This is a genomic window from Streptomyces sp. CT34 (assembly GCF_000805335.1).
In the GTDB taxonomy this organism is placed as follows: Bacteria; Actinomycetota; Actinomycetes; order Streptomycetales; family Streptomycetaceae; genus Streptomyces.
The window spans coordinates 7,249,271-7,298,401 of the sequence record NZ_KN708638.1; the positions used below are offsets into that span (position 1 = coordinate 7,249,271).

Genomic DNA, 49,131 nt, shown 5'->3' on the forward strand with positions numbered 1-49,131 from the left:
CAGCAGCGAGCCCAGCGCGTCGATGAAGGTCGATTTTCCGACGCCGGGGACGCCGCTGATGCCCACCCGGCGGGCCACACCGGAGTGCGGCAGCAGCCGGATCAGCAGCTGCTGGGCCGCCGCGCGGTGATCGGGCCGGGTGGACTCGACCAGGGTGACCGCACGGGCGATCCAGGCGCGGGAACCCGCCCGGACCCCCTCGGCGTACCGGTCGACATCGATCCTCGCAGGCATGTCCCCCCGCTCACAGCTCGTGGCCGAGGACCGCCGCGAGGTCCTTCACCAGGTCGTGGGCCGCGTCCGGGATGACCGTGCCCGGCAGGAAGACCGCCGCGGCGCCCATCTCGCGCAGCGGCTGGACGTCCTGCGGCGGGATCACCCCGCCGACCACGATGGTGATGTCCTCCCGGTCCTCCGCGGCCAACGCCTCGCGCAGCGCCGGCACCAGGGTGAGATGGCCGGCCGCGAGCGAGGAGACGCCGACGATGTGCACATCGGCCTCCACCGCCTGCCGGGCCACCTCGGCCGGGGTCTGGAACAGCGGGCCGACATCGACGTCGAAGCCCAGGTCGGCGAAGGCCGTGGCGATCACCTTCTGGCCGCGGTCATGGCCGTCCTGGCCCATCTTGGCCACCAGGATGCGCGGCCGGCGCCCCTCGGCGCGCTCGAACTCGGCCACCAGGTCCCGGGTGCGCCCGACACCGGAGGACGGGCCCGCTTCGTCTCGGTACACACCGGAGATGGTACGGATCTGGCCCGAGTGGCGTCCGTAGACCGCCTCCAGGGCGTCGGAGATCTCACCGACGGTCGCCATCGCACGGGCCGCGTCCACCGCCAGGGCGAGCAGATTGCCCTCAAGTCCCGGGCCGGGGGCGGACTTCGCCGCCTGGGTGAGCGCCCGCAGCGCCGCCTGGCAGGCGTCCTCGTCGCGCTCGGCCCGCAGCCGCTTGAGCTTGTCGATCTGCTGGGCGCGCACCGCGGAGTTGTCGACCTTGAGGACCTCGATCTCCTCGTCGGTCTCCACCCGGTACTTGTTGACGCCGATCAGCGCCTGGCGCCCCGAGTCGATCCGCGCCTGCGTACGGGCCGCGGCCTCCTCGACCCGCAGCTTGGGGATGCCCGCGTCGATCGCCTTCGCCATGCCGCCGGCCGCCTCCACCTCCTCGATGTGCGCCCAGGCCCGGCGCGCCAGATCGTGGGTGAGCCGCTCGACGTAGGCGCTGCCGCCCCACGGGTCGATGACCCGGCAGGTGCCCGACTCCTGCTGGAGGAACAGCTGGGTGTTACGGGCGATCCGCGCCGAGAAGTCCGTGGGCAGCGCCAGCGCCTCGTCCAGGGCGTTGGTGTGCAGCGACTGGGTGTGGCCCTGGGTGGCGGCCATCGCCTCCACACACGTGCGGGTGACGTTGTTGAAGACGTCCTGCGCGGTCAGCGACCAGCCCGAGGTCTGCGAATGGGTGCGCAGTGACAGGGACTTGGGGTTCTTCGGGTCGAACCGCTGCACCAGCCGCGCCCACAGCAGCCGGGCCGCGCGCAGCTTGGCGATCTCCATGAAGAAGTTCATGCCGATCGCCCAGAAGAAGGACAGCCGCGGGGCGAAGGAGTCCACGTCCATCCCCGCCGCCAGACCCGCGCGCAGGTACTCGACCCCGTCCGCGAGCGTGTACGCCAGCTCCAGATCGGCCGTCGCACCCGCCTCCTGGATGTGATAGCCGGAGATCGAGATGGAGTTGTAGCGCGGCATCTTCTGCGAGGTGTACGCGAAGATGTCGGAGATGATCCGCATCGAGGGCTGCGGCGGATAGATGTAGGTGTTGCGGACCATGAACTCCTTGAGGATGTCGTTCTGAATGGTCCCGGCCAGCTTCTCGGGCGCTACGCCCTGCTCCTCGGCGGCCACGATGTAGAGGGCGAGAACGGGCAGCACCGCGCCGTTCATCGTCATCGACACCGTCATCCGATCCAGCGGGATGCCCTCGAAGAGCTGCCGCATGTCGTAGATCGAGTCGATGGCGACGCCCGCCATGCCGACGTCGCCGGTCACCCGCGGGTGGTCGCTGTCGTAGCCGCGGTGGGTGGGCAGGTCGAAGGCGACCGACAGGCCCTTCTGGCCGGCGGCGAGATTGCGCCGGTAGAAGGCGTTGGACTCCTCGGCGGTGGAGAACCCCGCGTACTGCCTGATCGTCCAGGGCTGGTTGACGTACATCGTCGGGTACGGGCCGCGCAGATACGGGGCGATGCCCGGATACGTGCCCAGGAAGTCCAGCCCGTCGAGATCCGCCCCGGTGTACAGCGGCTTGACGTCGATGCCCTCCGGCGTCTCCCAGGTCAGGTCCGCGGCGCTCTTGCCGGTGGCCTGCTGGACGGCCCGCGCCCAGCGGCCGGAATCGCCGGAATCCGTACCCGGGTCGCCCAGTTCCACCGTGCTGAAGTCCGGGATGGCGCCGGACTGCGCCGGGCTGCCGAGCGGCGATCCGCCCACGGCGCCCGCTTGCCCTGCCGTCTCCTTCATCACGCCACCTCCGTGACATCCAGGGCCGAGGTCAGCACCTCGACCGCGTCGCAGCCCGCGAACACGAACACATCCACACCGGCCGCCACGAACTCCTCCCGGCGCTCACCCGGCCGGCCCGCCAGGTAGACGCGCACCGCCCCGGCCGACTTGAGCGCAGCCGCCACCTCGGCCGCCTGCTCGCCGTACACCGCGTCGCTCGCGCACAGGCAGGCGATCCGCGCCCCGCTTCCGGCGAACGCCGCGGCCACCTCTTCCGCGGTCACCGGCGACGGCCCCTGCACGGTCTCGATCCCGCCGGCCTGGAAGAGATTGGCGGCGAACGCGACCCGTGCGGTGTGCCCCGCCACCGGGCCCAGCGCGGCCAGGAACACCTTCGGCCGGGCGCCGTCGGCCGCCAGCCGCGCATCGGACCGCGCCCGCAGCGCCTCGTACGCATCGTCCCGGCGCACCCGCGGCAGCCCGCCGGACCCCCGGCCGGCCGGCACGGGCGCCGGTTCGCGGTGCACCGGCGGCTCGGCCAGATGCGGGAACTCGCTGACACCGGTGATCGGTTCGCGCCGGTGCGCCAGATCCTCGCTGCGCCGCCGCCAGGTCGCCGCCAGCCGGTTCCCGATCATCCCGGAGCCGAGCGCCGCGGCCTGACCGCCCGCGCCCTCGATCTCCTGGAAGAACTCCCAGCCCGCGCGGGCCAGTTCGTCGGTCAGCGCCTCCACGTACCAGGAGCCGCCCGCCGGGTCGATCACCTTCGCCAGATGCGACTCCTCCAGCAGCACCGACTGGGTGTTGCGGGCGATCCGCCGGGCGAACGCGTCCGGCAGGCCCAGCGCCGCGTCGAACGGCAGCACCGTCACCGCGTCCGCGCCGCCCACGCCCGCGGACAGCCCGGCGACCGTGGTGCGCAGCATGTTCACCCACGGATCCCGACGCGACATCATGACCGCTGAGCTGACGGCGTGTTGACGCTGCGCGGCGGCGCCCGGCGACACGCCGCAGACCTCCGCGACCCGCGCCCACAGCCGCCGGGCGGCGCGCAGCTTGGCGATGGTCAGGAACTGGTCGGCGGTGGCGGCGTAGCGGAACTCCAGCTGCCGGCAGGCGTCGTCGATCCCCAGACCGGCCCGGGTCAGCTCCCGCAGATACGCCACGCCGGTGGCCAGCGACGCGCCCAGCTCCTCGGCCGCCGAACCGCCCGCCTCGTGATACGGCAGCGCGTCGACGGCCACCGCCCGCAGCCGGGGCACCTCGCCGGCGCAGCGCACGGCCAGCCGCGCGGTCGCCGCCAGCAGGCCCGGCAGCGCGGCGCCGTCGCCCGTACGGGCCAGCACACCGAGCGGATCGGCGCCCAGATTGCCGCCCTCCGGCAGTGCCGCACCGGATTCCCGGTACAGCTTCAGCAACTCCTCGGCGGCGGCCTCGCATTCGGCCCCCGCGTCCAGCACCACCGGCGCCAGGTCCAGATAGACGCCGCGGAGCGCCTCCGCCAGCCCCGCCACCGGTACGCCGCCGTCGCCGACGGCCAGCCACACCGAGGTGACGCCGTTCTCCAGATCGGCGAGCAGCGCCTCGTTCACGCGCCGCGGATCGGTGCCGGCCTGGCGCTGGCGGACGTCCCACCCCGAGACGGCGGTGCCCTCGGGGCGCCCCGCCCGTACGAAGGGCGGGAAACCGGGGTGCCCGAGGGCGGCCGGCGCGTCCTCGGCGGTATACAGCGGGCGGATGCGGATCCCGTCCTGGAGATCCGTGGCGAGGGCGTCCTCGGCGGCGGTACCTGCGGCCTCGGCGACGCCCGATTTGCGCAGTACGCCCTCGACCAGACGCTGCCACTGCGCTCGATCGGCATCCGGGAAGGCGGCGGCCAGGGGGAGTTCGGGGGACTCGGCGGTCATGGCAGCAGGCTAGGCGAACGACCGTTAGCCGGAGCAGGGGCAACCGCTGTGACCTTGCACTCGTTGCCCCGGCCGCCCCCGGCGCGCTACAGGAATCCGCCCCTCCGCACCTTTGTCAACCCCCGGGACGGACGATTTCCGCCGCCGAGGACCGCAACGCCCCGCCCGCCACCTTGTCGGCCGGATGACCGGATTGCCGGGCTCCGGAGCCGCCGGCGCACGCGGCCCCCGGTGGCGCGTCCGCGCGGGCGGCGGCCGTGGGCAGCGGCGGCGGCCCGCGCCGGTGCGCTCCGTGCCGCCTTCGTCCGAAGCGATAGCGTGGGCCCGGCACCACACCGAGGAGCGGAATGCCCAGGCCGACCGTCACCCGCACCACGATCGCCGCCGTCCCCCTCCTGCTGATCCTGCTGCTCACCGCCGTCGTCCTGCTGATGCCGGCGCTGCCGCCGGCCGCCCCGGACCGCGCCGCCTGCACGGGGCGCACCCCCGCCTCCTGGTCCGCCGACCCGGCACCCACCGACGCGTTCGCCCGCTACGGCGACGACAACACCCGCACCGACGACTGGACCGGCGGCGACGGCACCCACTCGGTGCGCCTCCCGGACGGCCGCACCCTCTGGCTGTTCTCGGACACCTTCCTCGACCGGGTGCACCCACCACCCAACCCCCAGGGTCAGCCCTACAGTTGGCGCACCGCGGACACCGGCGGCACCCCCTACCTCCGGCACAACTCGCTGGTGGTGATGTCCCCCGAGGGCCGCCCGGTGCGCACCCTGACCGGCGGCGGCCCGGCCGCGCCCGGCCCGTTCTTCCCCGACCCGCCCGGCGGCGGCTGGCGCTGGCCGGTCCACGCGCGCGTGGAGCCCCGCACCCCCGGCTCGCCCGAGAAGGTGGTCCGGGTCCTGCTGTGGAACCGCGTCCCCGGCACCGGCACCTGGGTCTTCGGGATGCCCCGCGGCACCGAGGTCGCCACCCTCTCCCTGCCCGGCCTCCACCTGGAGGGCATCAGCGAGGCCGCCGAGGCGGACACGGTCGCCGACCCCGGCCGGCGCGTCCTCTACGGCGCCGCGGCCGTCGCCGACCGTGGCTGGAGCTACGTTTTCGGCGGCGACGACCCGCCCGCGTCCCCCGCCGACAGCGCCTATCTCGCGCGGGTCCCGGACGGGCGGCTCGCGGACCGCGCGGCCTGGCGCTTCTGGGACGGCGCACACTGGCAGCGGCGGCCCGAGCGGGCCGCGCCGGTACTGCGCGGCGGCGGCCGGCGCGGCGTGGGCAGCGCCTTCACCGTCGTCCGCGACGGCGCGACCTGGGTGCTGTTCACGATGGACACCCCCGCCGGCGGCACCGCCGGCATCCGCACGATCACCAGCTACTGGTCCTGCTCGCCCGAGGGGCCCTGGCACGGCCCCAACGGGCGGATCACCCCGCCGCGGCCCGCCGGCCCCGACCCAGGGCACATCGCCGTCTACAACCCGCAGGCGCACCCTGAATTCACCGCCGGCGGCGCCCTGTTGCTCAGTTACGACGTCAACTGGCTCGGCCCGCCCGGCACCCCCGCCGACCCGCAGGTCAACGGCGATGTCGCGCTCTACCGGCCGCGCTTCCTGCGCGTGCGGATGGCGCCCGCAAAGCCCTGAAGCGGGCGCCGGTGCCGCTCAACCACCGTGCCGCTCCCGCCACTTGGCGGCCCGCTCCTCGACGTCGAACGGGACGAGGTTGAGCGGCGGCCCGTCCAGCGGCGCGGCCAGCGCCGCCCGGATCCGGTCGTTGATCTCCGTCAGGATGCGGCGCAACGCGGCCTCGCTCGGCGCCCGTTCGGCGGCGGCCAGCGCGTCCTCGGCCTCCTTGCGCAGCGCCAGGCTCGCGGGCAGCAGCGAGAGGTGCTCGCGGCTCATCTTCTCCTTGATCCACCACATCTCGTCATAGGGCCGGTCGAGGTGGGGGAGGGGCTTGCCGAATCCCTCGAGATCTTCGAACGCGCCGCGTTCGGCCGCCTCACGGATCTGCTTGTCGGTCCAGCTCTCGAAGCTGATACCCGGGGGTTTGCGCTCGGTCATCGTGTGCGTCTCCCGAGAGTGCGGGCCGGTCGGTCCTCGTCCCCACGGTAGCGCGGCGGGCCCCGCCGGAGGTCAGCCGGCCGGGCTCGCGCTGGCGGTGGTGCCCCCGGTCCCGCCGGTGTCGGTCGGGGTCGGCAGCACCACCGGGAAGGCGTTGTTGCCGCCGCACACCATCGGGCCGACGCGGACGCCCCCGCCGACCAGGGTCACGGTGACCTGGCCCGGCGGCTTGTTGCCCGGGACCCGGGCGTTGGCGGCGGTGCACACCAGCTGGTTCATCGACGCCGGGTCCAGCAGCTTGGCGTTCACCGGCAGGGTGATCACGACGGTGCCCGAACCGGTCTCGGCGGTCACCGGCCCGGGGAACTTCGGCACCACACTGGAGAGCCCGCGCATCCGCTCGGCGTGGTTCGGCCCCGCCATCAGCAGCTGGATCGCCTGCCTCGGGTCCACCGGAGCCTTCGCCGGACGGGTCGCCGAGCGCAGCCCGGACGGGCCGTAGAAGAACAGCTGGACATCGGCCGCGGGCTGGCCCGGCGACTTGACGCCGGTCGCCGGTTCACCGGCGTCGATGACGTCGGTGGGCTCGATGCCGCAGCCGGCCAGCACACCGGCGAGCAGGGCGCCCAGGGAGCCCAGGGCGATCCGCCGGGTCCTTGCGGCCGGCACGGCGCGGCGGGCGATCATGGTAGGGAGGGCGGTCATGCGGTGTCGTCCTCTTTCCCGGCCCCGGGGCGCTCGCCCGGCCGGCCGTCAGCCTGGTCGTCCGGCGCGCGGTCCGGGGCCGCGTCCGCACCGGCGCCGTCGGCGGCCGGCTCGCCGGCGGGCGGACGGCCGGACTGCGGCGCGCCCTCCGGTGTCCCGCCGTCCGGTGCGGCGTCGTCCCGTGCGGCGTCGTCCCGTGCCGGGGACGGCCGCAGCGGCAGCTCCACGCTGAACACCGCACCGCCCTCGGGGGAGTTGGCGGCGCGCAGGGTACCGCCGTGCAGCCGGATGTTCTCCTGCGCGATGGCCAGCCCCAGCCCGCTGCCCTCCGACCGGGCGCGCGCCGAGTCCGCCTTGTAGAAGCGGTCGAAGACATGCGGCAGCACCTCGGGGGCGATCCCGGGGCCGCTGTCGCGGATCTCGATCAGCAGCCGGCCGGCGCCCGGCTCCGGCGCGTGCAGCACCACCCGGACCGGCTCCCCGCCGTGGTGCAGGGCGTTGCCGACGAGATTGGCGACCACCACGTCCAGCCGCCGCGGGTCGAGCCGGGCCCGTACGTCGGCCGGCAGCTCGGCCGCGACGCGCTGCTGCCAGGCCCTGGCCTGGAGGGTCTTGCGGATCGTCTCGGCGACATCGACCTCGTCCAGATGGAGCGCGGCGGCCCCGGCGTCGAACCGCGAGACCTCCATCAGGTCCTCCACCATCCGCGCCAGCTTCCCGGTCTCCTGGCTGATCAGCCGGACCGCGGAGGCGGTGTCCGGGTCCAGCGAGTCGGCGTCCTCGTCCAGCACGTCGGTGACCGCCGACATCGCCGCCAGCGGCGTGCGCAGCTCGTGCGAGACATCGGCCGCGAACCGCCGCGAGTTCGCCTCCATCCGGCGCAGCTCGGCCATGCTCTCCTCCAGCCGCGCCGCCATGTCGTTGAACGTCCTGGACAGATCGGCGAGTTCGTCGGCGCCCTTGACCTCCAAGCGGGTGTCCAGCTTGCCCTCGGCGATCCGCCCGGCGGCCTGCCGCAGCCCCCGGACCGGCCGCAGCACTCCGCGCGCCGCGACCAGCGGCAGTATCACGGCCAGCGCGAACGCCGGCAGCGCGCCGCCGCGCGCGGCGTTCACCAGCGCCTCGACATTGGCCTCCTCGGCGCTCAGCGGCAGCTGCGCGTACACCGTCAGCGCGGACGCCGCACCGTCCGACTGGCGCACCGGCATCCCGATCAGCAGCCACGGGTCGCCGTCGCGGTCGATGCGCTGGAAGGCCGGCACCCGGCGCTTCTCCACCGACTTCTTGAAGTCGGCCGGCACCGCCATCTCGCGCCGCAGCCCGCCCTGGTCACTGTCCGGGACGCCGTTGTAATGCACCGTGATGTCCCAGTCGCGGGACTTGCCCGACCGCTCCAGCTGCACCCGGAAGAAGTCCAGGGCCGTCTGGGACGGCGGCACCGCCAGCTCCGGTGCCAGCGAATTGACCTGGGCCCGCAGGTCGTTGACCGCCCCGTCCTGGGACCGCTGGAGGATGGCGTTGCGGGCCTCGCGGTAGGTCAGCCCCGCGGTGGTCAGCGCACTGACCGCGGCCACCAGCAGGAACGCCACCACGAGCCGGGCCCGCAGCCCGCGCGGCACGGAGAGGGCCGGCAGCAGACGGCCCAGGCGGCCCTTGCGGTTCACAGTGGCCCGAAGCGGTAGCCGAACCCGCGGACGGTCTGGACGTAGCGGGGGCTGCGCGGGACGTCCTCTATCTTCGTCCGCAGCCGCATCACACAGGCGTCCACCAGCCGCGCGTCGCCGTGGTAGCTGTGCTCCCAGACGTGCTCCAGCAGCTGCTGGCGGCTGAAGACCTGCCCCGGGGTCGCGGACAGGAACAGCAGCAGCTTCATCTCGGACGGCGCCAGCGCCAGGTCCTGACCGCCCTTGGCGACGACCAGACCGGCCCGGTCGATGGCCAGTTCGCCGTAGGTCTCCACAGGAGAGGGCCCCGGCTCGATGGCCGGGGCGCCGTCGGCGGGCAGTGCCGTACGCCGCAGTACCGCGCGGATCCGGGCCTCCAGGACCTCACCGCGGGCCGGCTTGACGATGTAGTCGTCGGCACCGGCCTCCAGTCCGAGCACCACATCGAGGTCGTCGCCGCGGGCGGTGAGCATGATGATCGGCAGCTGCCGCTCGGCGCGGATCAGCCGGCAGATCTCGAACCCGTCTTTACCCGGCAGCATCAGGTCCAGCAGTACGATGTCAGGACGGAAGCCGGGCAGCGTCGCCAACCCTTCCTCGCCGCTTGCCGCCGCCGCCACCTCGTGGCCGCGCCGACGCAGTGCGAGGCTCACTCCGTCCCGTACTGCGGCGTCGTCCTCGATCAGAAGTACTCGTGGCATGGGTCCAGTATCAATAAGTTTCATGATGGATCCGTAACAGGCGCATCCTGTCCCGAGTCCGGTGCATCTGTGGGGGTGCAGGCGGCGACAGTGCGAGGGCGCACGCACCGCCGCCGAGGTACGCAGACAAGCAGAGCACACGAGGGCGGGATCGAACATGGCAGGGCGCTTCGGGGCGGGACGGCGGTTCTTCGGGATAGAGAGCGGCATCATCGGCGTGACCACGGCGGCCGTGGCGTCACTGGCGGTCGCCGGGGCCTTCGCCTTCCTCCAGCCCGGCGCCACCGCCAAGGCCGAGGCCGACACCGTCGATGCCGCCCGGCAGTCCGCCAGGCCGGCCCGCAGCGCACCGGTCGATCCGTCCATCGTGCACGCCTCGGACCGTCCGGGCCGCAGCCTGAACATCACCATCGACGACGGCCCGGACCCGGTCTGGACCCCGAAGGTGCTGGCCGTCCTGAAGAAGTACGACGTCAAGGCGACCTTCTGCATGATCGGTCCGCAGGCCGAGGCGCACCCCGACCTCGTCAAGAAGGTGGTCGCCGGCGGGCACCGGCTCTGCGACCACACCATCAGCCACAACACCGCCATGGACCACCGGTCGGAGAAGTACCAGTCCCAGCAGATACTCGACGCCCAGAAGATGATCGAGAAAGCGGCGGGCGGCGCCAAGGTCGACTACTACCGCGCCCCCGGCGGCGCCTTCACCCCGTACAGCCGCAAGCTGGCCGCCGGGCACGGCATGCGCCCGCTGGGCTGGAACGTCGACAGCAAGGACTTCGAGGGCGGCAGCGTGGCCAAGATAGAGGCGACCGTCCGCGGTGAACTCCACAACGGCCCGACCGTCCTCTTCCACGACGGCGGCGGCAACCGCGCCCGGACGGTCGCGTCCCTGGACCGGCTGCTGCCGTGGATGAAGGAGCAGGGCTACGGATTCGGCTTCCCCCAGCGGTAGGTCCCTGCCGACGGTGCGCGGGGCCGGTCGGCCGGCGCACCGCCGGTCATGGCCGATCATGCGGAACGGGCCGGTGCTCTCACCGGCCCGTTCCGCATATCGGGCAGTGGACGAACTCCGCCCCGATCATCCCCTATTGCCGCTTTGCTCCGCTGCCGCCGTGCCCTGACGGCAGCGGTCCGTCACGCCGCGCCGAACAGCTCCGCCAGCCCGCGCTCCACACCCAGGTACTCCTGCTCGCTCCCCGCCGGCACCGCCTCGTAGGAGCGGGCCAGGAACTGCCGCACGTCCTCGGTCCGCAGCTGGACCATGGCGATGCCCTCGTCCGCGTGGAACTCCATCACCGTGCGCTCCGGACCCGACGGCCGCACCCGTACGTCGCCCCGGCCGGCCGGCATCCGCAGCCCCTCGGCGAGCAGTTCACGGGCGAACGCCCAGTCCACCGCCGCGCCGTCCAGCGAGATCTCCGGCGGGAAGGACATCCGCACCGCCAGCGGATCGGCGGGCTGGTAGTGCAGCACCGCGGGCACCGCCTGCGAGCCGAACGAGGTCGCGAGGAGGCGGACCTGGACGGCTTGGTCGATGACGGGGTTCATCGCGGCTGCTCCTCACGGCTGTCGGCGCACGGGTCATGGGCACGGTCATCCAGTAGGACGCTGTGCCCCCGCCCGTCGTGCACGCGACAGGGGTGTGATCTGTGTCATGCCGGCCGAGATCCTCCGGAACCCCGCAATCCGGATCTCCGTCAGGACGGGTGCACCAGGAACTCGTCCAGGATTCCCGGCGCCACCTCCGCCGCGAATCCCGGTGCGTCGGCCGCCGCGAGATCCGGAATGCGATATCCCTCCTCGCCCGCCGCGACCGCCGCGGTGAGCGCGACCAGGCCGGCCCGGCGGGTGAACGGCGACGTGGTCAGCGTCCAGGCCACCACGGCCTCGCGCCGCAGGGCCAGGGTGTCCCGGCTGAACGTGCCCGACCGGGCGACCAGATACCGGCCGGCGATCCCGTGCCCCAGATTCCGGTACGCGTCCCGCGCCAGCCACAGCACGACCGGCGTGCTCAGTACCGCGTAGATCCATGCCGCGTGCAGCAGGACGGGAGCGAACGCCGCCCCGAGACCCACGAGCAGCGCGGTCCCCGGCAGCACCGCGAACACCAGCCCGCGCACCCGGCGCCGGCGCAGCGCGACCCGCGGGTGCGGCAGCAGCCGCATGCCCTGCCGGCCGGGCGGCAACTCCGCGTCCGGGAACGGGGAGCGCAGCGTCCCGCTCGCCACCCGCACCGCCTCCCGCCGGGGCGCCGGCGGCAGCAGCCCGCTGCGCTTGCGGTTCTCCTCCTTGTTGCCCAGGCCGCCCGCCACCGCGCGGACCGTCGCCCCGCCGCCGGCCCGCAGCAGCAGCGGCTCGCGCAGCAGCACCCCGCGCAGCCGGGCGCGCTCGATCGTCACCGACCGGGTGGTGAGCAGTCCCCGCCGCACCTGGAGCGTCCGCGCGTCGGACCACTCCAGGCGGTAGGTCCACCAGTTCTCGACGTAGAGGACGACCGCGCCCACCGAACCCAGGGCGATGACCGCCAGCAGCGCCGCGGGGATCGTCAGCCACAGCATGCCGCTGCCGAACTCGGTGAACGCCCGCTGCACAAAGCCCAGTTTCCAGGGCTCGATGCCCATCTCGTGCAGCGCCCGGTAGACCGACCCGGCCGCCACGAACACCCCGCCGACCACCCAGAACGTCAGCGGCGCGTACCGCAGCCAGCGCCAGCTGATCCGCGCCAGCACCGGATCGTCGGCGGCCTCCACGGCGCCCGCGCGCGCCAGCAGCTCCGTGCGCAGCCGGTCGGCCTCGGCCACCGTGAGGGCCTCCAGCGACAGCTCGCCGGAGCGCTCCCCCGAGCCCGCCGTACCGGCCCGCAGGACGGTGACCCCCAGCAGCCGGTGCAGCGGTGTCGCGGTCAGGTCGACGGTGCGGATGCGGTGCAGCGGTACGCTGCGCAGCCGCCGGGTCAGCAGCCCGCTGCGGACGTCGAAGGTCTCCCCGGTGACCCGGAACTCCGTACGCGCCCAGCGGATCAGCCCGAGCGCGGTGACCATGGCGAACGAGGCGGCGATGGCGGCGAGGGTGATCCAGGCACCCGAGCCGATCCGGCCACCGGTGGCCAGCGCGGTCAGCGCCAGCGAGCCGAGCGGCGCGCCCAGCCAGCCGCAGTGCACCAGCAGCGTACGGGCGTCCAGGCGGCGCCACTCGGGGACGGGCGCGACGGCGGTGGCCGCCGGTGCGCCGGCGTGCGGGGCGTGACCCTGCGGGGTGTTCACGCGGCATCACCCGGCACGTCCTGCGCGACCTCGCCGATCCGGCGGGACAGCTGCTCGGCGTCCGCGCACGACAGCCCCGCGATCTTGATGTCGCCCGCGGTGGAGGCGGTGGTGACGGTCACCGTCGCCAGCCCGTACCGCCGCTGTATCGGGCCGCGCACGGTGTCCACCGTCTGCACCCGGGACAGCGGCGCGATCCGCCGCTTCTGCCAGAACCAGCCGCCCGCCGCGTAGACCGCGCGGTCCCCCAGCTCCCACGCGTGCACCGCGTACCGCCAGCGCGGCATCACCACGAGATAGCCCACCGCCGGCAGCACCAGCAGAACCAGCAGCAGCGGCCCCAGCCACGGCAGCGCGCCCGGGAAGAACAGCAGCGACAGCACCGCCATCACCAGCGCGGTCAGCAGCATCGGACCGCTGAGCGTCAGCAGTGCCTGGACCCGCCACCAGCTGCGGGCGCGGGGATCGACGCGGTGGCGGGGCGGGCGCAGCAGCGGGGCGGCGGGCTCGGGCATGAGGGGTCACCGTTTTCCAAGTCAAACGTATTGAGTGCCGGTACGTTATAACGGTACAAGCGACTTGTAAAAGTGGGCCGGTCACCGAGGGGCGGTACGACGGCAAGCCGCACCACACGGCGATGAGCCGCACCACGAAGCAACGAACGGAGGCCACCGGTGCCCAAGAAGGTGGATCGCGAAGCCAGGCGGCAGGAGATCTCCGCGGCGCTCTGGCGGATCGCGAGCACCCGGGGCGTGGACAGCGCCAGCCTGCGCGATGTCGCCGCCGAGGCCGGCATCTCGCTCGGTCGGCTCCAGCACTACTTCCGCAGCAAGGACGAAATGCTGCTGTTCGCCCTCCGGCACATCAACCGGCTGGCCACCGACCGCATCCGCGAACGCATCGAGGCCCTCGACGAGGAACCCACGCCGCGCGCAGTGCTGCGCGCCTGCCTGTCCGGCATGCTCCCGCTCGACGAGGAGAGCCGCACCGGCCTCCTGGTCGGCGCCGCCTACTACTCCCGCGCCGTCCACGACCCCGCCCTGGGTGCCGAGGCCCGCGAGGGCATCCCCAAGCTCCGCGCCTTCTTCGCCGACCAGCTGCGGCTGGCCGCCGACCGCGGCGAACTGCCGCCGGAACGGGCCACCGAGGACGAGGCGATGCTGCTGATCAGCCTCGCCGACGGCCTCGCCAGCTACGTCCTGCTCGGCGTGCACGGCCCGGACGACGCGCTGCGCATCCTGGACCGCCACCTGGCCGGACTCTTCGACGACCGCACTCCACCGGGGGATCCGCCCCGGGGCGGTACCGCGTGATGCCAGTCGGGAACGCCGCTCGGAAACACGGCTCTGTAACGGTGTTCCTGAGCGGCAACTGCGTTCCCGAACGGCGTTCCTGAGCGGCAACAGTGTTCCTGAACGGCATTTCTGAGCGGCAACAGTGTTCCCGAACGGCGTTCCCGAAGGAGCTCACGCCGCGTTCCCACCATCTACGACCGGCGGTGGACTTGACCTCTGGCGGAATACCGGAACCGGCTCGGCGTGCCGGCGCCGTCTGCCATCCTGACGTCCGACCGTCGCGCATGACCCGCACCCCGCCCTGCCCGGCCGGGTGCTACGCGCGTCACCAGCAGGACCAAGGGGAGGCGGCAGTGCCGTACATCGGTGAGATCTGGCGGGTGGAACGAGGCACGGACGTGGTCGGCGAAATCACCGTCACCCAGGCGGACTTCCCCTGGCTGAACGGGCACTTCGCCCCCGGCCCGGCCTTCGCCGAACTGGAGCCGCACTTCACCCGCGAACTGGCCCTCCTCGACACCATCGACGACGACCCGACGGCCTGGGAGGACGCCTACAGCCGCGCCGCCGACGGCGTGCGGCTGGTGGCCCCGGCCGGACCCGTCGCCGAGTTCCTGCTGCACATCGAGGACGACGCGGCGTGGTTCCGCTGGAGCGACGAGCCGTTCGCCGGGGAGTGAGCAGCCCGGCTCCTGACTCCCCCGTAAGGAGCCCGGCCCGGGGGAGTTGGGGCCCCGAGCCGGGGAAGCGGCGGAGGCGCCCCGCGGAGCTGCGGGGCTGCGGGGGAGTGGTCGCCCACCCTCCCCGCGGAGGCCCGCAGGCCGCCCGTCAGTCCAGCAGGCTCCCCAGCCGGCCCTCCAGCACCACCAGCAACTCACCCAGCGCCGCGGACAGTTCCTCCTGCCGCGCGTCCCCGATACCCGCCAGCAGCGCCGCCTCGTAGCGCAACTGCTCGGGCAGCAGCCGGTCGATGGTCTCGCGCCCTTCCGCCGTGAGCGACAGATGCGTGACCCGGCGGTCCCGGTCGTCCGGCCGCCGGCTGATCAGCCCGCGCTCCTCCAACTGCCGTACGCGTTTGGTGACCGCCGCCCCGGAGGCGAACGTCTCGCGCGCCACCCGGCCCGGCGTCAGCTCACGGTCCATCCGGCGCAGAGTGCCCAGGATGTCGAACTCGGGCCGGGTCAGCCCCGCCCGCCGCAGCGGTGCGTCCGCGGCCTGCTGGAGCAGTGCGGAACAGCGGTTGAGCCGCCCGATCACCGCCATCGGGCCGGTGTCCAGCCCGGGGTGCACCTGCTGCCACTGGCGGAGCACCCCCGCGACGATGTCCTCGGTCACCCGCACTCTCCTCTCGGCACCTTCGTACCGCCCCGGTCCCGGCAGCGTCGTACGGCCGTACACCCCGCATACCGGCCATGCCGTACGGCCGTCCGCCCGGTCCCGGTGACGGCCCTGCCCTTATTGTGCCTGCCACCCGGTACCCGCCGCCGAGCCGGGCGGACGGGCGCGTCAGGCGGCCAGCGCGGGCGCGGACAGCCGCCGGACCAAACCCGCCAGCGTCCGGTGCCCCTGCTGCTCGGCGCGCGCGATCCGCTCCTCGGGGAGCGCCCGCTGCCACCACTCGCCGGCCGCCACATCGACCGCCTCCCGCAGCTCCACCAGGCACCCGGCGAGCCGGTCGCGCGCCCAGCCCGCCTCCCGTGCCTCGTCCGCCACCGGGCCCGAAGCCCAGGACGTCCCAGGGCCGGGCACCGTCCTCGCGCCCGGCCCCGCGGCCAGCAGCCGGGACGCCGCCGCCTCCGCCTCCGCGAGCCGCTCCAGCGCGCTGTCGATACGGTCGGCGGCCCGCCGGTTGGTGACCAGCACACAGCAGGCCAGCCCGACCGCCGCGCCCACCACGGTGTCGATCCATCGGTCGGCGATCAGCGTCGACGCCGGCAGGTGCCTGCCGAACTCGGTCAGCAGCAGTGCCATGGGCGTGACACACACCGAGCCGAGCCAGTAGTTCCGGCTGATCGTGGCCTCCGCGCCGAGCTGGAAGGCCAGCGCCAGCGCGACCATCGTGAACCGCCCGGTGTGGATCAGCGGCAGCAGGGCGGTGAACAGCACCAGCCCCAGCAGGTTCCCGAGGGTGCGCTGCACCGCGCGCTGCCAGGAGAGCGTGGTGTTGGCCTGGTAGATCGACGCCGCGGTCACCACGGCCCAGTACGGATGCCCGACCCCCACCGCCATCGACGCCCAGCCCGCCAGCACGCAGCCCACCGCCACCCGCGCCCCGATGGGCAGCAGCGGCGAACCGGGCGCGAGGCGCGCGAGCACCGCCCGTACGCCGCGGGGGCGCCCGGGGACGGGGCGGCGCAGACCGGCGGAGGGGCGAGCGAGACGGCCGCGGGAGGGCGGGGCGGCGAGGAGACCGCCGGAGGGCGGGGCGGCAGGAAGGGCGTCGGCGTGGCGGCCGATGCCGGCCTCCGCCGCCACCCCGGCCAGTTCCTCGGCCTGGGCCGCGGACAGCGGCACGTCGGGCACCGGCCGTCCGCTCCGCAACTCCCGTGCCCACCCGCCGAACCGCTCCGCCGCCGCCTCGGCACCGCCCGGCGGATCCGCGTCCCCGAGCGCCGACTCGGCCTGCGCCAGCAGCCGTTCCAGCTCCGCCCGCGCCGCCGCCTTCTGCGCCGTACGCACCGGAACCAGGAACAGCGTGTGCCACGCCGCATTCACCGCCGCCGCGGTCGCATGCCGGGCCTGCGCCACCCCAACCGGATCGGAACCGCGGGCCGTTCCGGTCCTCGCCGCCCCGTCGCCGGCCGCCCCGGCCCTCGTACGCAACAACCCGGCCGCGGCCTCCAGCGCCCGCGCGGTGGCGATCCGCTCCGGCCCCCGCGGCCGTACCAGCGCCGGCGCCATGCACACCAGCCACGCGAACGCCCCGGCGCCGAGCGCCAATCCCAGATGCTTCGGCACCTCCGCGGCCCGCTGCGGCACGAAGAACGCCGACGCCGCGATGAACGTCAGGATCAGATTCCCCGGCGGTCCGATCCGCGTCGCATCGCACACCATCTTGTGCACCGCGGCCACCAGGGAGGCCAGCACGACCAGCACCGCGGCGGACGCGACCAGCGACGCCGCGGTCAGTGCGACGGCCAGGCTCGCGACCATCCCGAGCACCACCCACAACAGCGTCCGGGCCCGCGCCGCGTACGGCAGCCCGTGCGCATACAGCGCGCACATCGCCCCCGCGGAGGTGTAGAGCACCAGATCCAGCCGTCCCAGGGCGAACAGCGTCAGATCGGGGACCGCCAGCGCCACCACCGCACTGAGCGCCGGCTTGTGCCAGATGTCAACCGGCCGCCGCAGCCGCACCGTGCTCCGCACCGGCAGCGGCCGGACCCGCACCGGACCCGACAGGCCCGTCTCCGACGAGCCGGACCCGTTCTCCCGGTTCTCCGGGTTCTCCCCGTTCGTCGGGTCCGTTGGCTTCTTCGCGTTCTTCGGGCCCTCCGGGTTCCTCGGGTCCTTCCTCAGCTTCCTCGTGATCGCGGCAGGCTTGGCGTGCTTCCCCATAACCAAAAGGTTAGCAGGTGTTTTACAAGTAAATTATATGACGCCCGTCACCGCTCAGTGGCGCGCGACAATAGCCACGTGCCAACCGCCAAGAACAGCAAAGCGAACCCCGCGCCCACCTCCCCCGACCGCCGCCGCGAACTCCTCTCCATCGCGGCCGAGGTGTTCGCCGACCAGGGCTACAACGCCACCACCGTCCGCCGTATCGCGGACCGGGCCGGAATGCTCGCGGGCAGCCTCTACTACCACTTCGACTCCAAGGAATCGATGGTGGACGAAATCCTCGCCACCTTCCTGGACGAACTGTGGGCCGGCTACGACGCGGTGCTCGCCGCGCACCTTGGCCCCCGCGAGACCATCGAGGCCCTGGTCACCGAATCGTTCCGGGAGATCGACCGGCACCGCGCCGCCGTCGCCATCTACCAGAAGGAGGCCCGGCACCTCGCCACCCAGCCCCGCTTCGGTTATCTCACCGATTCCCAGCGGAAGTTCGAAAAGGCATGGCTGGGCACCCTGCAACGCGGCGTCACCGAAGGCGTGTTCCGCGGCGACCTCGACATCCGGCTGACCTACCGCTTTCTGCGCGACACCGTCTGGGTCGCCGCGAGCTGGTACCGGCCGGAGGGCCGGCACAGCCCCGAGGAGATCGCCCGCCAGTACCTCTCCATGGTTCTCGACGGCATCACACTGCGCACCTGAACGGCATCACACTGTGCGCTTGAGTCGCTGCGGCGGGGCGATTCTCCGGGCTCTTGGGGCAGGGGCTGGGCTGTCCTGGGTGGGGGGTGCGACCCGGAGCGGGTTGCCCGCCCCGGCGGGGGCGGTTCGTCAGGCGGGGGACGGTTCGTCAGCTGGGGAAGGCGCTCGCCAGGAGGAAGCGGCCGCGCGTCAGGGAAGGCCCTTCGTGGGGAAGCGCTCGCCAGAAGGAACGGGTGCCTCGAAGGAACGGGTGCCTCGAAGGGGAGGGCTACCTCGAAGGGAACGGGTAGCGGGTGCCTCGGCAGGGGAGAACGCGTCCGCGGGGAAGATGTGCCCGTCAGCAGGAAACGGTCTTGACGTACAAGGCCCGCGGCCCCGCAACCGTCCCGTACCGCACGTCCTTCGTGGCCCCCTGGGGCAGCCTGCCGCGCGGACCCGCGTGATGCGGGATGACGATGGTGTAGCACGCAGGCCGCTTGGCGCACAGATTCGTCAGGCGCACATAACGCTGCTGGCCCTGGTTGAAGAACTTCCGCACCTTCACGCAGCGCGGCACCTGCTCGGCTGCCACCGCCTCCGACGCCATGGACAACGTCAGCGACGCCGCGCACGCCGCACCCGTCAGCGTGATGGCAACGATCTTCCGCATGCGCATGCGATCTCTCCCCCTGACAGCGTCGACAGTCCCGTTGGCCCGGCGCTCCCCGCCGGCCTCGATGCCCCTGCCGTCCCGGCTGTCCGTACTGCTTCTGATGGAAAACTCCCCCAACGGAGACGGGCAGGCCGACCAACCCCGGACCGGCGATGGATCTCCCGCGACTCCGCCCCATTCTGCATACGCAGCCGCCGGAATTCAGCCCTGGCAACCCCACGTCAGCGCATGAGAGGCGCAACGGCGACACATTCGCAACCGGACCGCGCCCGTAATCAGGGAACCGAAACGACCCGATACGGGGCGTATCCGCCACATCACCGCAGGGACACACCAGGCCCCTGGCCCCGCCTCCCCCCACCCCCCGCCCCCCCCCCTCTCGCTCAATCGCCCCCGGACGGCCGAGCCGTCACCACCTTCAGGCCCCGGTCCGCGAACTCGCGGCGCGTCGACTCCTTCGCTCCGCCGTCCGTGATGAACGTGTCGAAGACATCCGCGTCGCCGACCCTGGCGAAGCAGCGCTCACCGATCTTCGACGAGTCCGCGACCACCACCGCGCGCCGGGAACGCTCGGCCATGAGACGGTTGACCCGGGCTTCCGCCTCGTCGTGCACCGTCGCTCCCATCACCGGATCCATGCCATTGGCCCCGATGAACGCGATGTCGATGGAGATCTGCTGCAGTACCAACTCGCTGAACGGGCCCACCAGTTCAAACGACCGCGAGTGTGCCACGCCGCCGGTGAGCACGATCTTGATCTGTGGCCGCACCGCCAGCTCATTGGCGATGTTGAGAGAGTTGGTGACGATCGTCAGATGCGGTTGCGGCCCCGCCTCCGCGAAGTCCGGACGGGTGGCGAGCACCCGAGCGATCCCGGTGGTCGTCGTCCCACCGCTCAGCCCGACCACATCCCCACGCTCGACCAGCTTCGCCGCCGCCTTCGCTACTGCCTCCTTTTCCGCCGACCTGTGTGCGTGCTTGTACCGAATCGGAAGGTCGTACGCCACCGAGCTGAGCACCGCCCCGCCTCGGGTGCGGGTCAGCAGCTGCTGCTCGGCCAGCGCATCCATGTCGCGCCGCATCGTGGCAGCCGAGACCTCCAGCTCGGTCGCCGCCTCCTCGACATCCACCCGGCCCCGATCCCCGAGCAGCTCAAGCAGTGCGTTCATTCGTTCATGGCGCTTCATGGCGCGAGCCTAATTCGTTTCCACCGACCACGGTGAGCGCCGATGGATGCCCCCGGTGCCCACCACCCCGGCTATCCGGGGGCTCAGCCTCCACACGACCGCACCGCCGCCTCCACCACCGGAGCGTGAGCCAGCTCCGAACACCTCATCGTTCACTGATCACTCCCGCCGCTCATCGCTCCTGTCACTCGTCGGCCCCCTCACTCACCAGTCCCATCACGCTGCGCTCCCAGCACTCCCCGCTCTGCATACTCCTGGCCTTCCACCCGTCCATCCCTCCTTGTCTTCTTCCCTTGCACTCCTCCCCACGCCGCTCGTCAAACCGCGCCCGGGGAAAGGCGCCGAACCAGTGCCAGGCGCTGTGAATCCCGGGCTCTTTGGGCATTGGCAGCGCGTCCACCACGGGTATGAGGCGTAGGGATGCCGTGCCATGACCATGCGGGATTGTCGCGGCCGTGGACCGAACTCCCGCGTCCATAACTCCTCTTGTCGCCTTCTCCCTTCCACCTGCCTCCCCCCTGGTTTGCTGCCTACTTCTGGCTGCTAGTTCCTCCCGTTCCTGCGACTTCCTCCCGTTCACCCCTCCGGCTCGTTGGCTCTTCACTGCCGGGTCTTCACCTCCGGGCCGTTACCTCGGCGGTGCGCAGATCGGGGACCGTTGCTGGGGTGCCCAGTACGCCCAGCAGTCGTGCCGCCTCCTGAGCGACTGCCTCCCGGGCCGGCTTGACGTACTTCCGGGAGTCGACGAGGGCCGGGTCCGCGTCCAGGGTGCGCCGTATCGAGTGGGTGAAGACGGAGACGAGATGCGTGGAGATATTGATCTTCGTCATTCCGGCGGCGATGGCGCGACGCAGTTCGTCGTCCGGTACGCCGGACGAGCCGTGCAGCACCAATGGCACCGGCAGCGTCGCACGCAGCGCCGCGATCAGGTCCTTGTCCAGTTCTGCGGTGCGCTCGCGCATGGCGTGTGAGGAGCCGACGGCGACGGCGAGTGCGTCCACCCCGGTGGCGCGGACGAAGGACAGGGCCTCGCCGGGGTCGGTGCGTACACCCGGTGCGTGTACGCCGTCCTTCCCGCCCACCTTGCCGAGCTCCGCCTCGACATAGACGCCCCGGTCGTGGCACCAGGCGGTGAGCGCGGCCGTGGTGGCCACGTTCTCCTCGTAGGGCAGTGCCGAGGCGTCCACCATGACCGAGCCCGCACCGGCGTCGACTCCCTGATGGACCAGTTCGGCGTCGGTGATGTGGTCGAGGTGTACCGCGATCCGGGCGGTGGAGTGCTCGGCGAGGGCGAGCGTGGCGCGGGTGATGGGCAGCAGGCTGCCGTGGTAGCGGATGCAGTTCTCGCTGATCTGGAGGATCAGCGGGATGTTCGTGCGTTCGGAGGCGGTGACGAGCGCCTCGGCGGTTTCGAGATGGATGACATTGAAAGCCGCGGCACCGACCCCCGCTTCCCGGGCGGCGTCGACGATGGCTGAGGTGGGGACTAGGGGCATGGGTCCTGACTCCCTTGTGGAAGGAGTGAGTTGGTGGTGGGACGGGGGGCGTGGGTAGGGGAGAGGGGTGAGCTAGGGCGCGGCCGGTTCGCGGAGCATCACCGAGCGGGTGAGGCTGCGCGGGTTGTCGGGGTCCAGGCCGCGGGCGCGGGCCCGTTCCAGCGCGACGCGCTGCACGAGCACCAGGTCGGCGAGCGGATCGCGGGCATGGCACACAAAGCGCGCACCGGTCCGTGCCACATCGGCCTCCAGTCCCTCCGGCGCCTGGCCGAACAGCCAGGTCACCCGGCCCGGAGCAGCTATCGCGATCGGGCCGTGGCGGTACTCCATCGCGGGATAGGACTCCGTCCAACTCTGCGACGCCTCCCGCATCTTGAGAGCTGCCTCATTGGCCAGGCCGTATGTCCAGCCCGTGCCGAGGAACGAGAACTGCTCGGCGTCCACCCACTCCTTGTCGATCGGCGCCGCAAGCGCCTCCTCGGCGTCGCGCACCGCCCGGCTGACGTCCTCGCCGACATGTGCGCGCAGCAGCGTCAGCGCGGTGGTCGCGAAGCGGGTCTGCACGACGGACCGCTCGTCGGCGAAGGGCAGTGCGACCGTTTCGTCCGAGAGCGTGACCGCCGGTGTTTCCGGATCGCCGAGGATCGTCACCGTCGGGATCCGCCCCTTGACCGCTTCCAGTACGCGCAGGACCTCGGTCGTCGTCCCCGAGCGGGTGATGGCCACCACCGCGTCGTAGCCGCGGTGGCTGCCCAGGAACGCCTCCGAGGCGGGGAACGGGTCCGTCACCCCCAGTCCGGCGGCTTCGCGCAGTGCCGCGTACGACTGCGCCATGAACCACGAGGTCCCGCATCCGATGACGGCCACGCGCCGGCCGGCCGCGGGCAGTGGGCCGCGGGCGGCACCGATCCGCGCGGCCTGCCGCCAGGTCTCCGGCTGACTGTGCAGCTCCTGCTCCATATGCGAGGTATCGCTGTTCGAGGTCTCGCTCATGGCATGCCCTCCCGTGATCGTGGATCGTGTGATCGATGCGTCGATGATGTTGCGTAAAACTGCAAGTTTTCTGTTTTCTGCAATCGACTCTACGCATTCTCGTCGCACTGATCCATCCCTCGTGCGGGTGGATGCGGCAGAGAGGAGCGCGGACTGTGGTGCCGTGCCCTGTTGCGTTGGTTGGATGCGGGTCGGGAGTGGGTATGGCGAAAAGCGGGTGATGGACTGTTGACAGCTGCGTGAAAGGTGCCCGATATTTGCAAGATCGGTCATGTGGGCTAGTCCACGGCCCGTGATGCAGCTACCCGAGACCCCGTACTCAGCCACGCAGACACGCAGCAAGGACGATCCGCCGCACAAAGGACTCCGTATGTCCACTGCCCCGCTCTCCGCGACGCCCCCGCCTCAGCCGTCGTCCACGACCGCGCGCCGCACCGGCCGGCTGTTCGCGCTCACCGGCGCCGTCGTCGGCGTCATCTACGGCTATGACACCGGCAGCATCTCCGGTGCCCTCGTGTTCCTCAGCAAGGACTTCCACCTCACCGAGACCGAAAAAGGGCTGGTCAACAGCGTCCTGGTGTTCGGTTCGATTCTCGGCGCGCTGATCGGCGGCAAGCTCGCCGACGTGCTCGGCCGCAAGGTCGCGATGCTGATCGTCGCCGGCTCGTACGCGGTGTTCGTCGCGCTGTCCGCCGCCGCCCCCAACGTCGAGACGCTCGACGCCGTCCGGTTCCTGCTCGGCGTCGCCATCGGCATCTCGATCGTCGCCGCCCCGCTCTATGTCGCCGAATCCACCCCGGCCCGTATCCGGGGCGCCTCCGTGGCCGCCTATCAGGTGGCGACCGTCGTCGGCATCGTCATCACCTACTTCGTCAACTGGGGCCTGTCCGGAGGCGGTCACTGGCGCTGGATGCTGGGCCTCTCGGCGATCCCCGCGGCACTCGTGCTGATTCCGCTGCTCCGCCTGCCGGACACGCCCCGCTGGTACGTCCTCAAGGGGCAGACGGAACGGGCCGTCGAGGTCATGGCGACGACCGACCCGGATGTCGAACCGCGTGCGGAGGTCGCCTCGGTGCAGGCCGCACTCGCCGCGGAGAGCGGGGGCTCGGTGCGCTCGCTGCTGCGCAAGCCGTACGCCCGCGCCGCGTTGTTCGTCGTCGGCCTCGGCTTCTTCTGCCAGATCACCGGCATCAACGCCGTCACGTACTACAGCCCGCAGATCTTCGAGCAAATGGGATTCACCGGCAACGGCCAGAACTTCCTGCTGCCGTCCTTCGTCGAACTCGCCTCGCTGGCCGCGGCGGTGCTCGCCATCCTCATCATCGACCGCCTGGGCCGACGGGTGGTGCTGCTCTGCGGGATCGGCACGATGGCGGCGATGCTCGCCGTCCTGACCGTCGTCTTCGGCATGGGAAACCTGCACGGTGCCACCACGTGGGTGGGCTTCGGCGCCATCCTCCTGTTCACCGCAGCCTTCAACTTCGGCTTCGGATCGCTGATCTGGGTCTACGCGAGCGAGGCGTTCCCCGCCCAACTGCGCTCCACGGGAGCATCGGTGATGCTCACCGCCGACCTGGTGGCCAACCTGCTGATCGCCCAGTTCTTCCCCTCCCTCATGGCCCGGGCGGGCGCCGCAGCGACCTTCGCCGGTCTGGGCGTGCTCGCGCTCGCCGCCCTGGTCTTCGCCGCGTTCACCGCGCCCGAGACCAAGGGGCGCCAGCTGGAGGAGATCCAGGAGTACTGGCGCAACGGCGGGAGCTGGCCCGAGACTTCCGGGCCCGGCACGGTCGCCGCCGGACCGTTCGACAACCCGGCGTCGTCTCCCTCGGCTCCCTGAGGTGACCGCATGGGCGTCGTGTCCCGAGTTGATGGACGGCGAACGCGTTTCCTGTCCGACGACGGCCGCCGCCGGGCGCCGTCCGTCTGCTCTCCCACCACTGCTCAGGTGTCATCGCCCATGTCGTTCTCCGCGTCGGCCGAGCATTGCGAACCCGCCGTCCTCGGCCGCCGTCCGGCGCTCCGCCGCCCGCGACGGCGGACGGAGGGGGTAGCCGCGCCGAACAGCACGAGGCCCGGGCCGCGCCGGAGGGATTCGGCGGCCCGGGCCGTGGTGCGGCGGGGCGGTATCTCAGGACGGCAGCTGCTCCCGGTACCCCTCCAGGGCCGGAGCGGTCTTCGTCGCGACGAACTCGGTGATCCGGTACTCGCAGACCCCGGCGAGGACGAACGGGTCCTCGGCGATGATCTCCTCGACGGCCGCACGGTCGATCCCGGCGGCGAGGATCACGCCGCCGTTGCGCGGGTTCTTGCGGCCGGAGGCGACGAAGTGCCCGGCGGCGTACTCCTTGTCCAGCCACTCCACGTGGTCCTGGAGGGCGGCGTCGATGCGTTCGAGGGGCGCGGTGTAGGTCAGTTCCAGTACGAACATGGCTGCAATATACGAGGCGGGGGCGCACGTCGCGGACGTGCCCTGCCGGTCGGGGAAACGCGCAGGCCGGAGCGGATGGACCGGAGCGCCGAGCGGCCCTGTGCTCCCCTTGGGGGGTTCGGTAGCGTTGCGGTCACCATGGACACTTCCGGAATCATCTCCTGCGACGACGAGCTGCGGCACTGGCCGGTGGACGAAGCCGGGGCCCGCGCGGTCCAGGACCGGCTGCGGGCCCGTGTACGGCTCAACGAGCCCGGCCCGGAACCGGGTTTCGAGGGCACCGTGGTCGGCGTGGACGTCGCCTACGACGACGCGCGCGACGTGGTCGCCGCGGCGGCCGTCGCCCTCGACGCACGGACGCTCGCGGTCGTCGACGAGGCCACCGCCGTCGGCCCGGTCTCCTTCCCGTACATCCCGGGGCTGCTCGCCTTCCGCGAGATCCCCACCGTGCTGGACGCGCTCGCCCGCCTCGCCCGCACGCCCGGCCTGGTGGTCTGCGACGGCTACGGGCTGGCGCACCCGCGGCGCTTCGGTCTGGCCAGCCACCTCGGAGTGCTGACCGGACTGCCCACCATCGGCGTTGCCAAGAACCCGTTCACCTTCCGGTACGCGGCTCCGGGGGCGGAGCGCGGCGACACCTCGCCCCTCCTGGACGACGGGACGTCCAAGGGGGAGCCCGAGGAGGTAGGACGTGCGCTGCGCACCCAACGGGGCGTCAAGCCGGTGTTCGTGTCCGTAGGGCATCGCGTCGGCCTCGACCGGGCGTGCGCGCATACGCTCCGTCTGGCGGCCTCGTACCGGCTTCCGGAAACGACCCGGGCCGCCGACTCCCTGTGCCGGCGCGCCCTCGCGGTCGCCTGACGGCCCGGCCGCCCGCTACCGCCGGACCACCCGGAATCCGATCCCGGCGGCCCGGAGGCGGCGGGTCAGCGCGTCCCCCATGGCGACCGCGGTCGTCACCTGGCCCGAGGTCTTCGGCAGGTCGTCGAAGGCCAGGCTCAGTGCCGACTCGGCGAGCATCTTCGCCGTCTCGTCGTAGCCGGGATCGCCGCCCGCGACCTCGGTGACCAGCTGCTCGCCGCCCCCCGAGGCGACGAAGCGCACCCGGAACCAGCTGCGGGCGCGCCGCTCCTCACCGGGCCCCGCGCCCGGCTCCAGACGCCCCGACAGCCAGCGGCGGGCGGGCGGCACCTGGGCCAGCGCGCACAGCGCACCGGCGCCCAGGGTCGCGCCCACGGCGGTCGGCAGCCGGCGCACGGCCGCGTAGTGGCGGTAGCGGAAGTCGGGCCCGTAGCGGTCGAGGGCGGCGGCGGAGCGGGCGATGATCCGCGGGTCGACGGTCGGCAGCGGGATTCCCCAGGTGCCGGTTTCGGTGCTCCGGAGGGGCGGTCCGAGCGGTGCGCGTACGGTGCGGCCGGCGGGCCGCGGTTCCACCCGACGGCGCTCGCGAGCGACCCGGGCCATGGCGGCCGGGCGGGAGACGGCGGTCAGCGCGGAGGCGAGAGTTCCGCCGGAGAAGGTCGCGTTGGTCCGTACGAAGCCGTCGATGCGCAGCGGGACGCCCTCGGGGAGCAGACCCACCGTGTAGCGCACCCCCAGGTCGTGCGGAACGGAGTCGAAGCCGCAGGCGTGGACGAGGCGCGCCCCGGAGGCACGGGCCGTCGCATCGTGGCGGAGGTACACGCGGTCGATGAACTCCGGCTCTCCCGTGAGGTCGAGGTAGTCCGTGCCGGCCGCGGCGCAGGCCGCAACCAGGGGCTCACCGTGGAGCAGATAGGGGCCGACCGTGGTGGCCAGGACCCTGGTGGCGGAGGCGAGGGCGTGCAGCGAACCGGGGTCGGTGCTGTCGGCCGTCAGGAGCGGCAGGCCGGCGCGATCCGGGTTGATCGAGGCCAACCGGTCGCGCAGTCGCTCCAGTTTGGCGGTGCCGCGTCCGGCGAGCGCCCAGCGGCAGCCCTCGGGGGCGTGTCTGGCCAGGTATGCGGCGGTGAGCGCGCCCGCGAACCCGGTTGCGCCGTAAAGGACGAGGTCATGGGCCCGTCCGGAGATGTCCTGCGGTCGCATGGTCCGTCCTCTCGGGGTGACCTCCGGACCCTAAGGAGCCACGGGCGCCCCGTCAACGATCAGCCGTACCGGCCGGGTTGGCGGGTCCGCTCCGTTGGGGCGCCGGGGCTTGACGAGGTGGGGGAGCGGGATCAGATTCGTCGGTGACATGGGATATCCGATGTCCGGGTTGCCTGGTACGTACGGAAGAAGGCGTCGGGCGGCTGCCGGAGGAGGGCGGGCTCCTGTGATGGCGCATCCTGCGGACGGCCCCCACCGGGCGGGGCGGCGGCGCTGGTACGAGGAGGTCACCCCGCGCCGGTGGAAGGCGATGTTCGCCGCCTGGATCGGCTATCTCCTGGACGGTTTCGACTTCGTCCTGATCACGCTGGTGCTGACCGAGATCGCCGGTGAGTTCCACCTGGACACCGCGACCGCCGCGTCGCTCGTCTCCGGCGCGTTCGTCACCCGCTGGCTGGGCGGTGCGGTCCTGGGCGCGCTGGGCGACCGCCACGGCCGCAGGTCCGCCATGGTCGCCGGCATCCTGCTGTACTCGCTGGGCACCTTCGCCTGCGGATTCGCCTGGAACTACACCAGCCTGTTCGCCGCCCGGCTGGTGATCGGGCTGGGCATGGCGGGGGAATACAGCGCGAGCGCGACATACGTGCTGGAGACCTGGCCGGTCCGGCTGCGCAACCGGGCCTCGGGATTCCTGATCTCCGGATACGCGGGCGGAACGGTCCTCGCGGCCGGGCTCTACGGCTGGGTGGTTCCCGCCTGGGGCTGGCGCCCGCTGTTCTGGATCGGGGTCCTGCCCGTCCTGGTCGCCGTCTGGGTGCGCAGATCGCTGCCGGAAGCCGGCGACTGGCAGGCGGAGATCGGCGGTGCGCCGGCCGGCGGACAGGAGCGGCATCCGGAACGCCCGAATCCGTTCCGCCCGTTGTTCACCGGACGCGTCCGCCGCTGGGCCAACTCGGTACTGGCGGTGGCCGCGTGCGCCGCGCTCTTCTGCGTCTTCACGCCCGCCGGCGCCGGGCATGCGCGCTGGCCGGCCACCGCCGCGGCACTGTGCCTGCTCGCCTTCGCCGGGCAGCTCGGCGGGCGCCGGGGAGCGCTGCTGTACGTGTCCCTGACGGCCACGGTCTTCTGCGCGTTCCTCTACAGCTGGCCCCTCCAGGCGCTGCTGCCCACGTACCTGAAGACCGAACTGGGCTACGCGCCGGGGCAGGTGGCCGACGTGATGTTCTACGCGGGCTTCGGCACGATGGCCGGCTGCTGGCTGGCGGGATTCACCGGCGATCTGCTCGGCACCCGGCGGGCGTACGCGTACACCCTGCTGGCCTCGCTGGCGCTGGTCTTCCCGGTGTTCGCGGTCCGCGGGAACCTCGTGGGGCTCGGGGTCCTGCTCTTCGGGCTGCTCGCGCTCAGCCAGGGCATCTCCGGCATCCTGCCGAAGTACATCGCGGGCCACTTCCCGACCGTGACCCGCGCCGCGTCACTGGGGTTCGTCTACAACACGGGCGCGCTGGGCGGTGCGGTGGCGCCGGTGCTCGGGGCGCGGCTGGCCGAGGGCATGCCGCTGGGGCGGGCCCTGGCGGTGCTCACCTTCGGGCTGACGCTGGTGGTCGTCGTCCTCGTGGGCGGCGATGTCCCGCGGAGGCTGGGGCGGCTGGTGGACCGTCAGCCGGCCGGTGACCATCTGGCGCCCGAGCCGGGGGACCGGAGCGCGGGAGCGGGTGCCGGTCAGGGGGAGGCGCCGGCCGACGCGGTATGAGCGGGACCGGACGGGTGCCCGCGTCCCATGAGGAGCGGCCCCTCGTCATTCGGTGCTGTCGTCCTGCCGCCCCAGCGCCACCCCGCGCACGCCCTCCAGCTCGGTCAGCGCCTCGACCAGGGGGTGCGCGGAGCCGTTCCCCTCCAGGCGGAGCAGCACCTCGGCCGGGACCCAGGCGTCGCCCGTGCCGTTCTCCACCTGGACGTCGGTGACCCGGAAACCGCTGCCGGTGCACAGCTCCAACATCCGCCCCAGCAGTCCGTTCTGCGACCGGTAGGACAGGCGCAGCTCGACCCGGTCGAAGGACTGCCCCGACCCGATCCGCTCCGAGACCTTCGAGAAGCCGCGGACGATGAGGAAGTGCACCGCCGTCGCGCCGAAGGCCAGCAGCGGCAGCCCGCCGCCGCACGCCATGCCGATGGCGCAGGTCAGCCAGATGGTCGCGGCGGTCGTCAGCCCGCGGACCGCGTCCTTCCTGACGAAGATCAGTCCGCCGCCGATGAAGCCGATGCCGGAGACGACCTGCGCGGCGACGCGGGACGGGTCGAGGGCGACGCCGTCCATGCCCAGTACCGATCCGAAGCCGTGGATCGACACCTCCATGAACAGCGCGCTGCCCACGCCGACGAGGGTGTGGGTGCGCAGCCCGGCACTCTTCTGCCGGGCTTCGCGCTCCAGCCCGATCAGCGAGGACAGCAGCAGGGCTATCGCGAGCTCGGCGAACTGCCGCAGCCCCTGGCCGTCGTGGACGTCGAACAGTGTGCTGGCGAGGTGTGACATGACGGCATTGTCCCTCCGCCGGCCCGGCGCTCCGCGGGCCGTTGTCAGTGGTCGCGGTTAGCGTGGAATGCGATGGGTGGCGCGGGCGTACGCGCGGCCCGCCGGGAGGCACCGCGGCCGGTGCCGGACGGGGGAGCGGACGTGGAGGCAGGCATGGCGCAGGCGGCGGGACCGGCGGCGGAGCACCGCCGCTGCATAGCTCCGGGGAAGATCGTCGCCGAGTGCGGCGGGGGATAGCGACGCGGCGGAGGCAGGCGCGCGAAGGCCCGCGACGGCGATGGCAGTTGAGCATCGTCGGCGCGGGCCTTTCCGGTGGTGGCCACTTGGCTCGGGGGGCTTGTGGAAAGTGGAACACGTTCTTAACATCACGAGTGTTACATCAGAAGTGTCACAGTGCGGAAGGCATGGGGCGCGATGACGCAGTCAGGGAACGGCCCGCTGAGCGGGGTGCGGGTGGTGGAGCTCGCCGGCATCGGCCCCGGCCCCTTCGCGGCCATGCTGCTGGCCGACCTGGGCGCCGATGTCGTCCGGGTCGACCGGCCCGGAGGCGCCGGGCTGCGCATCGATCCGGTCCACGACATCACCAACCGCAACAAACGCTCGGTGCTGGTGGATCTGAAGCAGCCCGCCGGGGTGGCGCAGCTGCTCGACCTGGCCGAGCGGGCCGACGTCCTGGTGGAGGGCTACCGCCCCGGTGTGGCCGAGCGGCTCGGCGTCGGGCCTGCGGAGTGCCTGGCGCGCAACCCCCGGCTGGTCTACGGCCGGATGACCGGCTGGGGACAGGAGGGCCCGCTGTCCGGCACCGCGGGACACGACATCGGCTATATCGCGATCACCGGTGCCCTCGGCATGATCGGCCCGGCCGACGGCCCGCCCGCCGTCCCCGCCAACCTCGTCGGTGACTACGCAGGGGGCTCGCTCTACCTGGTCATCGGCGTCCTCGCGGCCCTCCAGCACGCCCGCGCCGAGGGCGGGACGGGCCAGGTCGTCGACGCCGCCATCGTCGACGGCACGGCGCACCTGACGGCGATGATCCACGGCATGCTGGCGGCCGGCGGCTGGCAGGACCGGCGCGGCGCCAACCTGCTCGACGGTGGAACGCCGTTCTACGGCACCTACGCGACCGCGGACGGCGGCTATATGGCCGTCGGCGCGCTGGAGCAGCGCTTCTACGCCGAATTCATCCGCCGGCTCGGCATCGAGGACGAGGTCCCCGCCCGCGACGACCTCGCGGCCTGGGGCGAGTTGCGGACTGCCATCGCCGACCGGTTCCGGACCCGTACGCGGGAGGAGTGGACCGCGGTCTTCCAGGAGTCCGACGCCTGCGTGGCGCCCGTGCTGTCGCTGCGCGAGGCCCCCGGGCACCCGCACCTCGCCGCCCGCGGCACCTTCGTCGACCACGCCGGCATCACCCAGCCCGCCCCCGCGCCCCGCTTCTCGGACACCCCCGGAACGCTGCGCAGACCCCCCGCCCAGCCGGGCGCGGACACCGACGAGGTCGCCCGCGACTGGCGGGTCCCCAGCCTCGCGGTCCCGCCCGAAGACCCGCGGCGCACCGAGCGGAAGGACCCGGTCAGCTGATGGAACTCGCCACCACGCTTCGGTACGCCGCCGATCCGCGCCGGGCCGCCGAAGAGGTCGCCGCCCTCGAACGGGCCGGACCGGACGCCGTCCGGGTCGCCGAGGCGTACGGCTTCGACCCGCCGACCGTCATGGGCTTCCCCGCGGCCCGCACGGAGCACGCCTGGATCGGCTCGGCGATCCTCGACGTCCACTCCCGCACGCCCGCCCTGATCGCCCGGACCGCCGCCGGCCTGGACACCCTCTCCGGCGGGCGGGCGCTGCCGGGCGTGGGCGCCTCCGGGCCGCAGGCCATCGAGAGCCGGCACGGCAAGCCCTACGACCGACCGCCGGGCCGCACCCGCGAGACCATCGAGCTGTGCCGCCGCATCTGGCGGCGCGAGGTCATCGACCACCACGGCATCACCGACATGCCGCTGCCCGCCGCGAAGGGCGGCCGGCTCGGCAAGCCGCTGAAGATCCTCACCCACCCCGTGCGTCCCGAGATCCCGGTGTACGTCGCGGCGCTCCGGCCGGCCGACGTCCGGCCGACCGCCGAGAGCGCCGACGGCTGGCTGCCCACCCTCTTCATCCCGGAGAAGCCCGGCGCCGTCCGGGGCACCCCGCTCGCCGAGGGCACCGCCCGGCGCGATCCGTCGCGCGGACCGTCGCATACCGTCGCCGGCGGACTGCTCGCCATCGGGGAGGAGGGGAGGACGCCGCCGCGCGGGACCTGGCCCGCCCGACCATCGCGCCGCATGTCGGCGGCATGGGTGCCAAGGGAAACAAGGGCAAGAACTTCTACCACGATCTCGCCGTCGCCTACGGCTGCGAAGACGCCGCGCGCACCATTCAGGAGTCCTGTCTTGCGGGCCGGAAAGAGGAGGCCGAGGCGGCGGTGCCGGACGAGTTCTGCGAGCTGGTGTCGCTGTGCGGGCCCGAGGGGGACGTCCGCGAGCGCAGCGAGACGGAGGTACCCCCGGCCGAAGGCTGGGGGAGGAGTGCCGCGGTTCCGGGAGGCCGGCGTGACGATGCTCGACGCCCACCCCATAGGCCTCGGCCCCGCGAAGCCGATCGAAACCGTCAGGAACCGGTTCTGATAGGGACCGCACCGATGCCGCGTCCGCCCGGCCGCCGGCCCCCGGCCCCCTGCCGAGCCGCCCCGCCGCCCGCCCCGCACCACGCCCCGAAGGGACAACAGTGTGAAGCGCCAGATCTTCACCGAGGACCACGAAGCCTTCCGCGAGACCGTACGCACCTTCCTCGCCAAGGAGGTGACGCCGTATTACGAGCAGTGGGAGAAGGACGGCATCGTCAGCCGGGACGCCTGGCGGGCCGCCGGCAGACAGGGGCTCCTCGGCCTGGCCGTGCCCGCGGAGTACGGCGGTGGCGGGGAGAGCGACTTCCGCTTCAGCGCGGTGCTGGCCGAGGAGTTCACCCGGGCCGGGGCCGCCGGGCTCGCCATCGGACTGCACAACGACATCATCGGCCCCTACCTGACCTCCCTCGCCACCGACGAGCAGAAGCGCCGCTGGTTGCCCGGCTTCTGCAGCGGCGAGACGATCACCGCCATCGCGATGACCGAGCCCGGCGCCGGCTCCGACCTCCAGGGCATCCGCACCGCCGCCGAGGACCGCGGCGACCACTGGATCCTCAACGGCTCCAAGACCTTCATCTCCAACGGCATCCTCGCCGACCTCGTCATCGTCGTCGCCAAGACCACCCCCGAGGGCGGCGCGCACGGCCTGAGCCTGCTGGTCGTCGAGCGCGGCATGGAGGGGTTCGAGCGCGGTCGCAACCTCGACAAGATCGGCCAGAAGTCCCAGGACACCGCCGAGCTGTTCTTCCACGACGTGCGGGTGCCCAAGGAGAACCTGCTGGGCGAGCTCAACGGCGCGTTCGTCCACCTGATGACCAACCTCGCGCAGGAGCGCATGGGCATAGCGATCGCCGGGATCGCCGCCGCCGAGCATCTGCTGGAGATCACGACCCAATACGTCAAGGAACGCGAGGCGTTCGGACGGCCGCTGGCCAAGCTCCAGCACATCCGCTTCGAGATCGCCGAGATGGCCACCGAGTGCGCCGTCACCCGCACCTTCCTCGACCGCTGCATCGCCGACCACTCGGACGGCACGCTCGACGCGGTGCACGCCTCCATGGCCAAGTGGTGGGCCACCGAACTCCAGAAGCGGGTCGCCGACCGCTGCCTCCAACTCCACGGCGGCTACGGCTATATGACCGAGTACCGCGTGGCCAAGGCGTTCACCGACGGCCGCATCCAGACCATCTACGGCGGGACGACCGAGATCATGAAGGAGATCATCGGCCGCTCCCTGCTCGGCTAACCCTTCCCCGAAAGGCTTTCCTGTGAGCACCGAAGCGTATGTGTACGACGCGATCCGCACCCCGCGCGGCCGTGGCAAGGCCAACGGCGCGCTGCACGGCACCAAGCCGATCGACCTGGTCGTCGGCCTGATCCACGAAGTGCGCCGGCGCTTCCCCGGGCTGGATCCGGCCGCGATCGACGACATCGTCCTCGGCGTCGTCGGACCGGTCGGCGACCAGGGATCCGACATCGCCCGGATCGCCGCGATCGCCGCCGGTCTGCCCGACACCGTCGCCGGCGTCCAGGAGAACCGCTTCTGTGCCTCCGGTCTCGAAGCCGTCAACATGGCCGCCGCCAAGGTCCGTTCGGGCTGGGAGGACCTGGTGCTGGCCGGCGGCGTCGAATCGATGTCGCGGGTCCCGATGGCCTCCGACGGCGGTGCCTGGTTCGCCGACCCGATGATCAACTTCGACACCGGATTCGTGCCGCAGGGCATCGGCGCCGACCTCATCGCCACCATCGAGGGCTACTCCCGCCGCGATGTCGACGAGTTCGCCGCGCTGTCCCAGGAGCGGGCCGCCGCCGCCTGGAAGGACGGCCGCTTCGAGCGCTCCGTCGTCCCCGTACGCGACCGCAACGGCCTGCTCGTCCTCGACCATGACGAGCACCCGCGCCCCGGCACCACCGCCGACTCCCTGGCGGCCCTCAAGCCGTCCTTCGCCACCATCGGGGACGCCGGCGGCTTCGACGCGGTGGCCCTGCAGAAGTACCACTGGGTCGAGAAGATCGACCACGTCCACCACGCCGGCAACTCCTCCGGCATCGTGGACGGCGCGGCGCTGGTCGCCATCGGCTCCAAGGAGGTCGGGGAGCGCTACGGCCTCACCCCGCGGGCCCGCATCATCTCCGCCGCGGTCTCCGGCTCCGAGCCGACGATCATGCTCACCGGCCCGGCACCGGCCAGCCGCAAGGCGCTCGCCAAGGCCGGACTCACCATCGACGACATCGACCTCGTCGAGATCAACGAGGCGTTCGCCGCCGTCGTCCTGCGCTTCGCCAAGGACATGGGCCTGAGCCTCGACAAGGTCAACGTCAACGGCGGCGCCATCGCCATGGGCCACCCGCTCGGCGCCACCGGCGCGATGATCCTCGGCACCCTCGTCGACGAACTGGAGCGGCAGGACAAGCGCTACGGCCTGGCCACCCTCTGCGTCGGCGGCGGGATGGGCATCGCCACCGTCATCGAGCGCCTCTGACCCCTCGTCCCACCCACTACGGAGTACGTACCCATGAGTGAATCCGCTGCCGTGTCGACCATCCGCTGGGAGCAGGACGAGACCGGCGTCGTCACCCTGGTCCTGGACGATCCGGACCAGTCCGCCAACACCATGAACAACGCCTTCAAGACCTCCCTCGCCGCGGTCGCCGACCGCCTGGAGGCCGAGCAGGACGGCATCCGCGGCATCATCTTCACCTCCGCCAAGAAGACCTTCTTCGCCGGCGGCGACCTGCGCGACCTGATCGCGGTCACCCCCGAGCAGGCTCAGCAGGCGTTCGAGGCCGGCAACGGCATCAAGCGCGATCTGCGCCGCATCGAGACGCTCGGCAAGCCCGTCGTCGCCGCCATCAACGGCGCGGCGCTCGGCGGCGGTTACGAGATCGCCCTGGCCTGCCACCACCGCGTCGCCCTGGATGCCCCCGGCACCAAGATCGGCCTGCCCGAGGTCACCCTCGGCCTGCTGCCCGCCGGCGGCGGGGTGACCCGTACGGTCCGGCTGCTGGGCATCACCGACGCGCTGCTGAAGGTGCTGCTCCAGGGGACGCAGTACAACGCCACCCGCGCCAAGGACAACGGGCTGATCCACGACGTCGCCCAGACCCCCGAGGAACTGCTCGCCAAGGCACGGGAGTTCATCGACGCCCACCCCGAGTCCGAGCAGCCCTGGGACGTCAAGGGCTACAAGATCCCCGGCGGCACCCCGGCGCACCCGAAGTTCGCCGCCAACCTCCCGGCGTTCCCCGCCAACCTCAAGAAGCAGCTCAACGGCGCGCCGTACCCGGCGCCGCGCAACATCCTCGCCGCGGCCGTCGAGGGCTCCCAGGTCGACTTCGAGACCGCCCAGACCATCGAGGCGCGCTACTTCGTCGAGCTGGTGACCGGCCAGGTCTCCAAGAACATGATCCAGGCGTTCTTCTTCGACCTCCAGGCCGTCAACTCCGGTGCCAACCGCCCCAAGGACATCGCGCCGCGCACGGTCGAGAAGGTCGCGGTGCTGGGCGCCGGCATGATGGGCGCCGGCATCGCCTACGCCTGCGCGAAGGCCGGCATCCAGGTCGTCCTCAAGGACGTCACCCCGGAGGCGGCGCGGAAGGGCAAGGCGTACTCCGAGGGGCTGCTCGCCAAGGCGCTGGCCAAGGGGCGGACGACCGAGGCGCAGCGCGACGAACTGCTGGCGCGGATCACGCCGACCGCCGAGCCGGGCGACCTCGCCGGCTGCGACGCCGTCATCGAGGCGGTCTTCGAGGACGTGGCCCTCAAGCACAAGGTGTTCAAGGAGATCCAGCACATCGTCGCGCCCGACGCGCTGCTGTGCTCCAACACCTCCACCCTGCCGATCACCCTGCTCGCCGAAGGCGTCGAGCGGGACGCCGACTTCATCGGCCTGCACTTCTTCTCGCCGGTCGACAAGATGCCGCTGGTCGAGATCATCAAGGGCGAGCGGACCGGCGACGAGGCGCTGGCCCGCGCCTTCGACCTGGTGCGCCAGATCAAGAAGACCCCGATCGTCGTCAACGACTCCCGCGGCTTCTTCACCTCCCGCGTCATCGGCCACTTCATCAACGAAGGCGTGGCGATGATCGGCGAGGGCCTGGACCCGGTCTCCGTCGAGCAGGCCGCCGCCCAGGCCGGCTACCCGGCCAAGGTGCTGTCCCTCATGGACGAGCTGACCCTGACCCTGCCGCGCAAGATCCGCAACGAGACCAGGCGGGCCGTCGAGGAGGCCGGCGGCACCTGGCAGCCGCACCCGGCCGACGCGGTCATCGACCGCATGGTGGACGAGTTCGAGCGCCCCGGACGCAGCGGCGGCGCGGGCTTCTACGAGTACGGCGAGGACGGCCGGCGGACCGGTCTGTGGCCGGGGCTGCGCGAGCACTTCCAGCAGGAGGGCGCCGCCATCCCGTTCCTCGACATGCAGGAGCGGATGCTGTTCTCCGAGGCACTGGACACCGTCCGCTGCCTGGAGGAGGGCGTGCTCACCTCCGTCGCCGATGCCAACATCGGCTCCCTCCTCGGCATCGGCTTCCCGGGCTGGACCGGCGGTGTGCTCCAGTACATCAACGGCTACCAGGGTGGGCCAGGGCGGGAGAAAGCCGGTGGGCCAGGGCGGGAGACGGCAGGTGGGCCAGGGCGGGAGAAGGCCGCCGGGCCGGGCCGGGAGGAGCTCGTCGGCCTGCCCGGATTCGTGGCCCGCGCCCGGGAGTTGCAGGCGGCCTACGGCGACCGGTTCGCGCCCCCGGCGCTGCTGGTCGAGAAGGCCGCGAAGGGGGAGCGGTTCGGCGACTGAGCCGGGCCGGGGGGCGGGCCGCCGTGGCCCGCCCCCGTCCCCCCTCGCCCCGGCCGCCGCCCTCGCCCCTGCCGAACCACTCCCGCAGCTCCTCCTTCATCGACCGCTGGAAGGCGGTGACCAGTGCCTGCACGACCATCGGCTGCATATGGGCGGAGAGCGACTTCATCCGCGCCATCTCCTCCTCGTCCGGCCCGCCCTCGCGGTACGGCCCCCATACCTCGTCCGTGAAGAGCCGGCTCAGCTCACGGGCCGCCGAGCGGGTGTGCTCGATGACGACGGTGCGCGCCGCGAGAATCGTCTCCAGCGAGATCGGGACATCGAGCAGCCGCGTCCCCAGATGCAGCAGCCCCGGATCGACCCGGAAGACCTGTGGGTCCGCGGTCCGGACGAGTACGCTCATCGCCGCCAGCCGGTCCAGGTCCTCCTCGGTCAGCTCTCGGCCGGCCCGCCGCTCCAACTGCTCCCTGGTGGCGTCCTCCGCCGTGTCCGGGATCCAACTGGCCACCAGCGCCCGGTGGATGGCCAGGTCCTGGGCGCTCAGATCGGGCGGCAGCTGCGCCAGGTAGCGTTCGATGGCGGACAGGGTCAGGCCCTGGTGCTGGAGTTCCTCGATGAGCGCGAGCCGCGAGAGGTGGTCCGGTCCGTAGCGGCCGACCCGGCGCGGGCCGATCTCGGGCGGCGGCAGCAGTCCGCGGGTGCTGTAGAAGCGGATCGTGCGCACCGTGACGCCGGCGCGGGCGGCCAGTTCGTCGACCGTCAGGTCGGGGGCGGACTCCATCATGTTCAACAGTATTGCTGTCTCACCATTCTTGTGAAACCTTCTCCACCGCTCGGCGCCGCCGTCAGGAAACCCGTTCGGTCCGCAGATCAGGCCCATGCCATCGGGAGGCCGCCTTGACCACGATCCTGCGTATGCCCGGCGACCCGGGCGAACTCACGCTGCCCGCCCTGCTGTTGCGCAATGCCGAGGACCACGGTGCGCTGCCCGCCCTGTCCTGGCGCGCGCCGGACGCGACCGGCTGGCGGACGATCGGCTGGGCCGAGGTCCGCCGCCGGGTCGGCGAGCTGGCCGCCGGGTACCGCGCACTGGGTGTACGGCGCGGCGAGATCGTCCTCCTCATGATGGGCAACCGCCCCGAGCACTGGCTCAGCGACCTCGCCCTGGTGCATCTCGGCGCGGTCCCGGCCACCGTCTACGGCACCGCGGCTCCGGGCCAGATCGCCCATGTCGCCCGGCACAGCGGGGCCCGGCTCGCCGTGGTGGAGGGCCCGCGGGAGCTCGGGCGCTGGGCGCCGCTGCTGGACGACGCGGGCGCCCAGCTGGAGCGACTGGTGGTCGTCGAGCCGCCGGCGGACGGGCCGAGGACCGGCGGCCCGGTGCCGGCGGGGGCATACGGGACGTACGCGGAGCTGGCGGCGAGGGGGGCCGAGCTCTTCGACGCCGGCGCGTTCGAGGCGGCGTGGCGGCAGGCCGACGCGGGCGACACCCTGACCGTCGTCTACACCTCCGGTACCACCGGCGACCCCAAGGGCGTGGTGATCAGCCACCGCAACGTGCTGCTGAACGCGCTGGCGCTGGACGGTGCGGTGGAACTCCCCGAGCACGCCGAGCACCTCTGCTACCTGCCCTTCGCGCATATCGCCGAGCGGATGCTGGGCATCTACCTGCCGGTCTTCCGCGCCTCGCAGGTCTATCTCTGCGCCGATCCGGCGGCCGTCGCGGCGAGCGCGCGTGAGCTGCGGCCGGTCCAGTTCTTCGGCGTCCCGAGGGTCTGGGAGAAGCTGGCGGCGTCCGTACGGGCCGCGCTGGCGCGGCTCCCGGAGGAGGCGCGGGCGGCGGTCGAGGCGGCGGGGGAGTGTGCCCGCGCCCACGTGGACTGCCGGCAGCGCGGGGAGCGGCCGTCCGCGGAGCTGGCGGCCCGGTACGCCCGGGCGAAGGCCGAGGTGCTGGACCCGCTGCTGGCCCGGGCCGGTTTCGACCGCCTCGTGTGGACGGCGAGCGCGTCCGCGCCGATGCCGCCGGAGGTGGTGCGCTTCTGGGCCGGTTTCGGCATCGTGATCATGGACGCGTGGGGGCTGACCGAGACGGCCGGCGTCGCCACGACCAACAGCCCCGGCGGATTCCGGCTGGGCTCGGTCGGCCGGCCGATCGACGGCGTGGAGGTACGGACGGCACCGGACGGGGAGATCGAGGTCCGGGGCCGGACGGTGTGTGCCGGCTATCTGCGGGCCGACGGGACGGTGGAGCCGGCCACCGACGCGGACGGCTGGTTCGCCACCGGCGACATCGGCCGGGTCGACGCGGACGGGTTCCTGTGGCTGACCGACCGCAAGAAGGAAATGATCGTGACCTCCACCGGCAAGAACGTCTCACCCGCGCTGGTCGAGAACACCCTCAAGGAGCACCCGCTCATCGGCCAGGCGCTGGTGCACGGCGACGGCCGGTCGTACCTGGTCGCGCTGCTGGTGCTGGACGCCGAGCCGGCCGCGGCCTGGGCGGCGCGACGGGGCATCGAGGGGACGGTGGCGGAGCTGGCCCGGCATCCGGCAGTCCAGGAGGAGATCGAGCGGGCCGTCGAGGCCGCCAACGCCCGTCTGAACCGCACGGAACAGGTCAAGCGATTTTCGCTGCTGAGCGAGGAGTGGGGGCCGGAAAGTGGCGAACTAACGCCGTCGTTGAAGCTGCGACGCCGTGTCATTCGCCACAAATACGGACAACTCCTTGAGCGAATGTACGCCATGTGATCTCGCCCACAGACGGGGGAGCGGTTTCCGGGGAAGGTGTGCCGTCGGCCGTTCGCGCGATCCGCGGAGCCGGTCTTGGTCCAGATCTCCCTGAAAGCGAGATGAACCAGTAGTGAGCGCAGAAACCGTCATCGATGAAGAACAGAGGTCATCAGACGGGGGGAGTGAGGCCCGGCAGGACGCGGGCGACGCCGGTTACAGCAAGGGGCTGAAGGGCCGGCACATCAACATGATCGCCATCGGCGGGGCGATCGGCACGGGTCTGTTCCTGGGGGCGGGCGGCCGACTGCACAGCGCGGGACCGGCGCTGGCCGTCGCGTACGCGGTGTGCGGCCTCTTCGCCTTCTTCGTCGTCCGGGCGCTCGGTGAGCTGGTGCTGCACCGCCCGTCGTCCGGTTCGTTCGTCTCGTACGCCCGGGAGTTCCTGGGCGAGAAGGGCGCCTACGTCGCGGGCTGGATGTACGTCGTGAACTGGTCGACCACCGGTATCGCCGACATCACCGCGATCGCCCTGTACACCCACTACTGGAGCCTGTTCACCAGCATTCCGCAGTGGGTGATGGCGCTGATCGCGCTGGCGGTGGTGCTCTCGATCAACCTGATCTCGGTGAAGATCTTCGGTGAGATGGAGTTCTGGTTCGCGATCATCAAGGTCGCGGCGCTGGTCGTCTTCATGTTCATCGGCATCTTCCTGCTGGCCACCCAGCACCAGGTCGACGGGCACACACCGGGTCTGCACCTGATCACCGACAACGGAGGCGTCTTCCCGACGGGTCTGCTGCCCGTGGTGATCGTGCTCCAGGGCGTCGTGTTCGCCTACTCCGCCGTCGAACTGGTCGGTGTGACCGCCGGTGAGACCAGCGAGCCGCACAAGGTCGTGCCCAAGGCCGTGAACTCGATCATGTGGCGGGTCGGCATCTTCTACGTCGGCTCGGTGATCCTGCTGGCGATGCTGCTGCCGTGGAATGTCTTCAGCGCCAACGAGAGCCCCTTCGTCACCGTGCTGTCCCACGTCGGCATCCCGCACGCCGGCGACGTGATGAACCTCGTCGTGCTCACCGCGGCGATGTCCAGTCTGAACTCCGGGCTGTACTCCACCGGCCGCATCCTGCGCTCGATGTCCATGGCGGGCTCCGCACCGAAGTTCGCCGGGCGGATGAACCGCAACCAGGTGCCGTACGGCGGCATCATGCTCACCTCCACGGTGTGCGTGCTCGGTGTCGGGCTCAACTACTGGCTGCCGGGCAAGGCGTTCGAGATCGTGATCAACATCGCGGCGCTGGGCATCATCAGCACCTGGTGCACGATCATGGTCTGCCACATGGTGTTCGTCCGGCGCTCGAAGGCCGGGCTGGTGCGGCGTCCGCGGTTCCGCCTCCCGGGCACGCCGGTCACCGATATCGCCACCATCGCCTTCCTGCTCGGCGTCATCGTGCTGATGTGGTTCGACGACGGCGTCGGCCGGCAGACCGTGATGCTGATCCCGGTCCTGGCCGCGGCGCTGGTCGGCGGCTGGTTCGCGGTGCGCGGCCGGGTCAACCGGATCGCCGAGGAACGCGAACTCGCCGAGTAGCCGCGCCGTCAGGCGCGCCCGGGTGATCGAGGGCGGCTGCGGAGGTCCGATGGGCTTCCGCAGCCGCCCTTTCGCACGGTCCGCGGTGCCCGGAGCGACGGCCCTACCCGGCGCTCCGGGCCGATTGTCAGTGGTCGCCCGTACCGTTGAGACATGGCTGGGAGAACGGGGGATGCCATGGGAATCGTCTACGTCAAAGGGGACGCCACGGCGCCGCGGGGCAAGGGCGTCAAGATGATCGTGCATGTCTGCAACGACCTCGGGGGCTGGGGCAAGGGCTTCGTGCTCGCCGTCTCCCGACGCTGGCCGGAGCCCGAGCGGGCCTATCGCCGCTGGCACCGCGAGCGCGCACGGAACGACTTCGGCCTGGGCGCCGCCCAGTTCGTGCCGGTCGCGGATCATCTGTGGGTGGCCAATCTCGTGGGGCAGCGGGGTATCCGTACCGGCAGCAAGGGCGTGCCGGTGCGGTACGAGGCGATAGCGGCCGGGCTGGGCCGGGTGGCGGACAAGGCGCTGGAGCTCGGTGCCTCGGTCCATATGCCGCGCATCGGCTGCGGGTTGGCGGGCGGCCGGTGGTCCCGGGTGGAGCCGCTGATATCCGCCCGGCTCGTCCGACGCGGGGTGGCGGTGACGGTCTACGACCAAACCGATGACCGAACCGATGACCGAGGTGAGGCCCACTGACGACCGCCGGCCGCCGATATCCGTAGGTCCTTGACGGCCGCCGACGGGCGACGGTCCCTGACGGCCGGCGGCGCCGCGGCGGCTGCCGCCGGCCGGCGCACCGGGGGCCGGCCGTTCGCCGGTCAGCCGCCGAGGAGTGGATAGTGGTCGGAGAGATTGGTGTAGGTGTAGTCCTTGCCCCAGCCGGAGACGGTCCAGGGTGCTGACTCCTCCTTGATCACCGTGTTCCGCCAACGGGCGGGCCGAGCATGCCCGTTGCGGAAGAGGACATAGTCCAGGTCGTCGCGGGGATCGTTCGGGTAGCGGTACCGGGCGACGGGGTTCTCCCGTGTGTCGAAGGAGTACGGATGGCCGGTGCGGCTGTCGGCCGGAGTCAGGTTGCCGTTGCTGAGCAGCGCGTTGTATTCGGGGCCGTGCGAGTCGATGTTCATATCGCCGGTGACGATGGCCTCCTCGTCCGCCGGGATGTTCTCGGCGGTGAGGAAGGCGTCCGTCTCCTTGAGCTGCTCGGCGCGGTCGGCGGCGGCCTCGCCGGCCCGGCAGCCCGAGTCGGTGGACTGGGTGTGGGTGCCCACCACATGCACCCTGCTGCCGTTCACGTCCAACACCGCATAGGCGAAGCCCTTGTTGGAGTAGGAGTCCGAGCCGCAGGCGTCCTTGTAGACGTACTGCAGCTCCCAGCGGTGATGCCGCGCGGGGCGGTGGCCGCGGAACCTCTCCTGGGCAGGGCGTAGTTACAAAGTTATTCGGTTAGTGTCTTTGTCGCCGGCGCGGTGTGCCGCCGGATGGCGGAGGAGTGTCGGGAGGGGGAGCCGTGGTGGAGGAAGGGTCGCTGCTCGCGCGGATGCTGGAGGGCGTACCGGCGGGTGATGTGCTGACGGAGAGAATCCTCGATGCGGCGCGCGAGCAGTTCATGACGTTCGGGCTACGGCGGTCCACCGTCGACGATGTGGCCAAGCGCGCGGGGGTTTCGCGGGTCACGGTCTACCGACGGGTCGGCAGCAAGGACGAGTTGGTGCAGCGGGTGCTGCTGCGGGAGTACCGGCACTTCGTCGCCGAGGTGGACGCGGCGGTGGCCGGGCTGCCGACGATGGAGGAGCGGATGGTGGAGGGGTTCGCCGCCATCCTGCGGCTGATTCGCGGCCACCCGCTGATCGGGGGGCTGCTGCGGCTGGAGCCGGAGACGATGCTGCCGTATCTGACCCTGGAGAGCGGCCCCTCCTTCCTGGCCATGCGGGGGTATCTGGCCGGGCATCTGCGGCGGGCCCGGCGCGGCGAGGGCCGGGGAGCGGGCGATCCGACGGCGGTCGCGGAGCTGATGGTGCGGATAACGGTGTCCTTCCTGCTGAACCCGGTGAGCTGCTTCGCGCTGGACGACGACGAGCAGGCCCGGGAGTTCGCCCGGCGGTACTTGGCCCCGCTGCTCGACCGCTGACGGACGAGCCGGCCCTCGACCGCGAGCCGGCCCGCGGGGGTGGCCTGCGGGCCGGACGCCAGGGTTTCTCCGGTGAAGACGGCGGTGACCAGGGCGGAGTCGGAGGCGTTGGCGCGCTCGCCGGCCTCGTCGAGGTCGCGGACCGCGTTGACCGCGACGACCGGACCGAAGGTCTCCTCGCACATGGCCGGGGAGTCCTCGGGGACATCGACCAGGACGGCGGGGTGGACGTACGGCGGGTGGACGATTCCGGACCGCCGCAGGCGGCGCGGGCGCCGGCGGCCAGGGCCTCCTTCATATGCCGCCGCACGGTGGCGAGTTGGGTGAGCAGGGCCCACTGGTGGACGGCGAGCGGGCCGGAGGGGATGCGGCGGGGGGCCGAGGCGCGGCGCGTGCGTTGCGGGCGGCCCAGTCGAGGTGGACCAGGGCCGGCAGTGCCTCGGCCCGCGCGTCGTGCGCCGGCTTGCCGGTTTCGGTGCTGATCCGCTCCACGAACTCGTCCGTCCGCCGGGCCGGGGAGCGCTTCCAGCGAGCAGCCGGGCACGGCGGCCCGACCGGCCGCAGGCCGCCCGGCCGAGGGTCGCCGCACGGGCCCGGCCGGTGGCCGCCCGGATCTCCTCGGGGTCGTGCGCGGGGTGTTCGTCGACCGGTGCGCCGGTGACGGGGGAGCGGGAGAGCAGCGCGGTCTATCGGGCGTCCTCGCAGGGCAGCGGTCGCAGCGGTCGGTGCCGGGCCCAGGCGGGCCCGAGGTCGTCGAGGGTGTAGCCGAACGGGTAGGAGCGGGGCTCGGCAAGACCGGGGCGGGACTCGGGCCGGGCCGGCAGCAGCCGGACGAATGCCGCGCGGGCGCGGATCGTGCGGTGGGCCAACATCCGCAGCCAGGGCGGCTGTTGGGGAAAGCCGAGGGCGCACAGCAGTGGCTCGTCCAGCAGGGCGAGAGTGAAGCGGGCGAGGGCGGGGCGGAGCGCAGCCGGGTACCAGGTGGCCATCACCCGGAAGGTGGCGTTGGCGACACGGTGGTTGGCCGGGTCGTAGGCGAACATCTCGGCTTCGTAGTCGTCGAGGAGCTTTTCGAAACCGGCCATGGTGCGCGGGGCGCCCTCGATGCCCATCATCCCGGCCAGCTTGTGCCCGACCAGGGCGAGGGCCTGGTGCTCGTTGGCGCACAGCGGGCGCCATCCGTAGCGGTCGATCCAGCGCTTGGGGCCGACGACGGTGGTGGCGAGGACGTAGCGGTAGTCGTCGTCGGCGATGCGGTAGCGGCCGTGGATGCGGTTGAGGTGGCGGGCGGCGGCGCGGCCCCGCGCGGAGTCGAAGCCCTCGGCCGCCATTTCGTACCCGAAGAGCAGCGTGTCGTCGTAGCGCTTCTGTCCGTATCGCTCGAACTCCCGGGTCCGGTCGAGGAGTTGGGAGATGCGCGGTACGCCGTAGTCGCGCAGGAAGGCGATCGAGACGCCTTGTGTGTAGTCCCACGGGAATTCGTACCGGGTGATCCAGCGGAAGATCTGCTCGAAGTCCCGCTCCGGGTCCATCCGGCGGATCTCCCGCAGCCGGCTGTAGCGGCCCATGGCGCGTACCTCCTGACGTCGTGGCCTTCTGTGGCCATCGGGTGGATTGCCTGGCCCTGTCGACGAACTCCCTTCCCTCCGCTGCCCTTCAGGCGGACGACGGGAGTTGGGCGACAGGAGCTAGTGACCGCTCAGGACCGTGTAGCGGACGTCCGCGGCGTCGACGAGGACCTGGCCCGCGGTGACCGGTTCCATGGTCAGTTCGGGGAGTCGGACGGCGATCGGGAGATCGGCCGGCACGATGTCCGCGCCGATGCAGAGCTGAGGGGTGCCGACCTTCAGCCAGGGGATGTCCAGGGAGCCCCTGAGGTAGGTGGCGTAGACATCGACGTTCCGGATGTCGAGCCGGACGTCGAGGGTGTGCGGTGTCCCGTCCGGGCCGGGAACTCGTAGGCGGTAGTGGTCGGCGACGATACGGGCGGCGTGCACCCAGAGCACCTTGATCCGGCCGCCGCCGACGGTGGGCAGGTACGTCGCGCCGTGGATGATCGCGTCGGTGGACGCCAGGCGGGTGGCGCCCACGGTGGGGAAGTAGGGGCTGACCGGGTAGGCGGCGCGGCCGGGGCCCGGCTGGTCGCCGACGACCAGCGGCGGGGCGAGCGGGGTGAGGTCGCCGGGGTCGCCGATCGTGCCGGGCCGGGCGGTGGTGGTGGGCGGTGCGGGGCGGTCGCCGCCGGAGGGGGGCGGGCCGGTGGGGCCGGGGGTGCCGGCGCCGCCGGTGTCGACGCCGGTGAGGCAGGGGAGGGCGACGTCGCCGAGCGCGTGGCGGGGGTCGCCGGTGGCCGGGCGGGCGGTCGCGGCGCGTGCCGGGGCGGCGACCGCGAGCCCCGCGGCGAGGACGAGCGGCAGGGCGAGGGCGAGGGCGGAGGCGCCCGGTACCGGCGGCCGGACGCGCCGGCCCTCAGGTGCTTTTGGGCCGGCGGTCACCGCCCCGGCGGCTGCCGCGGACTCCTGCTCGGCCGGCCGGCCGCCGTCCGCTCCCGGAACGTCGGGGAGCCAGCCGAAGGCCATCGACGAGCCGAGCAGCCCCAGCCCGCAGCCGATCCCGAAGCCGCCCAGATTGGTGGTGGCGAGGGAGACGAGCGAGGCGATGGCGGTGACGACGGAGACGAACATCCGCTGGGCGGGGGCGAAGACGAAGAACAGCCCGCCGGCGATCAGCACCAGCCCGACGCCGATCGCGGACATCGCGCCGATGCCGACCCGCAGCATCAGCGGCAGCGGGGCGAGCGGCAGCGCGATCAGCTCCAGGCCGCCGGCCACCGCCCACAGTCCGGCCCAGAACGGCCGGCGGCGGCGCCAGGACCGCAGCGGCCGGCGCAGTCCGGGCGCGGGCAGGATCCGGTCGAGCCAGCTGCCGGTCTCCTTGGCGAGCTCGGCGAGAAAGCCGAGGACAAAGGTGATCACGGGTGGTCTCCTCTCGGCTGGTGGTCCCGGCTAGTAGCACTCCTTGCCGGTGCGGCTGAGCTCGATGTCGACCCGGTCGAGGGTCAGCGAGCCACCGTTCGAGGCCCAGGCGGTGCTCCTGACGTCCCGGGCGAGCGCGGTGCTCGCCTGTACCCCGAAGAGACCCCGCGGACCGCTGACTCCCGGCGCGCCGCCGAGAGTTGACGCGTCCCGGCCCGCCTGGACACCGGTCACCCGGCCGCCGCTGCTGGTCAGCGCATCGGCGTCGACGACGAGGTTCTCGCCCGTGACGGGCCTCTCGCCGCCGGACCGGACGAGCAGCGACACCTCGCCGACCAGCGGCAGCTTCTGCTTCATCGACAGGCAGACCCCCTTCGCCGTACCGGACTTGATGCCGGCCAGCAGGACGGCATGGCCGGTGCCGTCCGTGCTGCCGAGCGAGGACGGGAAGCTGGAGATCCCCCGGCCGGTGATCTCGTCGGCGGAGACCTTGAAGTTCTTGCCGGACACCGCGAAGGACGCCGCCATCGCCCCCTGCGCCAGGGCGATCACCACCGCGCCGACACAGGCCACCCCGGGCACCAGCATCACCGCGGTGCGCTTCCAGTGCGTACGTCCTTCGGGGCTCAACTCACGTGTTCTCACGGCCATTTCGGGGCCTCCCGACGGTGGTGAGTCAATGTTACAAAGACTATTGACTTGTTTCACGAGTCGCGTCAACACTGCCGGCACGGTTTCACCAGGGAGGCAGGAGGGACACCGTGACATCAGCCGACATCCCCTTCGACCATCCGGCACCGCACTCTCTCTCGCAGGTCCGGGCGCCGCGCCGCGGCGGTATGGCCTGGCGCCATTTCGGCGACACCCGCGCCTTTCTGACGTCGCCTCAGCTGTTGCTGCTCCAGGTCGCCCACCCCGTGGTCGGCGCCGGCGTCGCCGACCACTCGGACTTCCGCGCCGAGCCCTGGCAGCGGCTGCTGCGCACCGTCGGCTCGCTGGGCACCGTGATCTACGGCGGGCAGGCCGCCGCCACGGCCGAGGCCCGGCGGCTGATCGAGGTCCACCGGGGGATGAAGGGCACCGACGCCGCCGGTCGCCGCTACCACGCGCTGCACCCCGAGGCGTACCACTGGGTGCACGCCACCCTCGTCCGCGGCCCGGTCGACGCGCTGCGGCTGTTCGGCAGGGGTCTCACGGCGGACGAGACCGAGGAGTACTACCGCGAGATGCGGGACGTCGGCCGGGTCTGGGGGCTGAAGGACCATCATCTCCCGCCGGACTGGGCGTCGTTCTGCGCGTACTACGACGCCGTGGTCGCCGAGCGACTGGAGTGCAACCGCTCGGTGCGCGATGTCCTCGACGAGCTGGCCCATCCGCAGAAGCCGCCGGTGCGGTGGCTCCCGGCGTTCCTGTGGCGGCCGTTCGCCGCGCTCGCCTCGCACTACGCGCTGCTGGTCACCGTCGGTGTGCTGCCGCCCGTGCTGCGTGACCGGCTCGGGCTGCGCTGGACCGACCGGCAGCAGCGCCGGCTGCGGCGGTTCGCCCGCGTGGTGCGCTGCCTGACGGCCCTGGTGCCGCCGCCGCTGCGGATCGCCCCGGCGATGTTCCTGGCGTACTGGCACACCCACCGGCCCGGGACGGACCCGCACACCCGGCGACCGCTGGGGGCCACCGTATGATGAGTAATGATATGAATACGGTACGAATGGCCCCCAATCCCCCGCCGCCCGGAGGCGTGCTCTGGTCGCTGGTCGGGGACATCCGCACGCTGCTGACGCTGCCCGCCGCGCTGACGATGCAGGTCGCGCACCCCGCGGTGGGGGCCGGCGTGGACGATCACTCGGTGTTCCGCACGGACCCGTGGGGGCGCGGCGAGCGCTCGCTGGTCTCGCTCCAGCTGTGGGTCTACGGCGGGGAGCGGGCGGCCGAGGAGGGGCGGCGGCTGCGGAGGCTGCACCGGACCATCCAGGGCACCGACGCCCACGGCCGCAAGTACCACGCGCTCACTCCTGCCCACTACGCCTGGGTGCACGCCACCGGCTTCCCGGTGTTCCGGCACACCCAGCGCTATCTCGGCCGCCCCTTCACCCCGGCGCAGGAGCGGCAGCTGTACGCGGAGTGGCTCCAGGTCGGCCGGGTCCTGGGCATCCACGACCGCGATATGCCGCAGACCATCGAGGAGTTCTGGCCGTACTACCGCAAGGTGCTCGACAACGAGCTCGAAGAGACCGTGGTGGTACGGGAGTTGATCGCCACCGACCGGCAGATGCCGGTGCCGGACCGGGGCCCGCGGGCGGTGCGGTGGCTGCTGCGGCTGACCTGGCCGGTACTGCTGCCGCGGTTCCTGCGCTTCCGGCGGTTCGTCACGGTCGGGCTGATGCCGCCGGACGCACGGCAGGCCATCGGGCTGGAGTGGACCGACGAACAGGAGCGGCGGCTGCGGCGGTTCGGGCGGGTGGTGCGGATCGTGGTGCCGCTGCTGCCGGAGCGGCTGCGGTTCATGCCGCCCGCGCGGCGGGCCCGCCGCGCGCACCGGGCGGCCCACCGGGAGCGGGGGGGAGCGGC

The 49,131-nt window shown here is 72.2% G+C and carries 40 protein-coding genes and 4 pseudogenes; 19 read left to right on the forward strand and 25 right to left on the reverse strand.

Annotated features, from left to right (window positions below; all coding sequences use genetic code 11):
* The 3 genes and pseudogenes from RZ84_RS42045 to RZ84_RS31615 all read right to left on the reverse strand — a co-directional run.
* Window positions 1-234 (reverse strand): annotated as a pseudogene (locus RZ84_RS42045) (methylmalonyl Co-A mutase-associated GTPase MeaB); the annotation flags it as partial.
* A 10-nt stretch (window positions 235-244) separates the two neighbouring features.
* Entirely contained in the window at window positions 245-2,512 is a 2,268-nt protein-coding gene (scpA, locus tag RZ84_RS31610) for a methylmalonyl-CoA mutase (RefSeq protein ID WP_052230301.1), read from the reverse strand.
* Complete coding sequence (locus tag RZ84_RS31615) at window positions 2,512-4,401, reverse strand: methylmalonyl-CoA mutase family protein (RefSeq protein WP_043267809.1); 1,890 nt, start codon at window positions 4,399-4,401, stop codon at window positions 2,512-2,514. Before RZ84_RS31615 ends, scpA begins: the two co-directional genes overlap by 1 nt.
* 347 nt (window positions 4,402-4,748) lie before the next feature.
* Here RZ84_RS31615 and RZ84_RS31620 point away from each other — a divergent pair, with 347 nt between their 5' ends.
* Window positions 4,749-6,038 carry a DUF4185 domain-containing protein gene (locus RZ84_RS31620; protein ID WP_043267810.1) on the forward strand — a complete coding sequence of 430 codons (1,290 nt, stop codon included), beginning with the start codon at window positions 4,749-4,751 and terminating at the stop codon, window positions 6,036-6,038.
* 18 nt (window positions 6,039-6,056) lie between these two features.
* Here the strand turns inward: RZ84_RS31620 and RZ84_RS31625 are convergent, their stop codons facing one another.
* The 4 genes from RZ84_RS31625 to RZ84_RS31640 all read right to left on the reverse strand — a co-directional run bounded on the left by RZ84_RS31625 (window position 6,057) and on the right by RZ84_RS31640 (window position 9,528).
* Window positions 6,057-6,458, reverse strand: a complete 402-nt coding sequence (locus tag RZ84_RS31625; RefSeq protein ID WP_043267811.1) for a DnaJ family domain-containing protein — start codon at window positions 6,456-6,458, stop codon at window positions 6,057-6,059.
* 72 nt (window positions 6,459-6,530) lie between these two features.
* A complete protein-coding gene (locus tag RZ84_RS31630) occupies window positions 6,531-7,163 on the reverse strand; it encodes a GerMN domain-containing protein (protein ID WP_043267813.1) in 633 nt (210 codons plus the stop codon).
* The gene (locus RZ84_RS31635) at window positions 7,160-8,827 is read right to left on the reverse strand and encodes a sensor histidine kinase (RefSeq protein ID WP_078894414.1); all 1,668 of its coding nucleotides are present in this window, start codon (window positions 8,825-8,827) and stop codon (window positions 7,160-7,162) included. The genes RZ84_RS31630 and RZ84_RS31635 overlap by 4 nt, the downstream gene beginning before the upstream one ends.
* A complete protein-coding gene (locus RZ84_RS31640) occupies window positions 8,824-9,528 on the reverse strand; it encodes a response regulator transcription factor (protein ID WP_043267815.1) in 705 nt (234 codons plus the stop codon). The genes RZ84_RS31635 and RZ84_RS31640 overlap by 4 nt, the downstream gene beginning before the upstream one ends.
* Window positions 9,529-9,685: 157 nt before the next feature.
* Here RZ84_RS31640 and RZ84_RS31645 point away from each other — a divergent pair, with 157 nt between their 5' ends.
* Window positions 9,686-10,483, forward strand: a complete 798-nt coding sequence (locus RZ84_RS31645) for a polysaccharide deacetylase family protein (RefSeq protein WP_043267816.1) — start codon at window positions 9,686-9,688, stop codon at window positions 10,481-10,483.
* A 182-nt stretch (window positions 10,484-10,665) separates the two neighbouring features.
* Here RZ84_RS31645 and RZ84_RS31650 read toward each other — a convergent pair whose 3' ends face one another.
* From RZ84_RS31650 to RZ84_RS31660, 3 genes are all read right to left on the reverse strand, one after another.
* Window positions 10,666-11,079, reverse strand: a complete 414-nt coding sequence (locus tag RZ84_RS31650; protein ID WP_043267817.1) for a spore wall synthesis regulator SsgD — start codon at window positions 11,077-11,079, stop codon at window positions 10,666-10,668.
* A 149-nt stretch (window positions 11,080-11,228) separates the two neighbouring features.
* Window positions 11,229-12,794, reverse strand: a complete 1,566-nt coding sequence (locus RZ84_RS31655) for a PH domain-containing protein (protein ID WP_043267820.1) — start codon at window positions 12,792-12,794, stop codon at window positions 11,229-11,231.
* Window positions 12,791-13,309: a PH domain-containing protein gene (locus RZ84_RS31660; RefSeq protein WP_043267821.1), complete on the reverse strand. Its 519-nt coding sequence runs from the start codon at window positions 13,307-13,309 to the stop codon at window positions 12,791-12,793. The genes RZ84_RS31655 and RZ84_RS31660 overlap by 4 nt, the downstream gene beginning before the upstream one ends.
* 159 nt (window positions 13,310-13,468) lie before the next feature.
* On the opposite strand from RZ84_RS31660, the gene RZ84_RS31665 reads away from it, so the two are divergent.
* Both RZ84_RS31665 and RZ84_RS31670 read left to right on the forward strand, forming a co-directional pair.
* Window positions 13,469-14,107, forward strand: coding sequence for a TetR/AcrR family transcriptional regulator (locus RZ84_RS31665; protein ID WP_043267822.1), 639 nt, complete (start codon window positions 13,469-13,471; stop codon window positions 14,105-14,107).
* A gap of 335 nt (window positions 14,108-14,442) precedes the next feature.
* Window positions 14,443-14,769, forward strand: a complete 327-nt coding sequence (locus tag RZ84_RS31670; protein ID WP_043267825.1) for a hypothetical protein — start codon at window positions 14,443-14,445, stop codon at window positions 14,767-14,769.
* A 148-nt stretch (window positions 14,770-14,917) separates the two neighbouring features.
* Here the strand turns inward: RZ84_RS31670 and RZ84_RS31675 are convergent, their stop codons facing one another.
* Entirely contained in the window at window positions 14,918-15,424 is a 507-nt protein-coding gene (locus tag RZ84_RS31675; RefSeq protein ID WP_043267826.1) for a MarR family winged helix-turn-helix transcriptional regulator, read from the reverse strand.
* 171 nt (window positions 15,425-15,595) lie between these two features.
* Window positions 15,596-17,647: an FUSC family protein gene (locus RZ84_RS31680; RefSeq protein ID WP_078894416.1), complete on the reverse strand. Its 2,052-nt coding sequence runs from the start codon at window positions 17,645-17,647 to the stop codon at window positions 15,596-15,598.
* 78 nt (window positions 17,648-17,725) lie between these two features.
* On the opposite strand from RZ84_RS31680, the gene RZ84_RS31685 reads away from it, so the two are divergent.
* A complete protein-coding gene (locus RZ84_RS31685; protein WP_043267827.1) occupies window positions 17,726-18,346 on the forward strand; it encodes a TetR/AcrR family transcriptional regulator in 621 nt (206 codons plus the stop codon).
* Window positions 18,347-18,683: 337 nt separating this feature from the next.
* Here RZ84_RS31685 and RZ84_RS31690 read toward each other — a convergent pair whose 3' ends face one another.
* From RZ84_RS31690 to RZ84_RS31705, 4 genes are all read right to left on the reverse strand, one after another.
* On the reverse strand, window positions 18,684-19,001 hold the full coding sequence (locus tag RZ84_RS31690) for a hypothetical protein (protein WP_241777959.1): 318 nt from the start codon (window positions 18,999-19,001) through the stop codon (window positions 18,684-18,686).
* Between the two features lie 380 nt (window positions 19,002-19,381).
* Window positions 19,382-20,185, reverse strand: coding sequence for a DeoR/GlpR family DNA-binding transcription regulator (locus tag RZ84_RS31695; protein ID WP_043267828.1), 804 nt, complete (start codon window positions 20,183-20,185; stop codon window positions 19,382-19,384).
* Window positions 20,186-20,799: 614 nt separating this feature from the next.
* Window positions 20,800-21,681, reverse strand: coding sequence for a class II fructose-bisphosphate aldolase (locus RZ84_RS31700; RefSeq protein WP_043267829.1), 882 nt, complete (start codon window positions 21,679-21,681; stop codon window positions 20,800-20,802).
* A gap of 72 nt (window positions 21,682-21,753) precedes the next feature.
* The gene (locus RZ84_RS31705; RefSeq protein WP_043267830.1) at window positions 21,754-22,674 is read right to left on the reverse strand and encodes an SIS domain-containing protein; all 921 of its coding nucleotides are present in this window, start codon (window positions 22,672-22,674) and stop codon (window positions 21,754-21,756) included.
* 370 nt (window positions 22,675-23,044) lie between these two features.
* Here RZ84_RS31705 and RZ84_RS31710 point away from each other — a divergent pair, with 370 nt between their 5' ends.
* Entirely contained in the window at window positions 23,045-24,511 is a 1,467-nt protein-coding gene (locus tag RZ84_RS31710) for a sugar porter family MFS transporter (protein ID WP_043267831.1), read from the forward strand.
* Window positions 24,512-24,802: 291 nt separating this feature from the next.
* On the opposite strand, the gene RZ84_RS31715 is transcribed toward RZ84_RS31710, so the two are convergent.
* On the reverse strand, window positions 24,803-25,102 hold the full coding sequence (locus RZ84_RS31715) for a YciI family protein (protein WP_043267832.1): 300 nt from the start codon (window positions 25,100-25,102) through the stop codon (window positions 24,803-24,805).
* Window positions 25,103-25,240: 138 nt separating this feature from the next.
* On the opposite strand from RZ84_RS31715, the gene RZ84_RS31720 reads away from it, so the two are divergent.
* The gene (locus RZ84_RS31720) at window positions 25,241-25,963 is read left to right on the forward strand and encodes an endonuclease V (protein ID WP_043267833.1); all 723 of its coding nucleotides are present in this window, start codon (window positions 25,241-25,243) and stop codon (window positions 25,961-25,963) included.
* A 15-nt stretch (window positions 25,964-25,978) separates the two neighbouring features.
* Here RZ84_RS31720 and RZ84_RS31725 read toward each other — a convergent pair whose 3' ends face one another.
* Window positions 25,979-27,166 carry a saccharopine dehydrogenase family protein gene (locus RZ84_RS31725; RefSeq protein ID WP_043267834.1) on the reverse strand — a complete coding sequence of 396 codons (1,188 nt, stop codon included), beginning with the start codon at window positions 27,164-27,166 and terminating at the stop codon, window positions 25,979-25,981.
* Window positions 27,167-27,395: 229 nt separating this feature from the next.
* Here RZ84_RS31725 and RZ84_RS31730 point away from each other — a divergent pair, with 229 nt between their 5' ends.
* Entirely contained in the window at window positions 27,396-28,919 is a 1,524-nt protein-coding gene (locus RZ84_RS31730) for a sialate:H+ symport family MFS transporter (protein ID WP_043267835.1), read from the forward strand.
* A gap of 45 nt (window positions 28,920-28,964) precedes the next feature.
* Here RZ84_RS31730 and RZ84_RS31735 read toward each other — a convergent pair whose 3' ends face one another.
* On the reverse strand, window positions 28,965-29,699 hold the full coding sequence (locus RZ84_RS31735; RefSeq protein WP_043267837.1) for an MgtC/SapB family protein: 735 nt from the start codon (window positions 29,697-29,699) through the stop codon (window positions 28,965-28,967).
* A 414-nt stretch (window positions 29,700-30,113) separates the two neighbouring features.
* Here RZ84_RS31735 and RZ84_RS31740 point away from each other — a divergent pair, with 414 nt between their 5' ends.
* The 5 genes from RZ84_RS31740 (at window position 30,114) to RZ84_RS31760 (ending at window position 37,151) form a co-directional block, all read left to right on the forward strand.
* Window positions 30,114-31,280 carry a CaiB/BaiF CoA transferase family protein gene (locus RZ84_RS31740; RefSeq protein WP_198540090.1) on the forward strand — a complete coding sequence of 389 codons (1,167 nt, stop codon included), beginning with the start codon at window positions 30,114-30,116 and terminating at the stop codon, window positions 31,278-31,280.
* A complete protein-coding gene (locus tag RZ84_RS31745; protein WP_241777960.1) occupies window positions 31,280-32,359 on the forward strand; it encodes an LLM class flavin-dependent oxidoreductase in 1,080 nt (359 codons plus the stop codon). Before RZ84_RS31740 ends, RZ84_RS31745 begins: the two co-directional genes overlap by 1 nt.
* A 102-nt stretch (window positions 32,360-32,461) precedes the next feature.
* A complete protein-coding gene (locus RZ84_RS31750; protein WP_043267842.1) occupies window positions 32,462-33,604 on the forward strand; it encodes an acyl-CoA dehydrogenase family protein in 1,143 nt (380 codons plus the stop codon).
* Between the two features lie 22 nt (window positions 33,605-33,626).
* Window positions 33,627-34,841: an acetyl-CoA C-acetyltransferase gene (locus RZ84_RS31755; RefSeq protein ID WP_043267844.1), complete on the forward strand. Its 1,215-nt coding sequence runs from the start codon at window positions 33,627-33,629 to the stop codon at window positions 34,839-34,841.
* Between the two features lie 33 nt (window positions 34,842-34,874).
* Window positions 34,875-37,151 (forward strand): 3-hydroxyacyl-CoA dehydrogenase NAD-binding domain-containing protein, encoded by a 2,277-nt coding sequence (locus tag RZ84_RS31760; protein WP_043267846.1) that lies wholly within the window; start codon window positions 34,875-34,877, stop codon window positions 37,149-37,151.
* Window positions 37,152-37,221: 70 nt separating this feature from the next.
* Here the strand turns inward: RZ84_RS31760 and RZ84_RS37445 are convergent.
* A pseudogene (locus tag RZ84_RS37445) lies at window positions 37,222-37,935 on the reverse strand (MerR family transcriptional regulator); the annotation flags it as partial.
* A gap of 113 nt (window positions 37,936-38,048) precedes the next feature.
* Between RZ84_RS37445 and RZ84_RS31770 the strand changes: the two are divergent.
* The 3 genes from RZ84_RS31770 (at window position 38,049) to RZ84_RS31780 (ending at window position 42,156) form a co-directional block, all read left to right on the forward strand.
* Window positions 38,049-39,899 carry an AMP-dependent synthetase/ligase gene (locus RZ84_RS31770; protein ID WP_043267850.1) on the forward strand — a complete coding sequence of 617 codons (1,851 nt, stop codon included), beginning with the start codon at window positions 38,049-38,051 and terminating at the stop codon, window positions 39,897-39,899.
* Window positions 39,900-40,029: 130 nt separating this feature from the next.
* Window positions 40,030-41,472 (forward strand): amino acid permease, encoded by a 1,443-nt coding sequence (locus RZ84_RS31775; RefSeq protein WP_043271443.1) that lies wholly within the window; start codon window positions 40,030-40,032, stop codon window positions 41,470-41,472.
* 153 nt (window positions 41,473-41,625) lie between these two features.
* A complete protein-coding gene (locus RZ84_RS31780; RefSeq protein ID WP_107068203.1) occupies window positions 41,626-42,156 on the forward strand; it encodes a macro domain-containing protein in 531 nt (176 codons plus the stop codon).
* A 122-nt stretch (window positions 42,157-42,278) separates the two neighbouring features.
* Here the strand turns inward: RZ84_RS31780 and RZ84_RS31785 are convergent.
* Window positions 42,279-42,827: pseudogene (locus RZ84_RS31785) on the reverse strand (sphingomyelin phosphodiesterase); the annotation flags it as partial.
* A 173-nt stretch (window positions 42,828-43,000) separates the two neighbouring features.
* Here RZ84_RS31785 and RZ84_RS31790 point away from each other — a divergent pair.
* Window positions 43,001-43,591: a TetR/AcrR family transcriptional regulator gene (locus RZ84_RS31790; RefSeq protein WP_052230598.1), complete on the forward strand. Its 591-nt coding sequence runs from the start codon at window positions 43,001-43,003 to the stop codon at window positions 43,589-43,591.
* Window positions 43,592-43,716: 125 nt separating this feature from the next.
* Here the strand turns inward: RZ84_RS31790 and RZ84_RS42050 are convergent.
* The 4 genes and pseudogenes from RZ84_RS42050 to RZ84_RS31805 all read right to left on the reverse strand — a co-directional run.
* Window positions 43,717-43,776 (reverse strand): annotated as a pseudogene (locus RZ84_RS42050) (hypothetical protein); the annotation flags it as partial.
* A 501-nt stretch (window positions 43,777-44,277) separates the two neighbouring features.
* The gene (locus RZ84_RS31795; protein WP_043267856.1) at window positions 44,278-45,159 is read right to left on the reverse strand and encodes an oxygenase MpaB family protein; all 882 of its coding nucleotides are present in this window, start codon (window positions 45,157-45,159) and stop codon (window positions 44,278-44,280) included.
* A 120-nt stretch (window positions 45,160-45,279) separates the two neighbouring features.
* Complete coding sequence (locus RZ84_RS42425; protein ID WP_052230302.1) at window positions 45,280-46,566, reverse strand: DUF6114 domain-containing protein; 1,287 nt, start codon at window positions 46,564-46,566, stop codon at window positions 45,280-45,282.
* A gap of 30 nt (window positions 46,567-46,596) precedes the next feature.
* Window positions 46,597-47,217, reverse strand: a complete 621-nt coding sequence (locus tag RZ84_RS31805) for a DUF6230 family protein (RefSeq protein ID WP_043267858.1) — start codon at window positions 47,215-47,217, stop codon at window positions 46,597-46,599.
* A 110-nt stretch (window positions 47,218-47,327) separates the two neighbouring features.
* Here RZ84_RS31805 and RZ84_RS31810 point away from each other — a divergent pair, with 110 nt between their 5' ends.
* Both RZ84_RS31810 and RZ84_RS31815 read left to right on the forward strand, forming a co-directional pair.
* On the forward strand, window positions 47,328-48,245 hold the full coding sequence (locus RZ84_RS31810; protein WP_063772725.1) for an oxygenase MpaB family protein: 918 nt from the start codon (window positions 47,328-47,330) through the stop codon (window positions 48,243-48,245).
* Window positions 48,246-48,271: 26 nt separating this feature from the next.
* Window positions 48,272-49,131, forward strand: an 860-nt coding sequence (locus RZ84_RS31815) for an oxygenase MpaB family protein (protein ID WP_198540175.1), incomplete at its 3' end; no start/stop codon positions are given.

What these genes read in the sequence shown, in the direction of transcription:
- scpA (WP_052230301.1), bottom strand. Translation starts at nt 2,512, where the DNA reads ATGAAGGAGACGGCAGGGCAAGCGGGCGCCGTGGGCGGATCGCCGCTC.
- RZ84_RS31615 (WP_043267809.1), bottom strand. Translation starts at nt 4,401, where the DNA reads ATGACCGCCGAGTCCCCCGAACTCCCCCTGGCCGCCGCCTTCCCGGAT.
- RZ84_RS31620 (WP_043267810.1), top strand. Translation starts at nt 4,749, where the DNA reads ATGCCCAGGCCGACCGTCACCCGCACCACGATCGCCGCCGTCCCCCTC.
- RZ84_RS31625 (WP_043267811.1), bottom strand. Translation starts at nt 6,458, where the DNA reads ATGACCGAGCGCAAACCCCCGGGTATCAGCTTCGAGAGCTGGACCGAC.
- RZ84_RS31630 (WP_043267813.1), bottom strand. Translation starts at nt 7,163, where the DNA reads ATGACCGCCCTCCCTACCATGATCGCCCGCCGCGCCGTGCCGGCCGCA.
- RZ84_RS31640 (WP_043267815.1), bottom strand. Translation starts at nt 9,528, where the DNA reads ATGCCACGAGTACTTCTGATCGAGGACGACGCCGCAGTACGGGACGGA.
- RZ84_RS31645 (WP_043267816.1), top strand. Translation starts at nt 9,686, where the DNA reads ATGGCAGGGCGCTTCGGGGCGGGACGGCGGTTCTTCGGGATAGAGAGC.
- RZ84_RS31650 (WP_043267817.1), bottom strand. Translation starts at nt 11,079, where the DNA reads ATGAACCCCGTCATCGACCAAGCCGTCCAGGTCCGCCTCCTCGCGACC.
- RZ84_RS31660 (WP_043267821.1), bottom strand. Translation starts at nt 13,309, where the DNA reads ATGCCCGAGCCCGCCGCCCCGCTGCTGCGCCCGCCCCGCCACCGCGTC.
- RZ84_RS31680 (WP_078894416.1), bottom strand. Translation starts at nt 17,647, where the DNA reads ATGGGGAAGCACGCCAAGCCTGCCGCGATCACGAGGAAGCTGAGGAAG.
- RZ84_RS31690 (WP_241777959.1), bottom strand. Translation starts at nt 19,001, where the DNA reads ATGCGCATGCGGAAGATCGTTGCCATCACGCTGACGGGTGCGGCGTGC.
- RZ84_RS31695 (WP_043267828.1), bottom strand. Translation starts at nt 20,185, where the DNA reads ATGAAGCGCCATGAACGAATGAACGCACTGCTTGAGCTGCTCGGGGAT.
- RZ84_RS31700 (WP_043267829.1), bottom strand. Translation starts at nt 21,681, where the DNA reads ATGCCCCTAGTCCCCACCTCAGCCATCGTCGACGCCGCCCGGGAAGCG.
- RZ84_RS31705 (WP_043267830.1), bottom strand. Translation starts at nt 22,674, where the DNA reads ATGAGCGAGACCTCGAACAGCGATACCTCGCATATGGAGCAGGAGCTG.
- RZ84_RS31710 (WP_043267831.1), top strand. Translation starts at nt 23,045, where the DNA reads ATGTCCACTGCCCCGCTCTCCGCGACGCCCCCGCCTCAGCCGTCGTCC.
- RZ84_RS31715 (WP_043267832.1), bottom strand. Translation starts at nt 25,102, where the DNA reads ATGTTCGTACTGGAACTGACCTACACCGCGCCCCTCGAACGCATCGAC.
- RZ84_RS31720 (WP_043267833.1), top strand. Translation starts at nt 25,241, where the DNA reads ATGGACACTTCCGGAATCATCTCCTGCGACGACGAGCTGCGGCACTGG.
- RZ84_RS31725 (WP_043267834.1), bottom strand. Translation starts at nt 27,166, where the DNA reads ATGCGACCGCAGGACATCTCCGGACGGGCCCATGACCTCGTCCTTTAC.
- RZ84_RS31730 (WP_043267835.1), top strand. Translation starts at nt 27,396, where the DNA reads ATGGCGCATCCTGCGGACGGCCCCCACCGGGCGGGGCGGCGGCGCTGG.
- RZ84_RS31735 (WP_043267837.1), bottom strand. Translation starts at nt 29,699, where the DNA reads ATGTCACACCTCGCCAGCACACTGTTCGACGTCCACGACGGCCAGGGG.
- RZ84_RS31740 (WP_198540090.1), top strand. Translation starts at nt 30,114, where the DNA reads ATGACGCAGTCAGGGAACGGCCCGCTGAGCGGGGTGCGGGTGGTGGAG.
- RZ84_RS31745 (WP_241777960.1), top strand. Translation starts at nt 31,280, where the DNA reads ATGGAACTCGCCACCACGCTTCGGTACGCCGCCGATCCGCGCCGGGCC.
- RZ84_RS31760 (WP_043267846.1), top strand. Translation starts at nt 34,875, where the DNA reads ATGAGTGAATCCGCTGCCGTGTCGACCATCCGCTGGGAGCAGGACGAG.
- RZ84_RS31780 (WP_107068203.1), top strand. Translation starts at nt 41,626, where the DNA reads ATGGCTGGGAGAACGGGGGATGCCATGGGAATCGTCTACGTCAAAGGG.
- RZ84_RS31790 (WP_052230598.1), top strand. Translation starts at nt 43,001, where the DNA reads ATGCTGGAGGGCGTACCGGCGGGTGATGTGCTGACGGAGAGAATCCTC.
- RZ84_RS31795 (WP_043267856.1), bottom strand. Translation starts at nt 45,159, where the DNA reads ATGGGCCGCTACAGCCGGCTGCGGGAGATCCGCCGGATGGACCCGGAG.
- RZ84_RS31805 (WP_043267858.1), bottom strand. Translation starts at nt 47,217, where the DNA reads ATGGCCGTGAGAACACGTGAGTTGAGCCCCGAAGGACGTACGCACTGG.